Genomic DNA, 56427 nt, shown 5'->3' with positions numbered 1-56427 from the left:
CGCTGACCGTCAGGCCGGTGCCCCACGGGGTCGGCGCGACCGGGGCGATCGGCACACCACCGCGCTGGATCGCGGTGGCCGATCGGGATCGCCCGATGTGCTCGACCGCTCCGCTGAGCGGGTCGACGTAGTCCACGCGGCCACCGGTCTCGGCGGCCAGGAGCTTCGCCAGGTGCTCGCCCCTGCGGGAGACGAGCTCGGCATCGGCGGACTCGACCGAACGCACCGACTCGGCCACGCCCGCCCACTCGTGCAGCGCGGACACCAGCGAGCCGGGCAGCTTGAGACGACCCGGGTCGTACTCCTCGTCGGCCGAGCGCGCCAGCACCGCCCGACCGGAACGGGCGCGCAGCTCCCAGCAGGCCTCGCGCGCCATCACGCGCCGCTCATCGCGTGGAAGGTGATCGCCCCCGCGGTGGCCACGTTGAGCGAGTCGACGTCATCGCTCATCGGGATGCGCACCGCGAGATCGGCGGCGTCGATGGCCTCGTCGGTGAGCCCGGGTCCTTCCGATCCGAGCAGCGCCGCCACCTTGCCCCGGTCCAGATCCGCATCGCGCAGCGACTTCGAGCCGGCCCTCGGGGTCAGCGCCGCGACCCGGAAACCGTTGTCGCGCAGCATCTTCAAGTCGCCCGGCCAGGCTTCCAGCTGGGCGAACGGCACGCGCAGCACGTGCCCCATCGACACCCGCACGCTGCGCCGGTACAGCGGGTCCGAGCACCCGGCGCCCAGCAGCATCCCGTCGAGCCCCAGCGCGGCCGCGTTGCGGAACAGCACGCCCAGGTTCTCGTGGTCGCCGATGCCCTCCAGCACCGCCAGCCGCCGGGACCGCGAGATCAGCTCGGCGGGTTCGACGACCGGGGCTCGGTCGGCGACCGCCAGCACGCCGCGGTTGAGGTGGAACCCGACGATCTCGGCCATCACCTCGGCGCTGGCCACGTAGGCCGGGACGTCCACGTCCGCGGTGGCCTCGGCCAGCTCCTCGACGCGCCGGCGCACTCCGAGCAGCGCCCGCACCGGGTAGGGCGAGGCCAGCAGCCGCTCGACCACCACGACACCTTCGGCGATCACCAACCCGCGCCCGCCCGGCCGATCCGGGCGCCGGTCCGCACGGGAAAGATCGCGGAAGTCGTCGACCCGCGGGTCCTCGACATCGCTGATCTCGACAATCTGCGCCACGTCGGGGATTGTCCCAGGCGGCCGACAACGGCCCGCAAGGAAGGTTCCCTCGCTCACCGGTGGAACAACCGGCCTCCGGAGCCGGTTCAACATCAGAGGCGGCCACGCATCGGGTGTGGTCCGCGACACGAGGTCGGCAAGATCAACGGGGAGTAGGTTCGGCGACATGGCGCGACTCGGCAAGAGCGATCTCGATGTTTTTCCCATTTGCTTCGGCGGGAACGTTTTGGGCTGGACGGCCGATAGGGACGATTCCTTCGCCGTCCTGGACGGTTATGCGGCAGCCGGTGGGAACTTCATCGACACCGCGGACAGCTACACGGCCTGGGTTCCGGGGCATTCCGGCGGCGAGTCCGAGCGCGTGCTCGGCGAGTGGCTCAAGGCCCGCGGCAACCGCGACGAGATGGTCATCGCCACCAAGGTCGGCCAGTGGAACCAGCGGCCGGGGCTGTCCGCGGCGAACATCAAGGCAGCGGCCGAAGATTCACTTCGCCGGATGGGCGTCGAGCACATCGACCTCTACTACGCGCACGCCGACGACCCGGACACGCCGCTGGAGGAGACGCTGAGCGCGTTCGACGATCTGGTGCGAGCGGGCAAGGTCCGGCACATCGCGGCGTCGAACTACTCCGCCGCGCGCCTGTCCGAAGCGCTGCGGATCTCCCGGCGCGAGGGTTTCGCCGAGTACGTCGCGCTGCAGCCGCACTACAACCTCGTCGAGCGCGCGGAGTTCGAGGGCGAGCTGGCCGAGCTCTGCGAGCGGGAGAATTTGGCGGTAATGCCATTCTTCGCGCTCGCGAAGGGATTCTTGACCGGGAAGTACCGACCGGGCGGGGATTCCTCGGAGAGCCCGCGCGCGGAAGCCGCTCGGGAATACCTGAACGAACGCGGTGTGAAAGTTCTCGCCGGATTGGACGAGATCGCGACGCTGCGTGATGTCCCGATGTCCTCGGTGGCGCTCGCGTGGTTGTCGACCCGGCCCGCTGTCACTGCCCCGATCGCCAGCGCTCGCAACACCGAACAGCTCGCGGACCTGCTCCCGGCGGCGGATTTCGAGCTCACCGAGGCCGAGCTGGAAAGGCTCGCCAGCGCCTCGGCGTGATCCCGAACCCGCCGTCCCGTCGACACCGTTTTGGCCGCTGGCCGGGCAGGTGGGGATATGTCACCGTGGTTTTCCCAGCGCTGAGCGCTGACGTGCTGCCGAACAAGGGGAGACGGCATGGGATGGCACGTGACGGATCGCGCCTTCAAGCCGATCGATCGACAACGGTATCGGAACAAGATGCAGCGCGGTCTCGACGCGCTCGCCCGGATGCTCAACGACGGCAATTTCTCCTTCCCGCATCAGCAGATGGGACTGGAGATGGAATTGTGCTTGGTCGACGAGCACATGGAACCGTCCATGACCAACCTGGTGGTGCTGGAGAAAATCAGCGAGCCGATCTTCACCACCGAGCTGGGCCAGCAGAACATCGAGCTCAACGTCGAGCCGCGGGTCCTGGCTGGCGACAGCGCGCTGCACCTGGAGGAGCGGATTCGCGCGGCCCTGGAGCGCGCCGATGACTCCGCCAAGGACGCCGGGGCGAAGGTGGTCATGATCGGCACCCTGCCGACGCTGCGCAACCTGCACCTCGACCCGAGCTCGCTGACGGGCATGTCGCGCTACTCGGTGCTCAACGAGCAGATCATCCTGGCCCGCGGCGAGGAGATGCTGCTGGACATGGAGGGCGTTCCGCTCGGGGACGGCCCGGTGGAGCGGTTGCGCTCCTACGCCGATTCGATCGCCCCGGAGTCCGCCTGCACCTCGGTGCAGCTGCACCTGCAAGTCGCGCCGGAGGACTTCGCCGCGCACTGGAACGCCGCGCAGTGCCTGGCGGGCGTGCAGGTGGCCATCGGGGCGAACTCGCCGTTCCTGCTGGGCAAGGCGCTCTGGCACGAGACCCGCGTACCGCTGTTCCTGCAGGCCACCGACACCCGGCCCATGGAGCTGCGCAACCAGGGCGTGCGGCCGCGGGTGTGGTTCGGGGAGCGTTGGATCACCTCGATCTTCGACCTGTTCGAGGAGAACGTCCGCTACTTCCCCGCGCTCTTACCCGAACCGGAGGACGAGGATCCGGTCGCGGCGCTCGACGCGGGCCGCGCTCCCCGGCTCAACGAGCTCCGGATGCACAACGGCACCATCTGGCGGTGGAACCGCCCGGTCTACGACCTGGTCGACGGCGTTCCGCACCTGCGGGTGGAGAACCGGGTGCTGCCCGCCGGACCGTCGGTGGTCGACACGGTCGCCAACGCCGCGTTCTTCTACGGCGCCCAGCGCGCGCTCACCGAGCAGGACCGGCCACTGTGGACGCAGATGTCGTTCGCGGCGGCCGAGGAGAACTTCTTCTCCGGCGCCCGCAACGGTTTCGACGCGCACCTCTACTGGCCCAGCCTCGGCTGGGTCACCCCGGACGAACTCGTCCTGCGCAAGCTCCTGCCGATGGCCCACGAGGGCTTGGCGAACTGCGGCGTCTCCGAAGCGGCGCGCGATCACCTGCTCGGTGTCATCGAGCAGCGCTGCAAGGCGAAGCAGAACGGCGCCACCTGGCAGCGCAACGCGGTGGCCGCGCTGGAATCCCGCGGACTCGACCGCACCACGGCGTTGAGCACCATGCTCAGCCACTACGTCCACCTGGCCGACGACGGCGCCCCCGTGCACACCTGGCCCCTCCCTTGAGGAGATGTTTCAGCTCGGGGTTTGCGCGGCGGCGCCGGGAGCGCAACCCCGGACGCCGCCGAACCCCGGGATCCGCGACCTGAGAGCGACGTAACTCCACCCACCAGCCACAACCCCCACCGCCCCACCCGCACAGCACCCCGCTGACGGAATTGCCTGGAATTCCGCACCCCGAATTCCCTGGGAATCGGGGTGCGTTTTTTCGCGGTTTTTGGGGTTTGGCGGGGTTTCGTGCGTGCCGTGGGGTTCGTGCGTCTTGGGGATGCGCGTGCGTTCCAGGGGTTGGGTGCGGGCGTCTCGGGTGCCGTGTGGCCAATGATGGGTTGTTGCAATAGGGTGGCAACAGATAGGCGATGTTGATAATCGGAGGGAGTTACCTGGTGGCCGAGTACGTGTTGCCGGAGCTGGACTACGACTACGCCGCGCTGGAGCCGGCGATCTCCGGGGAGATCAACGAGCTGCACCACAGCAAGCACCACGCGACCTACGTCAAGGGCGCCAACGACACGATCGAGAAGATCGCCGAGGCGCGCGACAAGGGCGACTTCTCCTCGATCGTCGGCCTGGAGACCACGCTGGCCTTCAACCTCGCGGGCCACGGGATGCACCTGGTGTGGTGGAAGATCCTGTCCCCGCGCGGCGGCGACAAGCCCACCGGCGAACTGGCCGCCGCCATCGACGAGCACTTCGGCTCGTTCGACAAGTTCCGCGCCCAGATGGAGGCCGTGAGCACCACGATCCAGGGCAACGGCTGGGGCGTGCTGGCCTGGGACCCGATCGGCGAGCGGTTGATCACCCAGCAGCTGCGCGACCACCACTCCAACCTGGCGATCACCACGACCCCGCTGCTGGTCTTCGACATCTGGGAGCACGCGTACTACCTGCAGTACCGCAACGTGAAGGCGGACTACGTCAAGCAGCTGTGGAACGTCGTCAACTGGGACGAGGTCGCCAAGCGCTTCGAAGCCGCCCGCGCGGGCAAGAACGGGCTCCTGCTGCCCTGAGCCGCGCGGTGAGACCGGTGGTCAGTGCTCCGACAAGCCGACCGCCGACATGATCGAGCCCCGACCTCCCGAAGGAGGCCGGGGCTCGATCTGTTCCCGAACTGACTGCCGCTCCCACCACGAAGCGGACGTGTTTTAGGTTAGCCTAACCTGCTCCCCCTCGGCAACCCCGGATCTTCGCCGGGCCAGCACCGCCGCACCGGCGATCGCGGCGGCCAACGACAGCGCGCCGCCGAGCAGGATCGGCCAGCGCGGGCCGAAGGCCTCCGCGAGCCAGCCCGAGGCGAGCCCGCCCAGCGGCTTGCCGCCCATGAACAACAGCATGTACAGGCCCATCACCCGGCCCCGCATGGTCGGCTCTACCGAGAGCTGCACATTGGAGTTCGCGCTGGTGGTGAAGGTCATCACGGCCACCCCGACCGGGACCAGCGCGAGCGCGAAGAACTCGTAGGTGGGCATCATCCCCGCCAGCACTTCCAGCGCGCCGAACACGCCGGCGCCGATGAGCATCACCCGCACCCGCGTCCCGCCGCGCTTGCCGCTGCGGCGCGCGGCCAGCGCGGCGCCGGAGAGCGTGCCGACGGCGAGGCTGGTGATCAGCAGCCCGTAACCGGAGGCGTTGTGGCCGAATTCGTTGCGCGCCATCACCGCGAGGGTAGATTCGAAGTTCATCCCGAAGGTGCTGACGCAGAACACCAGCGCCAGGATCACCACCAGGTCCGGCCGCTTGCGCACGTAGCGCAGGCCCGCGAGCAGGCGCCCGCGTTCGGCCGAGTTGCCGTTGGCCCGGTGCAACCGGGCCGGATCCATCATGAGCAGCCCGGTCACCACGGCCACCGAGCTCAGGCCGTTGGCCACGAACACCCAGCCGGTGCCGACGGCCGTGATCGAGACTCCCGCGATGGCGGGTCCGACGATGCGCGCGAGGTTGAACGTCATCGAGTTCAGCGCGACGGCGTTGGTCAGCTGCGCGGGACCGACCATCTCGACCACGAAGGACTGCCGCACCGGGGCGTCGATCGCCGCGAAGCAGCCGAGCACGAAGCACAGCACGTAGACGTGCCACAGCTGCGCGAACCCGGACAGGTCCAGGGCGCCCAGCGCGAAGCCGCACAGTCCCAGCGCGACCTGGGTCGCGATCAGGATCCGGCGCTTGTCGAAGCGGTCGGCGAATACGCCGGCCCACAGGGTCAGCAGCAGCGTCGGGGTGAACTGCAACGCCACCGCGACGCCGAGCGCGGCCGGACTGCCGCCGGACAGCGTCAGCACGAGCCAGTCCTGGGCGGCGCGCTGCATCCAGGTGCCGGTCAGCGATACGACCTGCCCGGAGGCGTAGTAGCGGTAGTTGCGCTCTCGCAGGGAGCCGAACATCCCGCCACCTGCGCCCCGCCCTCGCCGCTGCGCGTGGTCGGCCGAACCGCCGCCCTGCGCTTCGGCCGCGGAACGGGACTGGTCAACCACGCTCGGTCGGACCGCCTTTCAGCGCTCGGTCATCACCGACTCGCCAATCGGTCGATGATCTCGGACGCGCGGCAGAGCACCGCACGTTCTTCAGCGTCCAGCTCCGCGAGGTGCTCGTCGAGCCATTTCTCGCGAATGGACACCTCCTCCTCGATGCGTTCCACTCCCGCGGGCGTGAGCTCCACGATGGCCTGCCTGCCATCGGTCGGGTGCGCGCGCCGGGCGACCAGGCCGTTCTCCTCCAGGGCGGCGATCACCCTGGTCATCGAGGGAGGCTGGACCCCCTCTTTGGCCGCGAGCTCTCCCGGAGTCATCGACCCGGCCTTGTGCAGGCACGACATGGCCGACAACTGGGACAGCGTGATGTGCGTGTCGGCGCGCTGCGCGCGCAACCGTCGGTTCAGGCGAACGACCGCGAGCCGCAGCCGGCTCGACAGGGTGCGCTCGCGCTCCGCAATATCGGACACGTCGTTAGTCTACCAAACTATGTCGGGTAATTCGGACAAACCGATCCGTTTGGGACCAGTGGCCGTCCACCCTAGCGACAGAATCCGCGAATGCATCGCATTCTCGACCAAGGAGATGCGATCGAGGCCATCCGGCCGCGAAAGCACCGGCGAACCGGCGGCGCCTCCTCCGGTTCACCGGTGCGGACCAGCAAGAACCCGTGTCGCGGGCGGCGCACCCGCGACCTGACGAACCCTCAGACGCCCAGCGCGGCGCTCAGCGGCCCGGAGGCGAAGTAGAGCACGAAGGCGGCCGCGACGACCCACATCAGCGGGTGGATCTCCCGGGACCGGCCGCCGAAGGCGCGCAGCAGCACGTAGCTGACGAACCCGGCCCCGATGCCGTTGGCGATCGAGTACGTGAACGGCATGACCACGATCGTCAGGAACGCCGGCAGCGCGACGGTGAAGTCGCCGAGGTCGATCTGCCGGATCTGGGCCAGCATCATCGCGCCGACCACGACCAGCGCCGGAGCGGCGGCCTCGACCGGCACCACCTGGTAGAGCGGCGTCAGGAACATCGCGGCCAGGAACAGCACGCCGGTGACCACGTTGGCCAGACCGGTGCGAGCGCCCTCGGCGATGCCCGAGGCCGACTCGACGAACACGGTGTTGGAACTCGCCGAACCCGCACCACCGGCGACCGCGCCGAGACCCTCGACAGCCAGCGCCTTGCCGATGCCCGGCACGTTGCCGTCCTTGTCGGCCAGGCCGGCTTCCTTGCTCAGCCCGGTCATGGTGCCCATGGCGTCGAAGAAGTTGGCCAGCACCAGGGTGAACACCAGCATCGCGGCGGCCAGCGCGGGCAGCCGGGTGAAGGCGCCGAAGGAGATGTCACCGACCAGCGACAGGTCCGGCAGCCCGGCGACCTGCTCCGGCAGCGCCGGGTACCCCAGGTTCCAGCCCGTCTTGCCGGTCTCGCTGGAGGAACCGGCGTGGAAGATCGACTCGATGATGATCGAGAGCACCGTGGTGACCGTGACGCTGATCAGAATGCCGCCCCGCACGTTGCGGGCGACCATGATCGAGGTCAGCACCAGCCCGAAGACGAACACCGCGGTCGGCCAGGACGCGATCGAACCGTCGATGCCGAGCCCGACCGGGACGGTGGTGTCGGCGGCGTCCGGCAACCGGCGCACGAACCCGGAGTCGACCAGGCCGACGAAGGAGATGAACAGGCCGATGCCGACCGCGATAGCGGCCTTGAGCTCGGGCGGAACGGCGTCGAACACGGCCTTGCGGAAGCCGGTGGCCACCAGCACCAGGATCACCAGGCCGTCCACGACGACCAGACCCATCGCCTCCGGCCAGGTGACCTGCGGAGCGATGGTCACGGCGAGCAGCGTGTTGATGCCCAGCCCGGTGGCGATCGCGAACGGGTAGTTGGCGATCAAGCCGAACAGGATGGTCATCACCCCGGCGACCAGCGCCGTGGCGGCCGCGACCTGCGGGATCGGCAGGATGTTGCCCAGCACGTCGCGCTTGGCGCCGGCGTCGGTGGCGGAGTGACTGCCGAGGATCAGCGGGTTGAGCACGATGATGTAGGCCACTGTGACGAACGTGACCAGTCCGCCGCGAAGCTCTCTGCTCAGGCTCGACCCGCGCTCGGTGATCTTGAAATAGCGGTCCAGTAATGACGTAGTGCGTTCGGTCGTCTCCACCATGTGACTTTCCAACTTCCGGTGGCCTGTGCGCGGGCCGTTGTTACCGGGAGTAGCCTGCCTGACGTGGCACAAGACGGCGAAAGCGCCCCCTCGGACGCCCACCACCGACCGGTCCCCGGCCTGCCGCGCAGGCTCGCGGACCCGACCCCGGTCGTGCTGCTCGGCACGGCGCTGTGGCTCGTCGCCGCCGTGGTCCTCGGCTGGCGCGACGCCGCCGACGGCAGCCTGGACGTCCACTTCTGGACCGCGGTGGCGGGCACGACGCTCGGCGTCATCGGCTACGGCGTCTTCCGCTGGCAGCGCAGCGCCGCGCGGCGCGGCTCCCGCGGTTCCTGGCAGGGATTGTCCGGCCTGGACAGCTGACAGCGACGGCGCGCTCGATGCGGCCGAGGTGCGCGTTGCGGCTGTTCGGCAGGACGTGGGTGAAGGCGCCCACGTCTCCCGCTCCCGCGAACACGATTCCCTCCTCCGTGGCAGCCAGCCGGACGATCCGGCCGCGCGGGGAGCTGATCGTCGTCAGCGAATCGTTCTCGCCGTCGTAGGCGGAGATCAGCTCGCCGTCGTCGACGGTGAAGATCAACTCGCCGTCCCGGACGGCGAACGGGTGGCGCTCCGGAAGGCCGGATCGAGCATCGGTGTACGGCAGGACGTCGGCGCGCCCGTCCATCCCCTCTCCCAGGTCCGCCCCCTCCGGCGGTGCGAGATGCAGCCCGCCCGCGTGCTCGGCCGATCCGTCGAAGACGGAGACGATCTCGGGCTCGGCGTCATCGACGATCGGGTCGCCGAGGTCGTCCAGGAGAGCGTTGGACGCGGTCCGCATTCCGCCCGCCGCGCTCAACAACACGAGGTCGCCGTCGTCGCGGACCATCGGGATCACGACGCCTTTCCCGCGCGAATGGTTGAAGCTTGGGGAGCTTTTCGGGCGTTCGGACTAGCCCGCGGGGCCGTCAGGGCCGTGCTGACCGCACCGCGTACATCTGGGGATCCTCGGTGCTCACTCCGTAGAGGACGCCGCCTACCCAGTGCAGATCGTCACCACGAGGAGCGACCTCGCTGATCCGCCCCAGCTCGACCTCGCGGCCGCGCGAGCCGTAGGTGAACACCCCGACGTCACCTGGCGCCGCGAACACGACTCCCTCCCCGGTCCGTCCGATCGGCCGGGTGCCGTGACCCGCCGCGGGACGGCCCGGGCCGCGGTCGTCGCGCCGCAGGTCGGCCGTGGTGATGAACCGGCCCCCGGCTACCGTGCCGGTCAGGATTCCGTCGCCGATGACGAACGGGAAGCGGCGCGGGAAACCCGGCCGCGGCGCGTTGGCGGGCAGCACGTCGAGCGAACCCCTCGGCCCCTCGACCTCCAGGACGCCGGTGCGCCGGGCTGATTCGTCGAAGAGCAGGACGCGGCCCGGCCGCGCGGTGTCGTCGACGACGGCGGGGGGATCCGTCGAGATCGCCACCGAGCGCCCCGCGACTCCGCCGAGGTCGGCGGCGCCCCTCCGCGAGCCGTCCGCGGCGCCCAGCAGCTGGAGGTACTTGCGACCGCTCGCGCAGCGAACCGGGACCACGACCGTTCGGCCCAAGGCAGGCCCGCTCGGGTGGCAGCCCTCCGGGACGCTCCAGCGCCAGATCTCGCCGCCGTCCCCGGCCCGCGCGGCCAGGAAGTGCCCGTCCCAACTCGCCAGCACCGCGTTGCCGACGAACTCGGCGCGCACGCCGCGACCCGGCCCGGCGGGCAGCGACCGGCGCCAGATCGGTTCGCCGGTGCGCAGGTCGATCAGGGCGATGCCGGTGCAGTTCACCGCCACGTCGCTGGTCGCGATGCCGTAGGCGACGATCCCCAGCCCGTTGCGGGTGCCCCGGCTCATGCCGCACAGCGCGTCGGCCCGCCTCTCGGGGGACAGGCTGCGACCGGTGGCCCGCCAGACGTTCTCGCCGTCCTCCCCGCGGTAGGCGGTCAGCGAGCTGTGCCGGGCGACGATCAGCGAGCCCCCGGAGACCCAACTGCCCAGCGGCTCTTCCCCACCACCGGAGCTGCTCCAGACCACTCTCGCCGGATCGGGCGGTGATTGCGCCTCGCGTGCCGCCGACCACACCGCCCAGGTGACGCCGGCACCGCCGGCGGCGACCGCCGCGAAGCCCACCAGAATTCCGACCAGCGTCATCGCCAGCCACAAGCGCGACATCCAGAAGCTCCCGAAGACCGGACGTTTGGACCGGGATCATGCCCTTCATCACACGAACGGGTGGGGCTTGTGGATCAGGTTCATCCGGACAGCGCAGTCAGCGCAGCAACGTCGTGGCTTCCGGATCGGCGAGCAGGGCCGCGAGGGCGAAGCGTTCGTGCCAGCAGTCCGCCGCCCAGGCCAGCGCGCGAGCGAGCCCGTCCGGAGCGCGTTCGGCGTGCACCGCACCATCCGAGGCGACCCACCAGTGCACCTGCCGCTGCCCCTCCCGGGTCTGCACGAACAGCTTGTCGTGCAGCGCGATCGCACCGGAGGGCACCGGGATGCCCAGCAGCTCGCAGGCGCCCGGAACGCGGGCGATCTCGGCCCAGGGCTCGGTCCGCTCCCCCGCAGTCTCGACGCGCATCGAGTTCTCCTCCGAGGACAGCGGCAGGTCCAGGAGCTCGGCGAGCGCCTCGGCGTCGAAGCGCTCCGGGCTGCCACCGGCGACGACCAGCGGAGCGTCCAGCACCGAGAGCATCCACGGCTCGTCCAGCACGACTGCCCGGCCGGTGCTGACCACGGCTCCGGAGATCGAGCGCACCTGCTCCGGCGGGTCCAATTCGGACGGATCAACGGTTCCCGCGCCGACCGCCTCGGACAGCACCCGGTGCGCGCGCAGCGCGGTGCCCGCGCGCACCGCCCGTTGCGGATCCCCGAGCCTGCGCAGCAGGTCCGCGGCGTCCTCCGCGTCGTCGATGCGCAGCTCGGCGCGCACGCCCGCCAGCAGCAGCGCCTCCGCGGGAAGCTCCAGATCCGGCACCGGGTCGTAGAGCCCGGCGAGATCCTCGGCACCGGGCATTCGCCACTGGCGCGGCGGACGTCCGGCCAGCAGCGCGTAGCGGGCGATCCACCAGCGCGTGTAGTTGCCGGGCTCGCGCAGCGCGCGCAGCGTTTCGGGTTGGCTCACCAGCAGCCGGAGCGCCGCGGGCCAGGCGTCGTCGGCGACGAGGTCCAGGTCGCGAACCGCCGCGAACCGCGCGGGCGGCCATTCCGCCGGTGCGGCGGCCTCCCGCTCGGTCCACCACAGGTGCGAGTCGCCGAAGTCCTCGTCGGGCTCGGCCGGGTCCTCCTCGACGTGCACGGCGAAACCGTCCAGCACGCCGACCGAGAGCAGCAGGTCATCGGACCACTCCCCGGCGAAGTCTTCGTCCAATGTGGACAACGGGCCGTCGTCGCCGATGTGCTCGGCATCCAGCACGTCCAGCAGCGCGGCCTCGGGCAGCAGCAACTCGTCCGCCCGGCGGAAGTCACCGTCGGCGGTGGGCAGAGCCAGCGAACCCAGCCAGTCGCGCGAACCGGCCTCGGAGACCAGCCGCAACACCGCTTCGGCCAGCGGGCGCACGTCGACGCCCGCGAGCGCGTCGGAGACGCTGCCGCGCACCGCCTCGGACAGCGGCGGGGCGTCCAGGAGTTCGGCCGGACCGGCGGAATGCGCCCCGAGCTTGGCCAGCAGCGGGTGGGTCGCCTCGGGATGCGCGATCCGCAGTCCGGAGATGTCCAGCGTGGACAGCAGGGTGGCCGGGTCCGGATCGGCGTCCTGCTGCCCCAGCAGCACATCGCGAACCCCGCTGACGGTGCGACCGTCGGCCAGCGGCACCGGCAGCGCGGTGAACTCCTCGTGGGCCACCGGGTCGGAGTCCTCGATCGGCGCGAGCGCGTCGTACAGCCGACGCCACCAGTGCGGCGTCCGCTGCAAGCCGGTGACGGCCTCGACCAGCTCGGCCGCACCGACCCGCCGGACCTCGAGGGCCTGCAGCGAACCGCGATGCCCGCGCTCGGACAGCTCGGCGGCGAGCAGGCCCGGGACGACCTCGTGCAGCAGCTCGACCAGCTCGGGCGAAACGTGCTCCAGCACGCGGGCTTCCACCGGCGCGACGAACTCGTCGCCGGCGCCGGGCAGCCAGGGCACCACCCGCAACCGGTCCCCGATCCGCTGGCGCAACGTGTCATCCACATCGGACAACGGGAAGCCGGGCAACGGGACCATGGCGGTGCGGTGCTCGGCGGTCAGCTTGTCCACCAGCGCCGGGTAGCTCTCCGCCGCGAAGGTCAGCACCGCGTCGGTGGCCGGCGAGGCGGCGACCCGCCGCCGGTCGGCCTCCACCGGCACGTCGGCCAGCAGCCGCGCGGGCACCGACAGGCGCTCCTCGGTCGGCGTCGGCGTGTGCAGCACGTCCTCGCTCAGCGGTTCCGGCCTGCCCTCGGCGTCCACCGGTACCGCCCAGGCGATCCGCCAGCGCGCGCCGTCCCTGGCCTCGACACCGACGCCTTCCAGAACGGAGTCGCCGAGCTCACCGGACGCTCGGTGCACCACCCACCGGTCGCTGCGCGCCGGCCCCGCCACGAGGACGCGGTCATCGGTCTCGTCGGTGCGGGTCCAGGTCTGCGCGCCGACCCCGATCTCGGTCAGCGCGGGCAGCGCCAGCAGCAGGTCGGGAGCTTGTTCGGCGCAAGCGGTCAGCAGCGCGTCGGCGTCCACGTCGGCGCGCAGCGGCAACCGGACCTCGGTGCTGAACCCCTCGGGCGGCCGGTCGTCGACCTCCCAGGGCAGCCGCAGCACTGGAACCGCGCCCTCGCGCCGCCGCATCTCCACGGCGGGACCGGGCAGGTCGGCGACCGCGTCCCGGGTGCGCTCAGCGGAGAACTCCACCGCACCGGAGCTCGACACGACGCGCGGCGAATCGGAAACCGCCAGCACGGCGGCGAAACCCACGCCGAAGCGGCCGACGGTCGCACCCTCGCGCTTGGCCGACGCGCGCAGCGAGGCGAGCGCCGCCACGCCGTCCGGAGTCAGCGGCGCGCCGGTGTTGGCGACCCGCAGCTCCCGGCCGGTCGATTCGACCCGCAGCACGCCGCCGGTGCCCGCGGCATCGGCCGCGTTCTGCGCCAGCTCGACCAGCAACCGGTCGCGATAGCCGCCGAGGCGAAGGTCCTCCTCGGCGTTGGCGTCCTCCCGGAACCGCGTCGGCGAGGCGTCCCAGGACTGCAGCACGCCGTGCCGCAGCGCGGCCGCACCGAAGTGGTTCGGCTCGCTCACCCGCGCCCCGTGGAGCGCGGCTCGAAGTCCAGCGTGGTGTCGTCGTAGACGACCTCGGCGACCGGAACGGTCGAGGACACGTCCACCTCGACCTCGGAATGCGCGCCGCAGCCGAACTCGACGCTGACCACCCGGCCATCGGCGGGCGCCTGCTCGTTGCCGCACACGCCGAAGGCGCTGCCCATCGAACCGGCGAGCTTGACGAAGAAACCGCAGGTGCCGCAGGCCGCCGGGGCCAGTCGCGCGGTCTCGGAGTCCGGACCGAACTCGCCCGCGTACCAGCGCTCGGCGGCATCGACGCGGCCCTCGAAGCTGAGCACCCGCTTGCGGCCGAGGCCGACCTCGTCGGCCAGGTCGCCCAGTCCCGGATCATCGGCGGCCAGGTGTCCCGGGGCGAGCCTGCGATCCTCCGCGCTGGGCGGCAGCAGATCACCGGCGCCGAGATCTCCCGGCCGGACCCGGTCTCGCCACGGCACCCAGTCCGGCGCCGTCAGCGCCGTGGGACCGGGCAGCAGGACGACCTCGCTGACGGTCACCGGTTCGCCCGGGCCGACGCTGGCGACGGTGACCGCCCAGCGCCACCCGACATAACCGGGGTAGTTCGACTCGAAGTAGTGCGTGACGGCGTTCGGCCCCTCGGGCTCGACCCCGACGTGCGCACCCACCGGTTCCGGCGAAGCGGCGTCGACTGACAGGACCGGCGAACCGAGCGGGTCCGGACCGGGCCGCGTCTCGTCCTCCGCCGCAGCTCGCGCGACGTCCTCCGCCGCGGCGAGCTCCGGGTTCAACGGCTCGGCGGCAGGCTGCCCGGCATCGTCGTACCGGGCGTCCGCGCCTGGGCTGGTCATCGGAGCAGGCATAGGCGTCACACGTCCGATTGTGCCGTACGACCTCTCGGCCGCACGCGGCTGTGCCTGCGCGGCGAGCCGTGTCAGGCTTTCGGGGTGCGACTGGCCCGAAACGGACGTGTCTTGTGTTGCGTGCTGCTCACCTTCGCCCTGGGTGTCGCGTGCGCGCCGCATGTACCAGCGCAGCGCGACGGCCAGGACGACCGCGAGCAGACCGATCAGGGCGTGAGGCACTCGGGAAGCGTGCCACACCTGCGAGCCGAGGTGATCAACACGCTCCCGCACGATCGCTCCTCGTTCACTCAGGGCTTCGAAATCGCCGACGGGACCCTCTACGAAGGCACCGGGAAGCGCGGCTCGTCGCTGCTGCGCGCCACGGACCTGACCAGTGGTTCGGTGCTGACCGAGGCGCCGCTGCCCGCAGCCTTCTTCGGTGAGGGGATCACCGTCACGAACGACCGTATCTGGCAGCTCACCTGGGAGGAAGGGGTTGCTTTCGAACGCGACCGGCGAACCCTGCGCGAGCTGCGGCGAGTGGACTACGCGGGCGAGGGCTGGGGCCTGTGCCACGACGGCTCGCGACTGGTGATGAGCGACGGGAGCGACCGGCTGACCTTCCGGGACCCGGTCTCGTTCGAGCAGGTGGGCTCGGTCCGGGTGGCGCTGGACGGCCGCCCGGTGCAGGAGCTCAACGAGCTGGACTGCTCCGGCGGGTCGGTGTGGGCCAACATCTGGCACAGCGATCAGATCGTGCGGATCGACCCCGCGACCGGGCAGGTCACCGCGGTGGTCGACGCCTCGGGGTTGCTGAGCCCGGAGCAGCAGGCGCGCGCGGGCGTGCTCAACGGCATCGCCGCGGTGCCCGGGACCGACGAGTTCCTGCTGACCGGGAAGAACTGGCCGACGATCTTTCGGGTGCGGTTCGCGCCCGCCTGATCGGTCGCGGCGAGGCGTCGGTGTCCGGTTCGACGGGTTATCCGGGTTTGCGGTGCCGGTGAGGCAGGATGGGAGCCATGGGGAAGCGCGGGGACCCTTCGGGGCGGGCCGGCTGGGGTGCCGGGCAGCGCGGCAAGCGCGGCGACTACCACGACGGGACGCACTCGACGCAGCGGTTCGAGGGCCCTCCGGAGTCCGCGCGGCGCTACCCCTGGCAGCACGACCCGGACTACGACGGCCGGACCGGGCCGCTGCCGCCGCTTCCCGAGGACCACCCGGGACGCGCCGAGCACGATCGGAACCACGCTGGGGAAGCGCCGCGGGACACCGCCGGGCGAGCGGATCCCGCCGAGGAACCCGAGAGCGCGGAAGCCGGGTCCGCGGACGCCCCGAACGGGCCGCGCGGCCCCAAGAAGATCACCGTCACCCGGGTCGTGGGGTGGCGCAGCAAGGACCTGACCCAGCGCGCGATGCGCGCGTTCTTCTCGCTGGCCCACGCCGACGGCGCCGATCGCTCCGGACTGGCGAAGTTCACCTACGCGGTGATGGGCAACTACGCCGTCGACGCCGCGATGGCCGTCGCGCTGGCCAACACCCTGTTCTTCTCCGCGGCCACCGCCGAGAGCCGGGACAAGGTCGCGCTGTACCTGCTGATCACGATGGCCCCGTTCGCGGTGATCGCACCGGTGATCGGCCCCGCGCTGGACCGGCTGCAGCAGGGCCGCCGCGTCGCCCTCGCCGCCTCGTTCGGCGTCCGAGTGGTGCTCGCCGGGGTGATGGCGCTGAACTTCGACAGCTGGTTGCTGTACCCGGCCGCGCTCGGCTGCATGGTGCTGTCGAAGTCGTTCACGGTGCTGCGCTCGGCCATGACTCCCCGGGTGCTGCCCGACCAGATCACGCTGACCAAGGCGAACTCGCGGCTGACCACCTTCGGCCTGGCCGCAGGCGGCGTTCTCGGCGGGATCGCCTCCGCGGTCGCCTGGCTGCTGGGTTCGGAGGGCGCGCTGTGGTTCATGGCCGCGCTCGCCGCGGGCGGCGGGTGGCTGTGCCTGCGCATCCCCGGCTGGGTGGAGAGCACCGAGGGCGAGCTGCGCACCTCGCTGAACCCGCAGCCGAGGCAGTCCCGCAAGGTGGCACTGAGCGCGCACGTGGTGGTGGCGCTGTGGGGCAACGGAGGCGTCCGGCTGCTCACCGGGTTCCTGACGCTGTTCGCCGCGTTCGTGATCAAGCACAACACCCAGCACGAACCGCAGATGCAGCTGGTGCTGCTGGGCATGGTCGGCGGCGCAGCGGGATGCGGCAGCTTCCTGGGCAACGCCATCGGCTCGCGGATGCAGTTCGACAAGCCGAACCGCACGATCATCGCCTGCCTGAGCTCGGTGCTGGCTGTGGTGGCCTGCGCGGCCGTGCTGGCCGGCCTCCCGCTCGCGGTGACGCTGGGCCTGGTCGGCGCGACGGCGAGCGCGCTGGCCAAGGTGTGCCTGGACGCGGTGATCCAGCGTGACATGCCCGAGGAGTCCCGGGCCTCGGCGTTCGGCCGTTCCGAGACCGTGCTGCAGCTGAGCTGGGTGTTCGGCGGCGCGCTCGGCGTGCTGCTGCCACCGGTGTACTGGATCGGGTTCGCCGTGGTCGCGGCGCTGCTGGCGCTGGTGCTAGCGCAGACGATCCTGTGCGGCCGGGGGTCGAGCCTGCTGCCACCGCTGCCCCGCCGCGCACCGGCCACCGCGCGCTCATCGGTCGGGTCGTAGGCTCAGCGGCGTGCATCGAGGACTGAAGCCGCTGCTGGCCGTGGCCGCCGTCACGCTCGCCGCCGGGTGCGGAGCGCCCAGCGACCCGGAGGTCACCTTCTACTCCCACGGGAACTCGGTGGAGGTGAAGCCGGCCCAGTACTGCGACCCGACCGGGCAGGACTGCTCGAAGCCGCCCGCCGATCCGGCCGGTGAGCTGCGCATGACCGGCCGCGATCCGCTGCAGATCTCAGTGCCGAACGAGGTCGCGTCGACCCCGTGGCAGGTCGCCTTCATCTACCGCGACATCGCGGGCAACGAGGTCGAGAGCCGCAGCGAGGTCTTCCCGCCGGACACCCGGCACGCCTACACCCTGCACCTGCCGCCGGACGCGGCGCGCATCGAGCACGTCGAGGTCCAGCAGTTCTCCGCCCTGCTCACCGCGGGACCGGACGGCGGCGTCCAGTTCGGCATCGGCGGCAGCTGGGTCCTCAACGTCCACGAGTGACCCACCCATCCGACAGTTCTGCCTAAGGAGTCCTTGCAGAATGCGGCGGAGCCGCGTGCGATGCGGGACTCAGCTCGCGCCGCGGCGGGTTCTCAGACGTCGTCGGACGAGGACAGCCGCAGCGCCGCGCAGGTGGCTACTCAAGTCGCGGATCCCGCAGCCCGGCGGCGTCTGAGGTTCCGCTCCCGGCACCGCCACGCAAACCCCAAACTGAAATGTCCTCTAAAACTGTGGCGCCTCCGGAGCCCGAAATGCCCGGACAGTTCCAGGGGTCCTTGCGGTGTGCGGCGGAGCCGCATGCGGTGCGGGACTCAGCTCGCACCGCCGCGGGTTCTGACGCGTCGTGTGGCGAGGACAGCCGCGACGCCGCGTAGGCCGCTACTCGAGGAATGGATCCCGCAGCCACACGACGCGTCAGGTTCGGCCACCGGCACCGCCACGCAAGCCCGAACTGAAACATCTCCCAAGGCGCCTTGGCGTCCTAGTTGCCGCCCGGGTCGAGTTCGCGGGCGACCGCGCGGACCACCTCGCCGATGGTCTTGGCCGTCTTGCGGTCCGGGTACTTCCCCCGGCGCAGCTCGGGCTGCACCTTCGCCTCGAGCAGCTTGATCATGTCGTCGACCATGCCGTGCAACTCGTCGGCGGGGCGGCGGCGCGCCTCCGCGACCGACGGCGGCGCGTCCAGTAACTTGACCTTCAGCGCTTGCGGGCCGCGGCGGCCCTGCGCCATGTCGAAGTCGACGCGCTGCCCGGTCTTGAGCGCATCCACACCGGATGGCAACGCGGAGGCGCGCACGTAGACGTCCTCACCACCATCCTGGGTCAGGAAGCCGAAGCCCTTTTCCGAGTCGAACCACTTGACCCTGCCGGTCGGCACTGTCCTCACCGTTCCCTGTCGAATGCGCTGACCCGCTGCCCGGGTCCCGTCTGCCATGGCACATCGCGGCGGGAACAGGCCCGTCACGACGAAAGCGCCCCGTAAACGCCACGCAGGTTGCGCGCGCCGGGACGCGTCGTACCAAGCCTACCGCGTAGACGGGAGAAATCACTCATCCTTATCGACCAAGACCCGCTGCCCCGCCCGGAAGCCGGTTGAATACGCTGCTCGCATGGCAGATACCACTCGCCGATCCGCGCTGCTGCCGACCGCGCTGGTGCTGTTCGGCCTCGGCCTGGCCGCCATCATCGCGATCTTCGCGCTGTACGCCGCGGGTCACACGAACCTGCCGGTCTGGCTGAACGCCGCCGCCCTGCTGTGCCCGGCGGGACTGATCTTCGGCGTGATCGCCTCGATCGTGCGGGCGCGCCGCGACCGCGGCTCCCCGGCGTCCTGACCTAGGCGTTCTCGGCGAGCCAGGCCGGGAACTCGGTGAGCTCGCCGAGCACCACGTCGGCGCCGAGCTCGCGCAGCTGCCCGGCGGTGTAGGGCCCGGTGGCCACACCGACGGCGAGCGCGCCCGCGGCCTTCGCCCCGGCGATGTCGCCGTGGTGGTCGCCGACGTAGATGGTGGCGCCCTCGGCGCGCAGCACGTCGCCCTTGGCCTCGGCGAAGACCTCGCCCGCCAGCCGGTCGACCTCCCACCCCAGCGCCTTGAGGTGCAGCGCGGCGTTCGGCTCGTACTTGCCGGTGATCACCAGGGACCGCGCTCCGCGATCGCGAACCGCATCCAGCGATTCCTCCGCGCCCGGCAGGGCGACGGTGTCCCCGATGACCACGGTCGGGTAGATCGCGCGGAAGTGGGCGACCATCCGCTCGATGAGCGGCTCGTCGAAGCCGTAGCCGCGCAGCACGTGGTCCAGCGGCGGCCCCAGGTTCGCGGCGAAGTGCTGCGCGTCCACCTGGGTGCCGAACTCGGCGTTGACCGCTCCCATCGCGCGCACCATGCCGGGACGCGCGTCGATCAGGGTCAGGTCGAGGTCGAAACCGATGGCCGGGGCGCTGCGTTCTTCCACCACGAGCTCCACCTTACGGATGACCGCAGATGCCTCCGGAACCTTGACTCGGAACTGACCGGTATCGAAAATTGCCGGGTAATCCGCCTCACAATTCCGGGCGCACCTGGAGACTCGATGACGAGCACTCACTCCCCCCGCCGCGAGGGCTTCCACTCCCTGCGCGAACGCGGGTTCAACTGGGACTCCCTGCCGTTGCGGCTGTTCAACAAGGGCAACGCGAAGTTCTGGAACCCCGCGGACATCGACTTCAGCCAGGACGCCGAGGACTGGCACAACCTCACCGAGCACGAGCAGCGCAGCGTGGCGGCCCTGTGCGCCCAGTTCATCGCGGGCGAGGAAGCGGTCACCGAGGACCTGCAACCGTTCATGGCCGCGATGGCGGCCGAGGGCCGCTTCGGCGACGAGATGTACCTCACCCAGTTCTGCTTCGAGGAGGCCAAGCACACCCAGGTCTTCCGGCTCTGGATGGACGCCATCGGCCTCACCGAGGACCTGCACGAGCTGGTGGGCAGCCGGGGTTACCAGGAGATCTTCTACCGGGCGCTGCCCGAGTCGCTCAACGCGCTGCACGACGACCCGAGCCCGCGCAACCAGATCCGCGCCTCGGTGACCTACAACCACGTCGTCGAGGGGACCCTCGCGCTGACCGGCTACTACGCCTGGCACAAGATCTGCGTCAGCCGCGGCATCCTGCCCGGCATGCAGGAGATCGTGCGGCGCATCGGCGACGACGAGCGCAGGCACATGGCCTGGGGCACGTTCACCTGCCGCAGGCACGTGGCCGCCGACGAGCGCAACTGGGACGTCGTCGAGGAGCAGATGAACGAGCTGCTGCCGCACGCGATCGAGCACGTCCAGTGGCGCCCGGACGACGCCCCGGAGCAGATGCCCTTCGAGCTGGACACCGACGAGCTCACCGCCTACGCGTCCGACCGGGCGACCCGCAGGCTGGGCGCGATCGCCAGCGCCAAGGGGATGCCGCTGGCCAAGATCGACGTCGACGCGGAGCCCGAGGCCCTGGAGGAGAGGTTCGGCGAGGAGGACGCCGCCGAGCTGGACAAGCTGCGCACCTGAGCGCAGAACCGCGCAAACCGGGAGGCCCGTGCGGTGTGCGGCGGTAGCCGCTGTTTCAGGTGCGCGAACTCAGCACCGCGGCGGGTTCTGCCGCGTCGTGCGGCGAGGACGGCGACGCCGCGCGGGTCGCTACTCGAGGAGCGGCTCCCGCAGCCGCACGACGCGGCAGGTTCCGCCACCGGCCCCGCCACGCGAGCCCCGCACTGGCAAATCCCCGCACCTCAGTCCAGGCCGAGCAGCTTGCGGGCTTGCTCGCGCATCTCGACCTTGCGGACCTTGCCGGTCACCGTCATCGGGAACTCGTCGACCACCCGCACGTAGCGCGGGATCTTGTAGTGCGCCAGCTTGCCGGTGCAGAACTCGCGCAGCGCCTCGGCGGTGAGTTCCGGCGCCCCTTCGCGCAACCGCACCCAGGCCATCAGCTCCTCGCCGTACTTCTCGTCCGGGACGCCGATGACCTGGGCGTCGAGGATGTCCGGGTGGGTGTAGAGGAACTCCTCGATCTCGCGGGGATAGACGTTCTCCCCGCCGCGGATGACCATGTCCTTGATCCGGCCGGTGATCGAGACGTAGCCGTCCCGGTCCATGACCGCCAGGTCACCGGTGTGCATCCAGCGCGCGGCGTCGATGACCTCGGCCGTCTTGTCGTCCTGCTCCCAGTACCCGAGCATCACCGAGTACCCGCGGGTGCACAGCTCGCCGGGTTCGCCGCACGGGACGGTCAGCCCGGTGACCGGGTCGATGATCTTGACCTCCAGGTGCGGGCCGACCCTGCCCACCGTGGACACCCGGCGTTCGAGCGAGTCGTCCGCGCGGGTCTGGGTGGACACCGGGCTCGTCTCGGTCATGCCGTAGCAGATCGCCACCTCGCGCATGCCCATCCGGTCGATGACCTGCTTCATCACCTCGGCCGGGCACGGCGACCCCGCCATGATGCCGGTGCGCAGCGAGGACAGGTCGAAGGACTCGAAATCGGGGTGGTCGAGCTCGGCGATGAACATCGTCGGCACGCCGTAGAGCGAGGTGCACCGCTCCGCCTGCACCGCCGCCAGCGCCGTTCCCGGGTCGAAGGCCTCCGAGGGGATGACCATCGCCGAGCCGTGACTGGTGCTGGCGAGGTTGCCCATCACCATCCCGAAGCAGTGGTAGAAGGGCGGCACGATCGCGACCCGGTCGGCCTCGGTGTAGCCGCAGAGCTCGCCGACGAAGAACCCGTTGTTGAGGATGTTGTGGTGCGACAGGGTCGCGCCCTTGGGGAACCCGGTGGTGCCCGAGGTGTACTGGATGTTGATCGGGTCGTCGGCCGACAGCCGGATCCCGTTCAGCCGCTCCGGGTCCGCCCGCGTGTCCGCCAGGGCTTCCCATTCCGGCGAATCCAGGAACACGATCTGCTCCAGGGCCGCGCAGTGCCCGCGCACCTCGTCGGCCATCGCCACGTAGTCGGAGGACTTGAACGACTTCGCCGACACCAGCATCCGGATTCCGGACTGGTTGAGCACGTACTGCAGCTCGTGCGCGCGGTAGGCGGGGTTGATGTTGACCAGGATGGCGCCGACCTTGGCGGTGGCGTACTGGGTGATCGTCCACTCCGCGCGGTTCGGCGCCCAGATGCCGACCCGGTCGCCCTTGCCGATGCCCGCGTCGAGCAGCCCCGTGGCCAGCGAGTCGACCGCGGCCACGAACTCCCGGTAGCTCCAGCGGCGACCGGTGACGCACTCGACCAGCGCGTCGCGCTCGGGGAAGCGGGCGGCGGTGCGGTCCAGGTTCACACCGATGGTGTCGCCCAGCAGCGGGACTTCCGAAGTGCCGGAGTCGTAGCTCGACAAGACCGGTTCGGTGGCATCCACGTTGACAACCTCCGATGCTGCGGTGACTCGGACCACTCATCTTGAACCGTTCGCCGCAGCTGAGCCACCCCCGGAAGAGCCTGGTGCCCGAACTCGCGGGCGGAACGATCCGGATGCGGAAGACGAACTGACATGGGTGAAAATCCGCCGCGATCGCGTATGCTCAGTCCCCCGAACGGGTCGCATTGCTGTCCACCGATCGCCGGATTGGGGAAGCAAACATGATCACCGAACTTGAGCTGGAACGCGTGGCCGCCGCGATCGAACGCGGGTTCCGGCACGAAGCCGATCCGGACTGGACCGAGGTGGAGCGCCTCCGCCTGGAGGCCGACCTGGTCGACCGCTTGGCCGCCTCCCAGCGGCACTGGTCCGGGCCCCTGTCCCGGCGCGCGGAGCTGCTGCGCGACGCGGCCGAGCGGATGGCCGACGACCTCACCGGCGTCACCACCGCGATCGACGTGGACGACCCGACGCCGGCCAGCAGGTCGTGAGCGCCGGATCGCGCCCACGACCGTGCCGGGTCACGACTTGAACGGATCCATCACGTGGTCGGTGAGGTCGGTGATCGAGCCGATCACCTTCGTCGGGCGGTACGGGAACAGCTCGGCGGTGTCCTCGCCCGAGATCCCGGAGAGCACCAGGATCGTCTGCAGGCCCGACTCGAGCCCGGAGCGGACGTCGGTATCCATCCGATCACCGATCATCAGCGTGTTCTCCGAGTGCTTGCCGAGGTGGCGCAGCGCGGAGCGCATCATCAGCGGGTTCGGCTTGCCCACGTAGTACGGCGCGCGACCCGTGACCCGCTCGATCAGCGCGGCCACCGCGCCGGTCGCGGGCAGCGTCCCCTCGCGGCTGGGGCCCTTCTCGTCGGGGTTGGTGGCGATGAACCGGGCACCGCCTTCGACCAGCCGGATCGCCTTGGTGATCGCCTCGAAGCTGTAGGTGCGGGTCTCCCCGAGGATCACGTAGTCCGGCTCGCGATCGGTGAGCACGTAGCCGATGTTGTGCAGCGCCGTGGTCAGGCCGGATTCGCCGACCACGAAGGCCGAGCCGCCCGGACGCTGGGTCTGCAGGAACTGCGCGGTGGCCAGCGCCGAGGTCCAGATCGACTCCTCCGGCACGTCCAGCCCGCTGCGCAGCAGGCGAGCCCGCAGGTCGCGCGGGGTGTAGATCGAGTTGTTGGTGAAGACCATGAACGGTATGTCGTTGTCCTTGAGAGCACCCAGGAACCTGTCGGCTCCCGGCACCATGTGCTCCTCGTGGACGAGCACGCCGTCCATGTCCATCAGGTAGGTCCAGCGGGATGGCTCAGTCACGCCCCCAATGATCCTCCCGAAAGGGGGTGGATGGCTACCTCGGCGGCCTTGACCGCGAACCAGACCTCGTCGTTCGAGGTGATCCCCAGTTCCGCGACGGCGGCCGGAGTCACGTCGGCCGCGACGGAGCCGGCTTCGACGTCGCCGCGGACCCGGACCACGTCCCCGCGCGGCTCCAGGGCGCTCACCCGCCCGCGCAGCGCGTTGCGCGGGCTGCCGTGCGGCCTGCTCCGGTGGACCGCGACCGCCGAGGGGGCGAACACCGCGGCCGCGGCCGCTCCGGGCTCGACCTCCTCGACCGGCCGGCCGCTGATCGTGTCCTCGCCGACGGCGATGGTCGCGCCGATGCGGTCCAGCGCCTCGCCGGCGAGCAGGTTGAGGCCGGCGAGCCGGGCGGTGAACGGTTCCCTCGGCCGGGCCAGCACCTCGCGAGTCGGTCCCCGCTCGATGATCTCGCCGTCGACCAGCACCAGCAGCCGGTCGGCCAGCACCACGGCGTCCAGGACGTCGTGGGTGACCAGCACGGTCGGGGTGCCCTGCCTGCGCAGCACCTGGTGCAGCAGGCCGCGCATGGCCGGGGCGGCGTCGACGTCCAGTGCCGCGAGCGGTTCGTCGAGCATCAGCAGCCTGGGCTCGGCGGCGAGCGCGCGGGCCAGCGCGACCCGTTGCGCCTGGCCTCCGGAGAGCCGGCCGGGACGCCGCGGCGCCAGATCCGTCGCGTCCACTTCGGACAACCACTGATCGGCGACCGCGCGGGACCGCGCCCTGCTCATGCCGGCCGCGCGAGGCCCGAAGGCGACGTTGTCCCGCGCGGTCAGGTTGGGGAACAGCAGCGCCTGCTGGGCCAGCAGACCGACGCCCCGCCGGTGCGTCGGCACGTTGACCCCGCCCCCGGTGTCCAGCCAGGCGGTCCCGTCCAGCTCGACGCGACCGCGATCCGGCACCAACTCGCCCGCCAGCACCGAGAGCAGCGTCGACTTCCCCGCGCCGTTGGGGCCCAGCACGGCCAGCACCTCGCCGGGGGCGACCTCGAACTCGGTGCGCAGCGCGAACTCCGCGCGCCGCAGCACCGCCTCCACCCGCAGGCTCACAAGCGTCCCTCCACTGCCCTGGGCCTGGCGATCACGATCACCAGCAGTGCCACCACGACCAGCAGCAACGACATCACGACCGCGGCGTCCACATCGGTCTGCGCGGTGGTGTAGATGGCCAGCGGCAGGGTGCGGGTGGTGCCCTGCAGGCTGCCCGCGAAGGTGATCGTCGCACCGAACTCGCCCAGGGCGCGGGCGAACGTCAGCACCAGGCTCGAGCCCAGCGCGGGCAGCAGCAGCGGCAACGTGACCCGGCGGAACGCCAGCCAGGGCCCCGCGCCGAGGGTGGCCGCGACCTGCTCGTAGCGCCCGCCCGCTGTGCGCAGCGCGCCCTCCAGCCCGACTACCAGGAACGGCATCGCCACGAAGGTCTGGGCCAGCACGACCGCGGCTGTGGTGTAGGGCAGCTGGATCCCGGCCAGTTCGAGAACGCCGCCGAGCAGCCCGGTGCGGCCCAGCAAGTAGAGCAGCGCGAGCCCGCCGACCACCGGCGGCAGCACCAGCGGCAGCAGCACCAGGGCGCGCAGCACCCGCATCCCGGGCATCCGCGAGCGGGCGAGCACGACGGCCAGCGGTGTGCCGAGCACCAGGGAGAGCGCGGTCGAGATCAACCCGGTGAGCACCGACAGCCGCAGGGCGTCCAGCGCGGCCGGGCTGAGCAGCAGCGCCGGGACCTCGGCCGGATCGACCCGGGTGAGCAGCCCGACGACCGGCAGCACGACCAGCGCCAGCGCCAGCAGCGCCGGAACCCACAGCACCAGCGGCACCCGGGAGGGATTGCGCCGCATCACGGCACGCCGAAGCCGTGCCGGGTCAGCACCTCACGCCCCGCCGGGCCGCAGACGAACTCCACGAACTCCTGGGCCGCTTCCGGCTCGGCGGCGTTGTCGACCGCGGCGATCGGGTAGGTGTTGAGCGCCTGCTGCGACTCGGGGAAGTCGACGGTCTCCACCTGGTCCCCCGCCGCCGCGGCGTCGGTGACGTAGACCAGCCCGGCGTCCGCCTCGCCCGCGGTGACCTTGTGCAGGACCGCCTTGACGTCGTTCTCCTCGCTGGCCGGGTGCAACCGCACGCCCGCCGCATCGGCCACCTTCTCCGCCGCCGCTCCGCACGGCACCTGCGGGGCGCAGACCACCACGTTCCGGGCGGTGGCGAGATCGGCGAAGGACTGGACGCGCGCGGGGTTTCCCGGCGGGACGACGATGGTCAGCCGGTTGGTGGCGAAGGTCTGCTGCGGGGATACCTGACCGCCGACCTCGGTCATGTTCTTCGCGTTGGCCGAGGCGAAGACGTCGGCCGGACGTCCCTGCTCGATCTGCTCGGCCAGCGTCGAGGACCCCTGGTAGTCGAACTTGACGTCGACGTCCGGGTGCTCGGCGTGGAACCGCTGCCCGATCTCGTCGAACGACTCGGTCAACGATGCAGCGGCCAGCACGGTCAGCGTTCTGTCCTGCTCCGAGCCTGCCGCACCGCACCCGGCGAGCAGCACCGAGACCAGCACGGCACCCGCCATCGGCTTGATCCTCACCATGTCAGAGCCTGCCTCCATCCGGTGCGAGCCGCGCGGCCGCCGACCACCCCCGGCGTCCCGCACCCCTGGTCGACCCGAACCCGCACATCAGTCCTCCGGGGTTTCCACCACGACGTTGGTGGACTTCACCACTGCCACCGCGAGCGCTCCGGGTTCGAGCCCGAGCTCGCGCACCGCCTCGGTGCTCATCAGCGAGACCACCCGATGCGGGCCGCACTGGATCTCCACCTGCGACATCACCCGGTCCGAGACCACGTCGGTCACCAGGCCGACCCAGCGATTGCGCGCGGACCGGCCGACGCCGGAGGGATCCGGGGTGGCGCGGGCCTGGGTGCGGGCGAACTCGGCGAGCGTCGCACCGTCGATCACCTGCCTGCCGGAGGCATCTCGGCCGGTGGGGAGCTGTCCGCCGTCGACCCAACGACGGACGGTGTCATCGCTGACGCCGAACAAGCCGGCGGCCTCGGCGATCCGATATTGCGGCACGCATGGGAGGTTACTTCCGCATCTGCGGATATCCAAGGGGTTTCCTTCCGCGATATCGGCACCACTCCCGGCAACGTGGTCGTTTCACCAGGTGAGGAGATGTCTGTCGACGATCGTCAGTGGACGGACTCAAGAGATAGGGTCGAAGGGTGAACGCAGTGGAGCTGGGAATCCCGTTCGTGCGCCACACGACCGACACCTCCGAGCGGCCGGACACGCCGTACCTGGTGGACCGATTCGGTCGGGTAGCGCAGGACCTGCGCGTTTCCCTCATCGACAAGTGCAATCTGCGCTGCACCTACTGCATGCCCGCTGAAGGACTGCCCTGGCTCAAGCGCAGCGAGATGCTCGACACCGACGAGATGAACCGGCTGATCCGGATCGCCGTCGAAGAGCTCGGCGTGACGACCGTGCGCTTCACCGGCGGAGAACCGCTGCTGCGCAAGGACCTGGTGGACATCATCGGGGCCACCTCGGCGCTGCAGGGCAACCCCAAGACCTCGCTGACCACGAACGGCATCAATCTCGGCGACTTCGCGGAACCGCTGGTCCGGGCGGGCCTCAACCGCGTCAACGTCTCGCTGGACTCCCTCGATCGCGAGGTGTTCAAGGAGCTGACGCGGCGCGATCGGCTCGACGACGTGCTCGACGGGCTCGCCGCCGCCAAGTCGATGAAGCTGGAGCCGGTCAAGGTCAACGCCGTGCTGATGCGCGGCATCAACGACCACGAAGCCCCCGAGCTGCTGCGCTACTGCATCGAGCGGGGCTACCAGCTGCGGTTCATCGAGCAGATGCCGCTGGACGCCCAGCACGAGTGGGACCGCGACGCGATGATCACCGCGGACGAGATCCTGGAACTGCTCGGGCGCGAGTTCAGCCTCACCCCGGACACCGCCGAACGCGGTTCGGCACCGGCCGAGCGCTGGCTGGTGGACGGTGGTCCCGCGACGGTCGGCGTGATCGGCTCGGTGACCCGCCCGTTCTGCTCGGCCTGCGACCGCACCCGGCTCACCGCCGACGGTCAGCTGCGCTCCTGCCTGTTCTCGACGACGGAGACCGACCTGCGCGCCCCGATGCGCGACGGTGCCAGCGACGAGGAGCTGGCCCGGTTGTGGCGGGGCGAGATGTGGGCCAAGGCCGCGGGCCATGGGATGGACTCCGGCGAGTTCGCCCAGCCGGACCGGCCGATGAGCGCGATCGGGGGTTGAGCCGATGACCGCCGCACCTCGACCGGCGACCCAGCTGGCGGTTCGGATTCGATACTTCGCAGGCGCCCGCGCGGCCGCGGGCGTCGCGGAAGAGGTCGTACACCTCGATCCACCCGCGACCGTGGCCGAGGCGATCACGGCCGCACTGGACCAGCACGACGGCAAGCTGAGCAAGGTCCTGGAGGCCTGCAGCTTCCTGCTGGACGGGCTGGCCGTGCGCGACCGCGGTACGGCGATCGAAGCGGACGCCACGTTGGACGTGCTGCCACCGTTCGCGGGCGGCTGATCCGCCGGAGCAGCCGGCCCTTCTCACCGGTCCGCCGGCCCCCTCACCGGTCCACTGTGACCGGGCACAGTAGTCATCGTCGCGCGCGTGCGGGTGCGCGCGTACGGGTACGCGCGCACGCGGCTACAACATTCCCGGGCGTGTCGTACACACTCGACCGGGTGAAGTTCTGGTGCATCCCGCAGCCGCTCGGCCGCGACTCCGGCCCGGCTCAATTGCGGCCCTCGCAAGTGCCGCATTGGTCGCCTGTTTCAGCTAGCCGGCCAATTACTCAGAGTCCACAGCGAACACTCTTCGCATTGTTCGCGAACCGCCCCCGCGTCGATCTCGCCGGGGGAGATCGGCGATTCGCAACGGCTGGTGGCCGTGTGACGGCCGGTTCTCAACGGGAGTAACGAGGTGACTCAAGCCTCACTTACGGTGATCGATATCAGGATGAAAACGGCCCGATAACGGCCCGCTGATCAGCTAAAACAACCGAGATCGACACCCCCCACCCTGGTGTTACTGTGACCAGCGTCACATGGTAGAAGATTTGGGATCTCTCCATTGGTTACGTAGTGTCGCTCCTCGGTCGGCCCCGAACCGATCAGCAAGGACCGCGAAGCCCGTGGCGCTGGACCTGCCCAGCGGGCTTCAACCCCGAAAACGGAAACGAACCGGGCAGGAACGAGGGTTCACCTCAGGGCTCCCCGAAAGCCCCGAGGCGTGCCGGCTCCCCGACGAGCCGGACGGGCCTCCCAGGCTCGCCCCGCAAGCGCGGCAGGAGAGAGGGACATGTCTAGCCATAAGGGCAAGCACCGCAAGCCTTCCAACGCCAAGCGCAATTTCGCCCGGTTCGCCGTCGCAGGCGCGGTCGTCGCCGCCCCGGTCGCCGTCGCCGCCCCCGCGAACGCCGCGGACTGGGACATGCTCGCGAAGTGCGAGAGCAGCGGTGACTGGAGCACCAACACCGGCAACGGCTTCTACGGCGGCCTCCAGTTCACCCCCTCCACCTGGTCCGCCTTCGGCGGAAACCAGTACGCCAGCAGCGCGCACCTGGCTACCCGCGAGCAGCAGATCGCCGTGGCGGAGAAGGTGCTGGCCGCCCAGGGCGAGAACGCCTGGCCCGCTTGCAGCGCCAAGCTGAACTGGACCAGCGGCTCGACCGACACCAGCTCTCAGACCAGCACGTCGCAGCAGAGCACCGAGACCCAGACCGAGACCAAGACTGAGACCCAGTCCTCGGTGAAGGCCTCCGGTGGCGACTACACGGTCAAGCCCGGCGACACGCTCAGCAAGATCGCCCAGGCCTACGGCGTCGACTACCAGTCCATCTACCAGGACAACTCGAACCTGCTCAGCGACCCGAACCTGATCTTCCCGGGTCAGCAGCTGGACATCCGCTAAAACGGCACGACCGGCTCCCCCAGCCGGCCGGCAGGAGCACGTGCCGTCTCCCCCGACACGGCACGTGCTCCGCTCAGGAACCCCCTCATCGCCTCACCCCCAGCCTCGATGAGGGGGTTCCCCCTATCTGCGACAAGTACGACTCCGCAGCCCGCGCAGCGCCGCGGACAGCGGCACCAGAGCAATGACGACAGTTTTGCCTATAACTGTCCGAGCACTTCGGGCTCACACGCTTACGGTTTTAGGCAAAACTGTCACGGCCCCCGGTCAGGGGCAGTTGACCCACTCCTCGGTGTGGTCGTCGAAGACCTGGCGCTTCCAGATGGGCAGCCGTCGCTTGACCTCGTCGACCAGTTCGGAGCAGGCGGTGAAGGCCTGCTTGCGGTGCTCGGCGGCAACCGCGCAGCCGAGCGCCACGTCCCCGATCTCGAGCAGGCCGATCCGGTGCGAGACCGCGATGGCGCGGACACCGTCGAAGCGAGCGGCGATGTCGCCGGCGACCTCGACGATCACGTCGTCGGCACTGGGGTGGCCGGTGTACTCCAGCTCCTGAACCCCGCGACCGCCGTCGTGGTCCCGGACCACGCCGCCGAAGGTCACCACCGCGCCCGCCGCGCGGTGCTCGACCCGGCGGGCCAGGGCGTCCACGTCGATGGGTTCGTCGACCACGTCGGCGCGCAGCACATCGGCGGCCGCACCGGACTCGCCGGGGCGCGCGTGATCGCCACCGTGGAGCTGATCGACGGCGTGCTCCAGGACGTCGGCCAGCACGCTGAGGCCGTCCTGCACACCGCCGCGCGAGCCCGGCAGGTTCACGATCAGCGTGCGGCCAGCGACACCGGCCAGACCGCGGGAGAGCACCGCCGTCGGCACCTTCGGCAGACCAGCCGACCGGATCGCGTCGGCCAGCCCCGGAACCGGGTAGTCCAGGACGTCGGCGGTGACCTCGGGAGTGCGATCGGTCGGGTTGATCCCGGTGCCGCCGGTGGTGATCGCCACGTCGGCGTTCGCGGCCACGGCGCGGCGCAGCTGCTCGCCCACCGGATCGCCGTCGGGCACCACGATCGGATCGGGCACCTCGTAGCCGCGCTCGCGCAGCCATTCCACGATCACCGGGCCGGTGCGGTCCTCGTAGACCCCGGCCGCAGCGCGGTTCGAAGCGGCGATCACTCGCGCCGTCCTCGGCATCTCGACCTCCCCAACGCGACGCAACGCCGCGTGCAACCGGTTTTCGGTGACGGTCAGTCCGCGGGACGCTCCCAGCGACCCGTCTTGCCGCCGTCCTTGCGCTCGACCCGCACGGCGTCGAGAACCGCCGCCGGATCGACCGCCTTGATCATGTCGTGCAGCGCGAGCCCGGCGGTGGTGACCGCCGTCAACGCCTCCATCTCGACACCCGTGCGGTCGGTGGTCTTGACCGTGGCGGTGATCCGCACGTCGGTGTCGCCGAGCTCCAGCTCGACCTTGGTCCCGGAGATGGCGATCGGATGGCACAGCGGGATCAGATCCGGCGTCTTCTTCGCGCCCATGATCCCGGCCAGCCGCGCGGTGGCGATCGCATCGCCCTTCGGCAGGTCGTCCCGCCGCAGCAGCGCGATCACCTCGGCGGTCGTGCGCACCACCCCGGTGGCCACGGCCCTGCGCGCACCGGCCTGCTTCTCGGAGACGTCGACCATGCGGGCAGCACCCGTCTCGTCGACGTGCGTGAGCTCGTACTCCGCCATGCCTCGAGCCTAGAGCACGCGACCAGCGCGACTCCCGCCCGCGTGCGGCGACGTACGAACGAGGACCGGCCAGGCGAAACGGATGCTTCGCCTGGCCGGTTTCCGCGGTTCGCGCCGGATCAGAAGTCGAGGTCCTCGGCCATGCTCCAGGGCATGGACGTGCCGCCGGTCGCGGTGGACTCCGCGGGCTTGGCCGCCAGGGCCGCCTTCTTCACCGAATCCGCCACGGCGGGCGCGACGGCGCTGTCGAAGACGCTGGGCACGATGAACGAGGCGTTCAACCGCTCGCCGTCGACCACGTCGGCGATGGCGTTGGCGGCCGCGATCATCATGTTGTCGGTGATCTCGTGCGCGTGCGCGTCCAGCAGACCGCGGAAGACGCCCGGGAACGCCAGCACGTTGTTGATCTGGTTCGGGTAGTCGCTGCGCCCGGTGGCCACGATCGTCGCGTGCTGCTGCGCGGTCAGCGGGTCGATCTCCGGGTCCGGGTTGGCCAGCGCGAACACGATCGCGTCCGAGTTCATCGATGCGACGTCCTCGGCGGTCAGCAGGTTCGGGGCCGACACACCGATGAACACGTCCGCGTCGCGAACGGCGTCGGAGAGCGTGCCGGTGCGCCCGTCCTCGTTGGTGGTGGCGGCGATGTTGCGCAGGTTCTCGTCGGTGTCACCGCGCTCGGAGTGCACGATGCCGTCGATGTCCACCGCGATCACATCGGCGGGTTTGTGGTGCTGCAGCAGCCGGATGATCGCCGAGCCCGCGGCGCCCACGCCGCAGACCACCACGCGGCAGCCGGTGAGGTCCTTCTCGACCACGCGCAGCGCATTGCGCAGCGCACCGAGCACCACGATCGCGGTGCCGTGCTGGTCGTCGTGGAAGACCGGGATGTCGAGCTTCTCGCGCAGCCGGGCCTCGATCTCGAAGCAGCGCGGCGCGGCGATGTCCTCGAGGTTGATGCCGCCGTAGACGGGCGCGATCAGCTCGACGGCGCGGATGATCTCCTCGGTGTCCTGGGTGTCCAGGCACACCGGCCAGGCGTTGACGCCGGAGAACTTCTTGAACAGCGCCGCCTTGCCCTCCATCACCGGCAGCGCGGCCTCCGGGCCGATGTTGCCCAGGCCCAGCACGGCCGATCCGTCGGTGACCACGGCGACGGCGTTGCGCTTGACGGTGAGCCTGCGCGCGTCGTCGGGATTCTCGGCGATCGCGGTGCACACGCGGGCCACGCCCGGGGTGTAGGCGCGGGAGAGGTCGTCGCGGTTGGCGAGCGCGACGCGGGAGTTGACCTCGATCTTGCCGCCGAGGTGCACCAGGAAGGTCCGGTCGGAGACCTTGCGGACCCGCACGCCCGGCAGGTCGCCGAGCATCCCGGTCAGGTCCTCCGCGTGATCGGCCGACAGCGCGTTGCAGGTGATGTCGACGACGATGCGGTCAGCGTGCGACTCGACGACGTCGAACGCGGTGATGACGCCGCCCGCACGACCGATCGCGCTGGTCAGATCACCGGCGGCGCTGGTGGACGGCGGCGCCTCGACGCGCACGGTGATGGAATAACCCGGGCCTGGAACCGGCATGGCACACCCCTGTCGAGCGAACGGCTATGGACTTGTGGGTGCCAGTCCTTCGGCGGCCCCGCGCGGGGCCGCCGAAGCAGATCGCCGAACCAGGACGCAAGCCCTCCGGGTCAACCAAGCGACCGAAACTTCACCCAGTACGAAAAAGCCTAAAACTTTCCCGACTGTGATCTAGATCCGGCCGGTTACCCATCGGTCGCCCTTGACAGGAGCGGTCACTTGTTGCGCTCGGTCACCGGGTGCTCGTAGGGAACGCCGTCCAGCGGGAAGCTGGTGTCACCGAACGGCGACAGCGCGCCCTGCTTATCGGCCACGAGCTCGCTGACCGGGTGCTCGTCGGCACCGGCCTGCGGCCAGCTGGGGTCGATGCGGTCCTTCTTGGTCTTGCCGGCCACGACGTCCTCCTACATTCCGGCTGCGGGCACCGTCCAGTTTGCCGCAACCGCCGCATCGAATTCCGCCAAGGGTGCTGCGCACTACACCCCCGAGCCGCCAGGCGGGTGGCGCGCACCGCCCGCGCCGCCGACCGCCCACGACGCGCGGTGGGCGCGCGGCCGTTGCTGGGTATCGTGGTCTGGATGGCTTCGCTAGCGGAATGGCTGCGGGAGCGCAGCGACGATGAACTCGTGGCGCTGCTCCGCGCGCGCCCGGACCTGGCCACGCCACCGCCCGCCGACACCTCAGTGCTGGCCACGCGCATCAGCGTGCGCTCCTCGGTGGCGCGCGCCTGCGAGGAGCTGGACTCGTTCACCCTGTCCACGCTCGAAGCGCTCGTGCTGCTGGACGCCGACAGCGCCCCGGTGGACCGCGAGGCGATCGCCGAGATGCTCGGTGCTGGCGTGACGCCGCAGCGGGTGCGCCGGTCCGCCGACCGCCTCAAGGAGCTGGCCCTGGCCTGGGGCGCGGACGAGCTCTCCATCCCGTCCACGGTGCGCGAGGTGCTGCCGACCTTCCCCGCCGGTCTGGGCCGCCCCGCCGAGGACCTGTCCGAGTCCGGGGCCAAGGCTGCGCTGGCGGAGCTCGACGAGGACGAGCGGCGGCTGGTCGACAAGCTCGCGGGCGACTCGCCGATCGGGCGCACCAAGGACGCCTCGGCGCGCTTCTCGCTGGAGCAGGCCGCGAACCCGATCCAGCGGCTGCTGGCCAAGGGACTGCTGCTGCGCCGCGACGCCGAGACCGTGGAGCTGCCCCGGCAGCTCGCGCTGGCCGTGCGCGGCGACCGGCCGATGGGGCGGGTCGAGCCCGAGGAACCGTCGCCGGACCTGGTCGAATCCGGCGCGGACCGGGTGGACGCCACCGCGGGCGGTGCCGCGCTGGAACTGCTCCGGCACGTCGAGGAGCTGCTGAAGGCCTGGGAGACCGACCCGCCCGACGTGCTGCGCTCCGGCGGACTGGGCATTCGCGAAGTGCGCCGCACCGCCAAGGCCATGGAGGTCGAGGAGTCCTACCTCGGCCTGCTGGTGGAGGTCGCGTTCGCCGCGAACTTGATCAACAGCACCGAGGACGCCGCGCCGCAGTGGCTGCCGACCATCCAGTCCGACACCTGGCTGGCCTCGCCGCCCGAGCAGCGCTGGGCCGCGCTGGCCGCCGCGTGGCTGGACCTGCCCCGGCTGCCCGGTCTCATCGGCGCCCGCGACGAGAAGGACCGGGTGCTCGGTCCGCTGTCGGAGGACCTGCGCAGACCGCTGGCCCCGAAGGACCGCAGACACATCCTCGGCTACCTCGACGAGCTGCCCGGTGGTTACGGGGTGCGCGCCGACGGCGCGGCGGCCGTGCTGGCATGGCGCTCGCCGCGGCACGGCGGCAAGCTGCGCGACGACCTGGTGCGCTGGACGCTGTCCGAGGCGACCGTGCTGGGGATCGTCGCGCTCGACGCGATGACCACGGCCGGGCGCGCGCTGCTGTTCGACGGCGCCTCAGCGGCCGCGCAGCTGCTCGCCGAGCAGCTGCCCGAGCCGCTCGATCACGTGCTGGTGCAGGCCGACCACACCGTCGTCGCACCGGGCAGGCTGGAACCAGGCCTGGCCGCGGAGATGAAGGTGGTCGCCGAGGTGGAGTCGGCGGGCAGCGCGACGGTCTACCGCGTCGACGAGGACAGCGTGCGCCACGCGCTGGACGCCGGTTACACCGCCGAGGACCTGCACGCGCTGTTCCGGGGCCGGTCCCGGACGCCGATCCCGCAGTCGCTGACCTACCTCATCGACGATGTCGCGCGCAGGCACGGCAAGCTCCGCGCGGGCACCGCTGCGGCCTTCTTGCGCTGCGATGATCCGGTCGCGCTCAGCGAGGTGCTCGGCAAACCGGAGACCGAGGGCCTGGAACTGCGCAGGATCGCGCCGACCGTGCTGGTCAGCCCGCTGCCGCTGGCCGATCTGGTGGAGGGCCTGCGCAGCGCGGGCTTCACGCCGGTCGCCGAGGGGCCCGATGGCAACGTGCTGGACCTGCGCGCCGGCGGGCGCAGGGTCCGCGGCCGCAACCGGCCCGCGCCGCCGACCGGCGTCGCGGCCCCGGACACCGACCAGCTCGGCGATCTGGTCACGCAGCTGCGGGCGGGCGATCGCTCGGCCAGCGCACGCCGCGGTCGCGGCATCGCTCCGGAACGCGGCAGGCCCAGCGCCGAGGCGACGCTGCAACTCCTGCGCGACGCCGCCGCGCAGGAGCAGCACGTCCTGCTCGGCTTCGTGGACACGCACGGGCTGCGCAGCGAGGTGGTGGTTCGCCCGATCTCGGTGGGCGGCGGCGTCCTCCAGGGCGTCGACACGGCGACCCACCAGCCGGGCGCCTTCCCGCTCCACCGGATCACCACGGTCGCGCTGGTCGAGGACTAGCTCGCCGCACTGACAGTTTTGCCTAAAACTGTCCGGACATTTCGGACGCCGCCGCCTGACGGTTTTAGGCAGAACTGCCACATCCGTCAGGTGGTGGCCATGCGTTGGCGCATCGCGTGCTGAACCAGGGTGATGAGCGCCTGCTTGGTGGACTCGCGGTTGCGGGCGTCCACCGAGATCATCGGGACCGATTCGGCGATCGTGAGCGCCTCGCGGACGTCCTCCTGGCGGTGGTGCTGGACGCCGTCGAAGGTGTTGACCGCGACGATGTAGGGCAGCCCCCGGTCGTCGAAGAAGTCGATCGAGGCGAAGGCGTCCGCCAGGCGGCGGGTGTCGACCAGCACCACCGCGCCGATGGCGCCGCGGACCAGGTCGTCCCACATGAACCAGAAGCGGTGCTGACCCGGCGTACCGAACAGGTAGAGGATCAGGTCCGAGTCCAGCGAAACGCGGCCGAAGTCCATGGCCACCGTGGTTGTGACCTTGCCCGGCGTGGCGCTGAGGTCGTCGACCCCGACGCTGGCCTCGGTCATCACCGCTTCGGTGGTCAACGGAACGATCTCGGAGACCGAACCGACAAACGTCGTCTTCCCGACACCGAATCCGCCGGCAACCACGATCTTCGTGGAGGTCTTCTGGTTGCCCGGCGTCGATCGGGGGTCAGAGCCTTCGAAGCCCACTGAGCACCCTCTCCAAGAACTCCATGGACGGCCGATCACCGACGACCATGCCACTGTCGTGAATCAGAACCTGCCCGGTGTCGGCCATGTCGCCGATCAGCACCCGCACGACACCGAGCGGCAGCCGCAGGTGAGCGGCGACCTCGGCGACCGAGCGAGCCTCCGTGCACAGCTCCGAAATCGAGCGGTGCTCGGGCCGGGATTGGGTCGCTTGCGCGCGACCGCGTTCGCTGGTGGTCACCAGCGTCTCGATAGCAAGATCATAATCGGTGCGCGTGCGCCCCCTGGTGCGGGCGTACGGCCGAACGAGCGAACCGCCGTCGTCCTCGGAGTCCAGGTTGCCCGGCGTGGGAATCGCCGGCATGGAGCCCGAGATCGACGGCATGGACTGTGAAATCGGTGGCATCGGCTGCGATATCGACGGCATCGACACCGAAGGCGGCCCTCCGTCGGCGGGCCGCTGCGGCGGCTGCGGCTGGGGCTGCTGCGGTGGTTGCTGCGGCTGGTTGCTGTTCCCCGCGGCGTCGTACCCGCCGGACCCGAACAGGTCGGCGCCCGGACCGCCGAACAGCGCGCGGTCGTAACCACCGGAGGTGTCACCGGCGGATCGCTGGTCGTCGACGAAGTCGTCCTGCCAGGACTCCGCGCTCAGTCGCTTGTTGTAGAGGCGGAACAGGTCACCGTCCCAGCTGGGCTCGGAACCGGCGTTCATTGGTCAGCTCCCCTCGGCTTCCCCAGCCGAATGATCATGCGCGACGATCACCGGCGACCCATGCCCTGCAGCTGCGCGCGCAGCTCCGGCGTGAGCTGACGGCCGACCCGCTCCACGAGCAGGGTCATCTCGTAGGCCACCAGCCCGATATCGGCGTTCGGCGCGGCCAGCACGGCCAGGCAGGAGCCGTCGCTGATGGACATCAGGAACAGGTAGCCCTGCTCCATTTCGACCACGGTCTGGGTGACGTCGCCGGCCTCGAAGCACCGGGCGGCGCCCTGGGTGAGGCTGACCAGGCCGGAGGCCACGGCGGAGAGCTGTTCGGCGCGGTCCCTCGGCAAACCCTGGGAACCGGCCAGTAGCAGACCGTCGGCGGAGACCACGACCGAGTGCGCGACGCCGGGAACCCGACGTACGAAGTCGGTGATCAGCCAACTGAAGCTGTCGCTGCTCATCGGTTGCTGCACGGACCCGTTCACTCCTGCTCCTCGGGACGGCTCGGATTCTTCGGGTGGGGATGTTCGGTGGAAACCGGATCGGACTTCGAGTGCCTGCCCCGCGTGACGCCCTGCTGGAAGTTGGCCATTCGTCCGCGCACGGCATCGGCCGAGCGCGGCTGGGCGGCCTTCTTCCGGGGTTGCTGCGACGTCTGCGGCGCTGCCGAGCCGGGCACGAGGTTGGTCTTCGGAACCCGCTTGGGCAACCCGGCCGAAGTCGTCTCCTGGACCTCAGGGGTCTGCAGCAGCGCTTCGGCGGCCTTCCAGCCGACGTCCGCCGAACCCCAGCCCGGGTCGGGCGTGGTGGTCCGGGGGACCTCGTCGACCGGTTCCGGCTCCGCGGGCGTCGTGTCCGGCAGCGGAGCCTGTTCCGGTTCGGCGGGCTCGGGTTCCGCGGCGGCCGGGGCCTCGTCCACGTCGGACTCCCGGAACCACTGCGAAAGCACGGCTTCGTAGATGGGCAGGCGTTGGGTGGGCGAGTCGTCCATGTCCCATGACTCCCTCGGCTCGTCGTCGGCGTATGCCGGCGACCGGCCATCGGAGCCCGACAACGAAGACATCCCGCCGTCCCAGGACTGCGACGCCGGCTCGGGCCGGCTCGAAGCGCCCCCGCCATCGCCTGGGCCGAATGCCGTGCCGATCCCGTTGCTCAGACCACCACTCGGCGAGTCGGGCTCGCCGGGAGGCGGTGTGGGCATGAAGCTCTGCGTCTTCGCGTCCTCGAACGGGCTGTTGAACAGGTCCGTGGAGGATGTCTCCGACGGTGCCCCGCACTGCCCGTCGAAGCCCGTGTCCGCGCTCGGCCAGACATCGACCCCGACGACATCGTCGTTGGGCGCCCGCCGGTCATCCTCCCATTGGGGGACATCGGTTGCGCCGAACGAACCGCCGTTGGCGAGCGTTACGGAGTACTGAGCGGGCAGTTCGGGTTCGTCGGGCTCGGGCGTGTCGCCCTGCCACGGCTCCTCCTGAGCGGACGAGCTCGGGGAGAACGCCCCCGGCGGCTCGGAGGTGCTCAGGCTGGGCAGCGACGCGCGCTCCGGCGAGGGGTCGAGCGCGGGCCCGCTGCCGTTGGTCCCCGGCCGCGGCGAGGCGCCGCCGAACGCGGCCGCCAGCCCGACGTGGTTGCCGGTGGACTCGCCGCCCTGACCGGAGTCGCCGCCGATCGGCGCGCGCGGCACGTCCGGCATCGGAACCGGCCCGTCCGGGGTGAGCTGCATGACGTACTCGCCGGCCACGTGCACGGTGGCGGTGACGCCGCCTTCCAAGCCCTCGTTGTTGTGCAGCTCCACGTGGATGTTGTGGCGCTGCGAGAGCTGGCCGACCACGAACAGACCCATGCGGCGGGAGACGGCGACGTCGATCTCCGGCGGCCGCGTGAGCCGCTCGTTGATCTCGTCGATCTCCCCGCTGTCGATGCCGACACCGCGGTCGCGGATCTCGATGACCAGCTGCTGGCGGCGGTAGGCGGTGCGGACGGTGACCTCGGTCTCCGGGTTGGAGAACACCGTGGCGTTCTCCAGCAGCTCGGCGATCAGGTGCACGAAGTCGTTGACCACGCGGCCCTGCAGGGCCAGGTCCGGGGCGTCGACCACGGCGACCCGCGCGTACTGCTCGACCTCGGAGACCGCGGCGCCGAGGACCTCGTTGAGCGGCACCGGGCGGGTGGTGCGCCGGGTCAGGTCGGTACCGCCGAGAATCAGCAGGTTCTCGTTGTTCCGCCGCATCCGGGTCGCCAGGTGGTCCAGCTCGAACAGCTGGGAAAGCTGGTCCGGATCCTGCTCGTCCTGCTCCAGCTTGTCGATCAGCGCCAGCTGGCGCTGCACCAGCGTCTGGCTCCGGCGGGCGAGGTTGACGAACAGGTCGTTGACGTTGTTGCGCAGCATGGCCTGCTCGACGGCCAGCCGCAGCGCCTGCTGGTGCACCGCGTCGAAGGTGCGGGCCACCTGCCCGATCTCCTCGTTGGTGTAGACCGGCACCGTCGGGACCGTGGTGTTGTTCACCGCGCTCGGACTGTCGGTGACCCGGTTGATCGCGTCCGGCAGGCTCTGCTGGGCAATCTCCAGCGCGCTGTAGCGCAGGGTGCGCAGCGGCTGCAGCATCGAGCGGGCGATGAAGGCCGCGACGCCGAAGGCGACGATCAGCAGCAGCGCGACCAGCGCGGAGTCGCGGATCAGCAGCCAGCGGGCCGAGTCCGCCAGCGCCGTGGCGTCGCTGTGCAGGTCGTCGAGCACGTCGGACTCGACCGCGCGGACGAGATCGGTGCGCTCACCGGAGACCTGCGCCCAGGCCTGCGGGTCGATGCCGAGGTTCTGGTTCTCCTGGTCGTTGTCGTAGGCGATGAGCGCGGACTGCTCCATCTGCTCGGAGCGGTCCACGGCCGCACCCGCGACCCGCTGGGCGTACAGCCAGCGCTGCTGCGGGTCCGCCGCCGCTTCGAACTCGGCGAAGGCGGCCTCGAACCGCGCGTCCGCGGCGCGCATGTCGTCCGGCTGACCGGTCAGGAACTCGTCCCGAAGCGCGGCGCTGAGCAGGATCGACCGCTCCTGGGCCAGGTGCTCCTTGGCGTCGCCGAGGGAGGCCGCAGCACGGGCCGCCGAGCTGGTCGAGGTGTTGGCCGTCGAGTTGGCGACCGCTGTGTTGATCTTGAGCAGGTTCTCGATCACCGAGTTGTAGGCGACCAGCGTCTGCGGGCTGGTGAAGCCCGTGTTCACCGTCTGGCGCAGCGCCTGGAGGCTGCCCACCCGGTGCTCTGCGCTGCGGAAGGCCCCGGCCACGCTCGGGGTGAACTCGCCGATCTCCGATTCGAAGGAGCGCAGCTGGTCCACCGCGGCGTCCACGCGCTGGGTCTGCGCGTCGTAGTCGCCTGCGTTGGCCCCGCCGTTGCTGGTGGTGCGCACAATCGCGATGTCGCGCTCGCGCTGCAGCTCGTGAGTGACCTCCGAGGCCTGCTGGACCAGCTCGACCTCGTCGACGATGGTCTGCATCCGCGACTCGGTGGCCAGCCCATCGTAGAGACGCACACCACCGACGCCGAGCGCGGCCAGCGTCGGCACGAGCAGAACGGCGGCCATCTTGTACCTGAGGCGCCAGTTGCGCAGCCACCAGGATTTGGTCTGGGTGGCAGCCGGATCGGCTGCACCGGCTCCGGTCCCGCGGTCGTTGTTGAGCATCCCTGTTTCCTGCGCTGCGGCGGACATGTGCGGCACCGCCACGGCCTAGCCGTCCTTCCGAGCCGTGACAGCGAAGATCATTGTGGTGGGAAGGCGCCCGTGTACCGACCTAGACACGTCGAACACCCACGAGCGGGTCAGCGGTCTCGATTTTGAGAACCCGCAGACCCGGACTCTGTCAGCCGGGCTCGCCATCACACTCCCTGGTCACAACGTGCATCCCCCGAAGCAGAGGCCAGTCACCTCGACGGGCGAGACTATACTTAACCCCGCGTCACACGTCAGGCCCCCAACGAGAGTGTTCATCACTCTTTAGGGTGGCTTAAGAGAACAACTGCGCCAATCGTGTGACCTAAGTGTAATTACGCCTGGTTGTGGGCGGTTAGTTCAACGCTTTACAGTTCTCCTGCGCCCGGCCCCACCACAGATCCGAGAGCGAGCCCTCGACGCCGCGGTCCTCGCCGATCTTCGGTTCGTGGCGCGAACTCCGCGGTGCCCGGCGGAGCCTCCGGCGCCGTCGCACCTGGGAGCGTGGCAGGGGGTCGTTCCGCGCCGGATCGGCGGCCATACCCACCCGAATTTCTGCGGCGCACGCCCGCGCCGACGCGAGGAGGACTCACGATGACCCTGACCGACCGCGCCCTGTCGCGCCGAGGTCTGCTCAAGCTCGCAGGCGGAACCGCCACCGCCGGCGCACTCATGGGCGCCAGCGGCTGCGGCCTGCTCGGCGGCTCGGAATCCGCGAGCAGCGGTAACGGCCAGGTGGAAAAGCCCAACATCAAGGTGGGTGCGCTGCCGATCTCCGACTTGGCGCCGCTGCACCTCGCCGTGCGCGAGGGCATGTTCAAGCAGGAAGGGCTCAACGTCGAGATCGTCACGGCCTCCGACGGCAGCGCCGCGCTGTCCAGCACCATCGGCGGTGACTACGACATCACCTACTCCAGCTACGTGCCGTTCTTCGCCGCGCAGGCCAAGGGCGTGGCGGACCTGAAGATCGTGGCCGACTGCGGCGCGGGCGCGCCGAACACCACGGTGATCATGACCAGGCCGTCCTCGAACGTGCGCACGCCGCAGGACCTGGCCAACGCCAGCATCGCCATCTCCGGCCCGCGCACCATCTCGGAACTCCTGGTCAAGGCCACCATGAAGGCCTACGGCGTGGACTACGCGCAGACCGAGTTCGCACCGGTGCCGTTCCCGACCATGCCCGCGGCGCTCGAGCAGGGCCGGGTGGACGCGGCGATCCTGACGGAGCCCTTCCTGACCCAGGCCGCCCGCAAGATCGGCGCCGTTCCGGTCGCCGACACCAACACCGGCCCGCTGGAAGACCTCCCGCTGACCGGCTACGGCGCGACCGCGCAGTTCACCGAGGAGAACCCGAAGACCGTCGCCGCCTTCAAGCGCGCGATGGACAAGGCCGTGGCCATGGCCCAGGACCGCAGCAAGGTCGAGCCGCTGCTGCCGGAATTCGCCAAGGTGGACGAGCAGACGGCCTCGATCATGTCGCTGCTGAAGTTCAACTCCAAGCCGGACGCCACTCGCCTGCAGCGCGTTCCCCGCCTGATGAAGGAGTTCGGCTTCATCGACGCCGACATCGACGTTTCGAAGATGATCGTTCGGCCGCAGAACAGCTGACCCGAACGCGACCGCGGGAAGGCCGCGGGGGTTCGTCGCTCGACGTTCCTCCCGCGGCCTTTTTGTTCGTCTGGAATTTTCCCAGTTTTCAACGTCGGTACGCAGAAATGGCCATTCCGGTCACTCAGGGTCTTCTCCATTGGCAGCCAGTGATCACGAGCCCGCCGCTGAGTTACCCAACACAACGAGCTAATTACTTTTCGTTGTCGCTTCCGGTTCCACCTCCTACAGTTCGTCACGCTGAAAAGCCGGTCCGGGCGAAACGGGGTCACCAACCCAGCACGACGCAGGCGCCCGCGGGTGCCACGGGAGACGCGCCCGGACCCGACGCCCATCCCCGGCCCACGGCAACCGTCGTGACACACGCCATGCCAGGAGGATCCAGATGCGTCCGTCGTCCCGCGCCGTAGCCCGTCGCGACATGCTCAAGCTCGCCGGTGGTGTGGCCACCGCAGGTGCGTTGATGGGCAGCAGCGGCTGCGGCCTCCTCGGAGGTTCGGAACGAGCGCAGTCGTCCGGGAACGGGCAGGTGGAGAAGCCGAGCATCAAGGTCGGCGCGCTGCCCACCGCTGAGCTCGCACCGCTGCACTACGCCGCGCAGCAGGGCCTCTTCGAGAACGAGGGCCTCGACGTGGAGATCGTCACAGCCTCCGACGGCGCCACCGCGCTGAACAACGCGATCGGCGGCGACTACGACATCACGTTCTCCAGCTACGTTCCGATCATCGCGGCGCAGGCCAAGGGCGTGGCCGATCTGAAGATCATCGCCGACTGCGCCTCGGCGGTGCCGAACAGCTGCCTGATCATGTCCACTCCGGACTCCGGGGTGCGCAGCCCGACCGACCTGGCGGGCAAGCGGATCGCGATCAGCGGCACCGGCACCATCTCCGAGCTGATGGTCAAGGCCTCGATGAAGGCCAACAACGTGCCCTACGACCAGGTGAAGTGGAGCCCGCTGGGCTTCGCGAACACCCCGAAGGCACTGGAAGCCGGTGATGTGGACGCCGCGATGCTGGTCGAGCCCTTCCTGACGTTGGCGGCCCGCAACGCCGGCGCCGTCCCGGTGCTCGACTGCGCCACCGGCCCGCTGGAGGACCTGCCACTGGTGGGCTACGTCTCCAACGCGCAATTCGCGCAGCAGAATCCCAAGACGATCGAGGCGTTCCAGCGCGCGATGGGCAAAGCGGTCAGCGCCTGCCAGGACCGGTCCAAGGTGGAACCGCTGCTACCGCAATTCGCCAAGATCGATGAGCAGACTGCGTCGGTCATCACACTGCTGAAGATGAACAACCGCCCGGACGCCACCCGGCTGCAGCGCATTCCCCGGTTAATGCTGGAATTCAACTACATCGACAAGAACATCGACGTGGCGAGCATGATCATCGCTCCGCCGCAGAGCTGATTGCGGGAAATGACGAGAACACTCCGGGGCCTCCTCGGACTGCTGGGCTTCCTGCTCGTGTGGGAGGCCTTCAGCAGGTCCGGGTTCGTCGCCCAGCGGTACCTGCCACCGCCCACAACGGTGTTCGCCAGGTTCGCGCAACTGATGGGCGACACCTCATTTCTGCTCGATCTGGTCGCGACCGTGCTGGCCTGGGCCATCGCGCTGGGCATCTCGATCGCCATCGCCGTGCCGCTCGGCCTGCTGCTCGGCAGCGTCCGCGGCATCCGGGTCGCCACCCGGGCGATCATCGAGTTCCTCCGCCCGATCCCCTCGGTCGCGCTGATCCCACTGGCCATCGTGCTGGTCGGTTCCGGCCCGGAAACCAAGATCGCGCTGGCCGTCTACGCGGCGGTGTGGCCGATCCTGTTCAACACGATCTACGCGCTCGACGAGATCGACCCGGTGATGGTCGACACAGCGCGGTCGTTCGGCCTGGGACGCGGCAGGACCATGTTCACGGTCGCGCTGCCGCACGCGGCGCCGTTCGTGCTCACCGGGATCCGGATGTCGGCGACGGTCGCGCTGATCCTGGTGGTCAGCACCGAGTTCCTCGCCGGTGGCGGCAGCGGGCTGGGCAGCTTCGTGCTGGAAGCCAGCACCGGTGCGGGCCGGATGGACCTGGTGCTGGCGGGCACGCTGGTCGCGGGCATCGTCGGCTACTTGATCAACGAGGCACTCGAGCTGGTGCAGAAGCGCGGGCTGCGGTGGAGCTCGGTGGATCGGGAGGCGCTGTGAGCAAGGCGAGTTCGTTCCTGCGGCAGTGGCTCGTGCTGATCATCGCGGTCGGGCTGTGGGAGCTGGGCACGCAGCTGTCCCAGCACCCATTCTTCCCACCGCCGAGCAAGATCGTCACCACCGCGGGCGAGAAGTGGTTCAGCGGACCGGCCTCGGACCTGTTCCTGACCTCCGAGGCCTACGGCGACATGCTGGCCAGCCTCGGCCGGGTCGGATTCGGCTGGCTGCTGGCCGTGCTCGTCGGCGTCTCGGTGGGCACGATGCTGGGGCGGTCCCGGACCGCGCTGGACTACGTCGGCCCGCTGATGGCCTTCATGCGCGCCATCCCGTCGCCCGTGCTGGTCCCGGTGTTCATCGTGCTGCTGGGCATCGGCGCGCAGATGCAGATCACCGTGATCGTGTTCAGCGTGCTGTGGCCGATCCTGCTCAACACCGTCGACGGCGCTCGCTCGGTGGACCAGGTCAAGTTCGACACGGCCCGGTCGTTCGGGATCCCGCGAATGCACTGGATCTTCGGCGTGGTGCTCCCGGCGGCGGCTCCCAAGATCTTCGCCGGTCTGCGGGTTAGCCTGTCGTTGTCGCTGGTGGTGATGGTCGTTTCGGAGCTGGTCGGCTCCACCAACGGCATCGGCTACCGGCTGATGTTCGACCAGCGGCAGTTCGACTTCCCGGCGATGTGGGCGGGCATCGTGCTGCTGGGCGTCCTGGGATACGTACTGAACACCCTGCTGCTCATGGTGGAACGCCGAGCGCTGAGCTGGCAGCCCACGTCGGCTGACCAAGTTGTCGGAGGCTGAGATGACCCGAAACAACCCCATGCTGGAAGTCTCCGGACTCGGGCACCGCTACGGCGGCGCGCACGGGCACGAGGCCATCTCCGAGCTGAACTTCTCGGTCGACAGCGGTGAGCTGGCCTGCATCGTCGGCCCGTCCGGCTGCGGCAAGTCGACGCTGCTGCGCTCGATCTCCGGGCTGATCAAGCCGACCTCGGGCGATGTCCGGCTGCACGGCGACGACGTCAAGGGCGAGGTGCCTCGCGATCTCGCCGTGGTGTTCCAGGACTACAGCCGCTCGCTGTTCCCGTGGCTGTCGGTGCGCGCCAACGTCGAGTTCCCGCTGCGTTCGCGCGACCTGAGCAAGTCCGAGCGGCGTGCCCGCGCCGACGAGGTGCTGGAGTGGGTCGGTCTGGCGGGCGCGGCGAAGAAGTACCCGTGGCAGCTCTCCGGCGGCATGCAGCAGCGCGTGTCCATCGCCCGCGCGCTGGCCTGCCGCCCGGCGCTGCTGCTGATGGACGAGCCGTTCGCCTCGGTGGACGCCCAGACCCGCTTCGAGCTGGAGGACCTGCTGCTGCGGGTCCGCAAGCAGTTCGACAGCACCGTCCTGCTGGTCACCCACGACATCGACGAGAGCATCTACCTGGCCGACCGCGTCTTCGTCCTGTCGAAGTCGCCGGCCACGGTGGTCAAGGACCTGGAGATCCCGCTCGGCGAGGACCGCGACCAGATCAGCACCCGCGAGTCGGAGACCTTCGTCCACCTGCGCTCCGAGGTTGCCCGCCTCCTGGACGTTCGCAGCGCGGCGAAACCCACCGAAAAGGCCTGACCCGCACGCGAGAAGGCCCGGCCGAGCACCCCGCTCGACCGGGCCTTTTCACGTCCAGCACCCGCAACGGCGAAGCCACCAGCGGCACCCGAGCAGGGGACGTGACAGTTTTGCCTAAAACTGTACGGTCACCAAGACCTCACAGTTTTAGGCAAAACTGTCACCGCGCCTGCCCGCACCGCCACGCAGAACGAGCCAAGCGAGATTCTCAGTACAGGAACCGCTGGCCCGGGTCGACCTTGACGTGCAGGAGGGTGGGCCCCTGCTTCCCGGCGAACTCCTCCTCGAGCGCGGCCGTCAGCTCCTCGGGCTTCTCGATGGTCTTGGCCGGGCAGCCGAGGCTGGTGGCCAGCTCGTTGAAGTCGATCCCGCCGAGCTCGACTCCGGGCAGCTTGCTGCCACCCGCGGCCTCGCCGAGCACCGCCACCGCCGCGTACTTGGAGTTGTCCAGGATCACGAAGGTGATCGGCGCCTGCTCGCGCACGGCGGTCCAGATGGACTGGATGCCGTACATGCTGGAGCCGTCGCCGATCAGCCCGACCGTGCGGCGGGAGGTGTCAGCCATGGCCACACCGACGGCAGCTCCGACGCCGTAGCCCAGCGCCCCGGAGAACCCGGCGAAGAACCCGCCGTCCCGGTTGGTGATCGGGAAGAACTCGTGCAGGTCGTTGCGGTGGCTCGGCGCCTCTTCGACCACGGCGGCGTCGGCAGGCAGCGCCCGGGTGATGGTGTCGAAGACGTACGCCGCGGTCATCGGGCTGGACGCGGCCGGCTTGTCCGGGCGGGGCATCGGCGTCGGCTGCTGCCGCCCGGCGTGCCCGACCTGCGCGTTGAGCTGCGGGATCGCGTGCGCCATGGTGCCCTGCACACCGCGACCGCTGCGGGCGCGGGCGAGCACGTCCGGGTCGTCGTGCACGAGGAACAGCTCGGGCAGCGCGATGTCGGTCTCACCGCGGTAGACGTGGTAGGTGAACGCGGGCGCGCCGAAGACCGCGACCAGGTCGTAGGCGGACAGCTCCTGGCTGAGCAGCTTCTGCTCGGGCTGCAGGAATCCCGCGAAGTTCGGGTGGTCCTCGGGGAACGAGCAGCGCGGCGACATCGGCGGCACCCACACGGCCGCGCCGGTCTTCTCGGCCAGCTCGACGAACTCGTCGACCACGCCGTCCTGGTCCACGGCCGGGCCGGCCACGAACGCGGGCCGCGCGCAGTCGCGCAGCGATTCGGCGAGCTGGCCCACCGCGCTCGGGTCGGGCGCGAAGCCGGGAGTGATCGGGCGCGCGGAGACCTCGACGCCGGGTTCGTCCCAGTCGTCGGCGGGGATCGACACGAAAACCGGCCCGTAGGGCGGGGTCGTGGCCATCTGGTAGGCCCGCTGCAGCGCGGCGGGCACGTCGGCGGCGCGCGCGGGCTCGTAGCTCCACTTCACGTAGGGCTTGGGGAAGTTGGCGGCCTCGGTCGCCCCGAGGAAGGGTTCGCCGAACATCACGGTCCGGGTCTGCTGCCCGGCGGTGATGACCATCGGCGTGCGGTTGCGGTAGGCGGTGAACACCGCGCCCAGCGCGTGCCCGACTCCACCTGCCGAGTGCAGGTTGACCAGCACCGGCTCCCGGCGCGATTGCGCGTACCCGTCGGCCATCGACACGACCACGGATTCCTGCAGCCCCAGCACGTACCGGAAGTCGTCGGGCCACCCGGTCAGGAAGGGCACCTCAGTCGTGCCCGGGTTGCCGAACACCGTCGTCAGGCCCAGTTCGCGCATCAGCCCCCTGGTGATGTCGCGAACCGTGCGGTCCTCGCTGCCCATCGAAGTCCTCCTCCAGCTCGTTCTGCGCACATCACAGCAGAACGGACGTCGTTAGCGGAAACAAAGGTGTCGAATCGCAACGCCGCGAAATCGGACGTCGGTCGGCCGACCGGCATGGGCGCTACGCGCCCTGGACCTCGGAGAAGCACACGGTTTCCCGGCTGAAGACGTAGTAGCCCTCGTTCTCGCGGCAGATCGTCTCCGGGTCCTGGCCGGGCGCGACGCGCGTGACCTGGTCCTGCGCGGCGCCGCAGGCGATCTTGAGCGGCAGCACGGCCGCGTCCTGCTGGAACGACGTCAGGCAGTCGCCCGTGCGCACGTCGAGCCGGAGGCAGTAGGTGGTGTCCCGGTGGACGTTCGCGTAGTCGTCCCCGCACATCGCGAGGTCGTGGCCGCCCCGGACGCTGACGACCCGGTAGTCGGAGTCGGGCGAGCCGCACTCGGCCGAGGACATCGACCCACCGCGTTCGTCCTCCAGGGACATGCACTCCCCCGCCTTGATCTCGTCCGGCGAGAGGAGCACCGTCACCAGCGCGATCGCCGCGAGGACCAGCACCACGAGTCCACCCCCGACCAGCCCGAGGATCAACCCGTTCCGGTTCTTGCGCGGCGGCTGCGGCGGCGGCCCGCCCGCCACCTGCTGCCAGAAGTTCTGCTGCGGGTGGAAACCGCCCGGATGCGGGGCGCCACCGGGATAGTGCGCACCCTGCGGCTGGCCCCACTGCGGCGGCTGCCCCTGGGGCTGCGGCGGCTGACCCCCGTGCGGATGGGGGCCCGGCTGCGGGCCGTGCGGCCCTTGCTGCGGCGGGTAGTTCACGGGCCCTCCGAGGTCAACGACGCTTCCCCGGGGGAATCTACCTACCCGCGAGCACCCCAGCGGGCGCCGGGAGCGCCCGCCCGCTGAGCATCCTCACCCCGCCGCGGAGTCGCGGCGGAGGACGAACATGAACGGCGCCCGCAGGCCGCGCAGGTCCATCGCGCCGAGCAGGGTGTTCTCGTCGACCTTGCGGAACGGGTCGTAGATCGGCAGGGAGTCGTAGATCATCGCGGCCGAGGAGACCCCGCGGTACTCGACCATGCGCAACCTCGCCCGTGGCTCGCGCGTGGTCAGCAACGGCACGAGGCGGGTGAACAGCTTCCCCACCACCGGGTTGTTCAGCTTGTCCGCGATGTTGAGCACGAGGCCCATCGGCACGAACGCCGGGTTCACGCTGACCACCCGGCCGCCGGAGCCGGTGAACAGCAGCGGGTGGGCGTCGTCCGGGCCGTCGAACCGCTTCCCGTACCAGCCGAAGCGCTCGAGCAGGCCGTCGAAGGGGTTTCCGGTGTCGATCCCGTTGCCCCGCCAAGTGCCGGTCAGCTCCGCCACCCGGGCCGGTGGGAGCGAGTCGAAGAACTCCAGCGCCGACTCCAGCGAGGCTCCGGCCTCCAGCTGCACCAGCTCGTCCTGCGCGGTCATGTCTCCTCCTGGCTCGGGGCCCCTGCGACTCCTCCGACGGGGCGGTCTCGGTACGACCCGCCCCGGCCCGCGCGATTCGGGTCACGGCCGAGGCCGTGCGGCACCTGGACCGGGAGTGGGCGCTCCGCGGTGACTGGAATACTGGACGCCGTGTCCGGACGGTGTCGAGCTTCGCGCCGATCACCTGCGGAAACGCCACCCGACCCCGAGGGAGCGCTCACCTTGACCGACGGACCGCTGATCGTCCAGTCCGACAAGACCCTGCTGCTCGAGATCGACCACGAACTCGCCGAGGAGACGCGCACCGCGATCGCCCCGTTCGCCGAGCTGGAGCGCGCTCCGGAACACGTGCACACCTACCGCATCACGCCGCTGGCGCTGTGGAACGCGCGGGCCGCCGGGCACGACGCCGAGCAGGTCGTCGACGGGTTGGTGAAGTACTCCCGCTATCCGGTTCCGCAGCCGCTGCTGGTCGACATCGTCGAGACCATGGGCCGCTTCGGCAGGCTGCAGCTGACCAACGACCCCGCGAACGGGCTCGTGCTGGTCTCGCTGGACCGCGCGGTGCTCGAAGAGGTGCTGCGCCACAAGAAGGTCAAGCCGATGCTCGGCGAGCGCGTCGACGAGGACACCGTGGCGGTGCACCCGAGCGAGCGCGGCAGGCTCAAGCAGCTGCTGCTCAAGATCGGCTGGCCCGCCGAGGACCTGGCGGGCTACGTCGACGGCGAGGCGCACCCGATCTCGCTGCAGCAGGACGGCTGGCAGCTGCGCGACTACCAGCAGCAGGCCGTGCAGTCGTTCTGGGCGGGCGGTTCCGGCGTGGTCGTGCTGCCCTGCGGCGCGGGTAAGACGCTGGTCGGCGCCGCGGCGATGGCCGAGGCCGAGGCGACCACGTTGATCCTGGTCACCAACACCGTCGCCGGTCGGCAGTGGAAGCGCGAGCTGATCGAGCGCACCTCGCTGACCGAGGACGAGATCGGCGAGTACTCCGGGGAGAAGAAGGAGATCCGCCCGGTCACCATCGCCACCTACCAGGTCATCACCCGGCGCTCCAAGGGCGAGTACAAGCACCTGGAGCTGTTCGACTCGCGCGACTGGGGCCTGGTGGTCTACGACGAGGTGCACCTGCTGCCCGCGCCGGTGTTCCGGATGACCGCTGACCTGCAGTCCCGGCGGCGCCTCGGGCTGACCGCGACCCTGGTGCGCGAGGACGGCCGCGAGGGCGACGTGTTCTCGCTGATCGGCCCCAAGCGCTACGACGCGCCGTGGAAGGACATCCAGTCGCAGGGCTGGATCGCCCCGGCCGAGTGCACCGAGGTGCGGGTGACGCTGACCGACGACGAGCGGCTGCAGTACGCCACCGCCGAGGCCGAGGAGCGCTACAAGCTGTGCTCCACCGCGCGCACCAAGGCTCCGGTGGTCAAGGCCATCCTCGACCAGCACCCGGGTGAGCCCGCGCTGGTCATCGGCGCGTACCTGGAGCAGCTGCACGAGCTCGGCGAGGCACTGGACGCGCCGATCGTGGAGGGTTCGACGAAGAACAAGGAACGCGAGGCGCTCTACGACCAGTTCCGGCGCGGCGAGATCAACCGGCTCGTGGTCTCGAAGGTCGCCAACTTCTCCATCGACCTGCCGGAAGCGTCGGTCGCGGTGCAGGTCTCGGGCACCTTCGGGTCCCGGCAGGAGGAGGCGCAGCGGCTCGGGCGGCTGCTGCGCCCCAAGGTCGAGCGCAACCAGGCGCACTTCTACTCGGTGGTCTCGCGCGACACGCTGGACACCGACTACGCGGCGCACCGCCAGCGGTTCCTCGCCGAGCAGGGCTACGCGTACCGGATCGTCGACGCCGACGATCTGCTCGGCCCGGCCGTACCGGACGTAGGGTGACGAAAAATTGATGTGCCGCACGGGCAGGTGTCACCCAAAAGTGTCCGTGTTCGCTCCGTTTCCAGTTACCGTTGCGATGAAAGCACCCAGTACCGGGACTGAGCAGCTATGTCGTCACCCTCGGTTAATACAATCGGGGGACCCGGAGCTGGTGCTCCGCAGAACCACCGGAGGCCGTGTTGAGTGAGCAGCTCCTGGGTCGCTCGGCCGGCCAGCCGGCTGTGGGTGTCCCGCAAGATACTGGAGATCGGATGGCAACCGAGCAGCAGCAACGCCCGGTGTTGGGCGGTGCGCACCGCTTCGTGGGGCTCGCGGAGAACCTCGAGCGCTACGCAGGCACGCCCACCGGGGCCGAACCCCCGAACGTGCGCGGCCCCGACCGCGGCTACGGCCTGGTCTTCTTCTACTTGGAGCGCTATCACCTGAGCACGGTGATCAGCAGCGGCCTGCGGTTCCAGCCGCTGGGCGCCGAACCGGCCCAGGAGCTCGCCTGCACCGTGTACAAGGAGCAGGCCGAAGCGGCGCGGCACCTGACCGACCTGACCTGCGAACTGCTGGTGCAGAACCGGACCTACCTGGTGCCCGACCAGATCGTGCCGAACCAGCAGCCGCTGCTGCCGGGCACCGAGTTCCACGGCGTGCTGGCCAGCGGACACCCGTTCTTCCCGCCGGAGTTCACCCGCTTCACCGACGAGGAGGGCGTCGAGCAGCTGCAGGTCTTCACCCTGCTTCCGGTCACCCTCGGCGAGCTCAACTACATCCTCGACCACGGCGTCACGTCCCTGCGTCAGCAGTGGGCCCGCTTCGAGGTGGACGTCTTCGACCTGGGCCGCCCCAGCGTCGCCTGACAAGCGACAGTTTTGCCTAAAACTGTCACTGGTATTGCGGGCACCCAGGGGTCACAGTTTTCGGCAAAACTGTCACCTGGGAGGGGCGGAGAGCGGTTCGGGCTGAAATGATCGGTGCATGGACATCGATCTGGGTGAGCTGGATGCGGTGCGGGTCTATGCGCTGCCGATGCGCAACCGGTTCCGGGGGGTCACCGTTCGGCGCGGGGTGCTGCTGTCCGGTCCCGGAGGGTGGGGCGACTTCTGCCCCTTCGAGGACTACGGGGACGCGGCTGCCGCGCCCTGGTTGCGCACCGCCCTGGAGTCCTGCAGCGTCGGCTGGCCGCGGCCGGTGCGGGAGCGGATTCCCGTCAACTGCACCGTGCCCGCGGTTCCCGCGGAGAAGGCGCAGCGGATCGTGTCCGGATCGGGCTGCTCGACAGCGAAGGTCAAGGTCGCCGAGACCGGGCAGTCGCCCGGGGAGGACCAGGAGCGGGTCGCGGCCGTGCGGGACGCCTTGGGCCCGGGCGGAGCCATCCGGATCGATGCCAACGCGGCCTGGGACGTTGACACCGCGGTGGCGCGGATCAAGGAGCTGGACCGGGCCGCGGACGGCCTGGAGTACGCCGAGCAGCCGTGCCCGAACATCGACGACCTCGCCGAGGTGCGGCGCCGGCTGGACGTGCGCATCGCCGCCGACGAATCGATCCGGCGGGCCGAGGACCCGCTGAAGGTCGCCGTGGCCGGAGCCGCCGACGTGGCGATCATCAAGGCCACCCCGCTCGGCGGCGTCCGCAGGGCGCTCGAGGTGGCCGAGGCCAGCGGGCTGCCTTGCGTGGTCTCCTCCGCCGTGGAGTCCAGCGTCGGGCTGGCCGCCCAGCTCGCCCTCGCCGGGGCGCTGCCCGAGCTGCCGTTCGCTTGCGGCCTGGGCACCATCGCGCTGCTGGAGGGCGACGTGGTCGCCGAGCCGCTGCTGCCGGTCGACGGCCATCTCCCGGTGCTGACGAAGCCACCGGTGCCGGACCCGGCCAAGGTCGCGGCGGCGACCCCGCCCGCGGACGTCCAGCGCGCGTGGATCGACCGGCTGATCCGGGTCAACGAACTGCTGGACTGAGCCGCGAGCGCGGGCGGTTCCACCGGAGTTCCCGGCCCTTCGCCAGGTCCCGGGCGGAACCGCCCCCGCGATCAGGCCGCCTTGCGGGCCTTGCGGCGCTTGAGCTTGCGGAGGACGACGAAGACGACCAGCAGGCCGACCGCCACCGGCGCCACGCGCTTGAGCACCGGCGTGCCCGCGGTGCCGAGCAGGTCGATGGCCTCGTTGCTGCTCGAGGGCTCCGCCGCGCGGGCGGACTGGGACTCGGCCGGGGTGACCTTCCAGCTGGCGTCCTTCGTTGTCGAGCCCGCCGCCGCGCCGGCACCCGCTGCCGCGGTCGCACCGGCGGCGCCCGTGGAACCGTTGCCCACCGAGCCCGACTCGGAAGCGGCCTCCGACTTGCCCTCCCCGGCAGGCGAGTCGCCGGCGGAGAGCTTCTCGGCGAGGTTGTCGGCGAACTGGTTGAGGATCTTGCTGCCGACCTCGGAGATCAGCCCGCGGCCCATCTGAGCGGGCTTGCCGGTGACCTTCAGGTCGGTGTCCACCGTGCCGTTGGTGGTGTCGCCGTCGGCGGTGAGCTGGACGGTCACGGTGGCGGCTGCGGTGCCCGCGCCCCGGGAGTCCTTGCCGCTGGCGTCGATGACGATGCGCCGGGCGCTCTCGTCGGTCTCCTGGAAGGTTCCGGTTCCCTTGTAGAGCAGGGTGACCGGCCCGAGCTTGACCTTCACCGAACCGGCGAACTCGTTGCCCTCGGCCTTGGTGAGCGTCGCGCCGGGCATGCAGGGGGCGACCGTCTCCGGGTCGATCATCGCCTGCCACGCCTTGTCGATCGGCACCGGAACGCTGAACGTGTGCTGCATCTGCACTGGAGTGTCCTCCTGGTTCGACCGAGCTCGGCCCTGTCGAAGAGCCGTAGTTCTTGCTGAAGCTGTACCCGTGATCCGACGCTATAACGCGGTCTCGTTCCCAGCTTTCCAGTCCGGGCGGCGCGCCGGTAGTCCAATTGGATCATCGCGAGCGTCGAAACGCCTTCGGGGCCGGTGGCGAATCCACCACCGGCCCCGAAGCGTTCACGGACCGCTCACCCGCACGCGGCCTGCACCGCGCGCCCGGTGAGCACCGTTGCGAGGTGCTCCCGGTAATCGGCGTCGGCCCCCGCGTCGGAGGCCGGGCTGGTGCCCTCGGCCGCGTGCGCGGCCGCCGAGCGGATGGCCTCCGCGGTCGCGGGCTGGCCGACCAGCGCCTGCTCGACGCCGCGCGCCCGGATCGGGGTGGCGCCCATGTTGGTCAACCCGATGCGCGCCTCGGCGATGCTGTCGCCGTCGACCCGCACCGCGGCCGCGACCCCGACGATCGACCAGGCCTGGGCGATCTGGTTGAACTTCTCGTAGCGCGCCTTCCAGCCGGTCCACTTCGGCACCCGCACCTCGACGAGCAGCTCGCCGGGTTCCAGCGCGGTGGTGAAGTAGTCGACGAAGAAGTCCGCCGCGGGTACCGTGCGCCGCCCGGACGGCCCGGCCAGCACCATCTCCGCGTCCAGCACCAGCGCCGGGGCGGGCAGGTCGCCCGCCGGGTCGGCGTGCGCCAGCGATCCGCCGAAGGTGCCGCGGTGGCGCACCTGCGGGTCGGCGACGGTCCGGGTCGCCAGCGCGATGAGCTCGCAGTGCTGCTGCACCAGCGGATCCGCCGCGACGTCGTAGTGCGTGGTCATGGCGCCGATGACCACGTGGTCACCGTCCTCGCGGATGCCGCGCATCTCCGGGATGCGGCCGATGTCGAGCACCGTCTCCGGGTCGGCCAACCGCATCCGCAGCACCGGCAGCAGGCTCTGCCCGCCCGCCAGCACCTTCGCGTCCTCGCCCGCCGTGGCGAGCGCCACCACGGCTTCCTCCACCGTGGAGGGGGCGGTGTAGGAGAACTGGACCGGGATCACCGGGCACCTCCCTGGGAATCGATGGAACCGAGCCCGCCTCCGGACTCCGGCGTGGTCGTGCCGGAGGACCGGGAACCGGTGATGGCGCGCCAGACCCGTTGCGGCGAGCAGGGCATCTCCACGTCCTTGACGCCCATCGGCCGCAGCGCGTCGACGATCGCATTGACCACCGCGGGAGTGGAGGCGATGGTGCCCGCCTCGCCGACGCCCTTGACGCCCAGCGCGTTCGACGTCGCCTTGGTCTCGGTGCGGTCGGTGGTGAAATCCGGGAGATCCGCTGCCGAGGGAACCAGGTACTCGGCGAACGTGCCGGTGGTCAGCGTGCCCTCCTCGTCGTAGATGGCCTCCTCGTACAACGCCTGCGCGATGCCCTGCGCGAGACCGCCGTGCACCTGGCCCTCCACGATCAGCGGGTTGACCACCGAGCCGATGTCGTCCACGCAGACGTACTTGCGGATCTTCACGTGCCCGGTCTCGGTGTCCACCTCGATGGCGCACAGGTGGGTGCCGTGCGGGAAGGAGAAGTTCTCCGGGTCGAACGTGGCATCGGCGTCGATGCTCGGTTCCACCCCGTCGGGCAGGTCGTGCGCGGCGAAGGTCGCCAGCGCGACCTCGCCCATGGCCACGCCCCGGTCGGTGCCGCGCACCCCGAAGCGCCCGCCGGTGTACTCCAGGTCGTCCTCGGCGCACTCGAGCATGTGCGCGGCGATCGGGCGGGCCTTGTCGATGACCTTGTCGGCCGCGCTGACCACCGCCATGCCGCCCACGGTCAGCGACCGCGAACCGTAGGTGTCCATGCCCTTCGGCGAGACCTGGGTGTCGCCGTGCAGC

The 56427-nt window shown here is 70.3% G+C and carries 53 protein-coding genes (2 of these 53 cut by a window edge); 22 read left to right on the top strand and 31 right to left on the bottom strand.

Going from position 1 to position 56427, the window contains the following annotated elements; genetic code table 11:
• Positions 1-376 carry the 5' portion of a DUF2537 domain-containing protein gene (locus ABD289_RS06280; RefSeq protein ID WP_344128085.1) on the bottom strand. It extends 224 nt beyond the left edge of the window, so the window shows 376 of its 600 coding nt (coding positions 1-376); the start codon lies at positions 374-376; its stop codon lies beyond the left edge, outside the window.
• The gene (locus ABD289_RS06275; protein WP_344127568.1) at positions 376-1179 is read right to left on the bottom strand and encodes a TrmH family RNA methyltransferase; all 804 of its coding nucleotides are present in this window, start codon (positions 1177-1179) and stop codon (positions 376-378) included. The genes ABD289_RS06280 and ABD289_RS06275 overlap by 1 nt, the downstream gene beginning before the upstream one ends.
• Positions 1180-1345: 166 nt before the next feature.
• Here ABD289_RS06275 and ABD289_RS06270 point away from each other — a divergent pair, with 166 nt between their 5' ends.
• The 3 genes from ABD289_RS06270 (at position 1346) to ABD289_RS06260 (ending at position 4899) form a co-directional block, all read left to right on the top strand.
• The gene (locus ABD289_RS06270; RefSeq protein WP_344127566.1) at positions 1346-2281 is read left to right on the top strand and encodes an aldo/keto reductase; all 936 of its coding nucleotides are present in this window, start codon (positions 1346-1348) and stop codon (positions 2279-2281) included.
• A 117-nt stretch (positions 2282-2398) separates the two neighbouring features.
• Positions 2399-3895, top strand: a complete 1497-nt coding sequence (locus ABD289_RS06265; protein ID WP_344127564.1) for a glutamate-cysteine ligase family protein — start codon at positions 2399-2401, stop codon at positions 3893-3895.
• Positions 3896-4275: 380 nt separating this feature from the next.
• Complete coding sequence (locus ABD289_RS06260) at positions 4276-4899, top strand: superoxide dismutase (protein ID WP_344127562.1); 624 nt, start codon at positions 4276-4278, stop codon at positions 4897-4899.
• Positions 4900-5034: 135 nt separating this feature from the next.
• Here the strand turns inward: ABD289_RS06260 and ABD289_RS06255 are convergent, their stop codons facing one another.
• The 3 genes from ABD289_RS06255 to ABD289_RS06245 all read right to left on the bottom strand — a co-directional run bounded on the left by ABD289_RS06255 (position 5035) and on the right by ABD289_RS06245 (position 8530).
• The gene (locus ABD289_RS06255; RefSeq protein WP_344127560.1) at positions 5035-6270 is read right to left on the bottom strand and encodes an MFS transporter; all 1236 of its coding nucleotides are present in this window, start codon (positions 6268-6270) and stop codon (positions 5035-5037) included.
• Positions 6271-6392: 122 nt separating this feature from the next.
• Positions 6393-6827: a MarR family winged helix-turn-helix transcriptional regulator gene (locus ABD289_RS06250; protein WP_344127558.1), complete on the bottom strand. Its 435-nt coding sequence runs from the start codon at positions 6825-6827 to the stop codon at positions 6393-6395.
• A gap of 236 nt (positions 6828-7063) precedes the next feature.
• The gene (locus ABD289_RS06245; RefSeq protein WP_344127556.1) at positions 7064-8530 is read right to left on the bottom strand and encodes an NCS2 family permease; all 1467 of its coding nucleotides are present in this window, start codon (positions 8528-8530) and stop codon (positions 7064-7066) included.
• A gap of 63 nt (positions 8531-8593) precedes the next feature.
• Between ABD289_RS06245 and ABD289_RS06240 the strand changes: the two genes are divergently transcribed.
• Entirely contained in the window at positions 8594-8893 is a 300-nt protein-coding gene (locus ABD289_RS06240) for a DUF2530 domain-containing protein (protein ID WP_344127554.1), read from the top strand.
• On the opposite strand, the gene ABD289_RS06235 is transcribed toward ABD289_RS06240, so the two are convergent.
• The 4 genes from ABD289_RS06235 to ABD289_RS06220 form a co-directional block, all read right to left on the bottom strand.
• Positions 8802-9407: a hypothetical protein gene (locus ABD289_RS06235; RefSeq protein ID WP_344127552.1), complete on the bottom strand. Its 606-nt coding sequence runs from the start codon at positions 9405-9407 to the stop codon at positions 8802-8804. The two genes, ABD289_RS06240 and ABD289_RS06235, sit on opposite strands and share 92 nt — an antisense overlap.
• A 70-nt stretch (positions 9408-9477) precedes the next feature.
• Positions 9478-10710: a PQQ-binding-like beta-propeller repeat protein gene (locus ABD289_RS06230; RefSeq protein WP_344127550.1), complete on the bottom strand. Its 1233-nt coding sequence runs from the start codon at positions 10708-10710 to the stop codon at positions 9478-9480.
• 97 nt (positions 10711-10807) lie between these two features.
• The gene (locus tag ABD289_RS06225) at positions 10808-13789 is read right to left on the bottom strand and encodes a sacsin N-terminal ATP-binding-like domain-containing protein (protein ID WP_344127547.1); all 2982 of its coding nucleotides are present in this window, start codon (positions 13787-13789) and stop codon (positions 10808-10810) included.
• The gene (locus tag ABD289_RS06220; RefSeq protein ID WP_344127545.1) at positions 13786-14637 is read right to left on the bottom strand and encodes a DUF3027 domain-containing protein; all 852 of its coding nucleotides are present in this window, start codon (positions 14635-14637) and stop codon (positions 13786-13788) included. Before ABD289_RS06220 ends, ABD289_RS06225 begins: the two co-directional genes overlap by 4 nt.
• Before the next feature lie 132 nt (positions 14638-14769).
• Here ABD289_RS06220 and ABD289_RS06215 point away from each other — a divergent pair, with 132 nt between their 5' ends.
• The 3 genes from ABD289_RS06215 (at position 14770) to ABD289_RS06205 (ending at position 17808) form a co-directional block, all read left to right on the top strand.
• The gene (locus tag ABD289_RS06215; protein ID WP_344127543.1) at positions 14770-15573 is read left to right on the top strand and encodes a glutaminyl-peptide cyclotransferase; all 804 of its coding nucleotides are present in this window, start codon (positions 14770-14772) and stop codon (positions 15571-15573) included.
• Between the two features lie 77 nt (positions 15574-15650).
• Positions 15651-17321: an MFS transporter gene (locus ABD289_RS06210; protein ID WP_344127541.1), complete on the top strand. Its 1671-nt coding sequence runs from the start codon at positions 15651-15653 to the stop codon at positions 17319-17321.
• Positions 17322-17331: 10 nt separating this feature from the next.
• The gene (locus tag ABD289_RS06205; protein WP_344127539.1) at positions 17332-17808 is read left to right on the top strand and encodes a DUF2771 family protein; all 477 of its coding nucleotides are present in this window, start codon (positions 17332-17334) and stop codon (positions 17806-17808) included.
• Positions 17809-18289: 481 nt separating this feature from the next.
• Here the strand turns inward: ABD289_RS06205 and ABD289_RS06200 are convergent, their stop codons facing one another.
• A complete protein-coding gene (locus tag ABD289_RS06200) occupies positions 18290-18685 on the bottom strand; it encodes a cold-shock protein (RefSeq protein ID WP_344127537.1) in 396 nt (131 codons plus the stop codon).
• 232 nt (positions 18686-18917) lie between these two features.
• On the opposite strand from ABD289_RS06200, the gene ABD289_RS06195 reads away from it, so the two are divergent.
• A complete protein-coding gene (locus ABD289_RS06195) occupies positions 18918-19142 on the top strand; it encodes a hypothetical protein (RefSeq protein ID WP_344127534.1) in 225 nt (74 codons plus the stop codon).
• Between the two features lies 1 nt (position 19143).
• Here ABD289_RS06195 and ABD289_RS06190 read toward each other — a convergent pair whose 3' ends face one another.
• Positions 19144-19764: an HAD family hydrolase gene (locus ABD289_RS06190; protein ID WP_344127532.1), complete on the bottom strand. Its 621-nt coding sequence runs from the start codon at positions 19762-19764 to the stop codon at positions 19144-19146.
• Between the two features lie 114 nt (positions 19765-19878).
• Between ABD289_RS06190 and ABD289_RS06185 the strand changes: the two genes are divergently transcribed.
• Positions 19879-20838, top strand: coding sequence for a R2-like ligand-binding oxidase (locus ABD289_RS06185; RefSeq protein WP_344127530.1), 960 nt, complete (start codon positions 19879-19881; stop codon positions 20836-20838).
• A gap of 221 nt (positions 20839-21059) precedes the next feature.
• Here the strand turns inward: ABD289_RS06185 and ABD289_RS06180 are convergent, their stop codons facing one another.
• On the bottom strand, positions 21060-22685 hold the full coding sequence (locus ABD289_RS06180; protein WP_344127528.1) for an AMP-binding protein: 1626 nt from the start codon (positions 22683-22685) through the stop codon (positions 21060-21062).
• A gap of 221 nt (positions 22686-22906) precedes the next feature.
• Between ABD289_RS06180 and ABD289_RS06175 the strand changes: the two genes are divergently transcribed.
• A complete protein-coding gene (locus ABD289_RS06175) occupies positions 22907-23176 on the top strand; it encodes a hypothetical protein (RefSeq protein ID WP_344127526.1) in 270 nt (89 codons plus the stop codon).
• A gap of 30 nt (positions 23177-23206) precedes the next feature.
• Here the strand turns inward: ABD289_RS06175 and ABD289_RS06170 are convergent, their stop codons facing one another.
• From ABD289_RS06170 to ABD289_RS06150, 5 genes are all read right to left on the bottom strand, one after another.
• Complete coding sequence (locus ABD289_RS06170; protein ID WP_344128083.1) at positions 23207-23971, bottom strand: HAD-IIA family hydrolase; 765 nt, start codon at positions 23969-23971, stop codon at positions 23207-23209.
• Between the two features lie 26 nt (positions 23972-23997).
• Complete coding sequence (locus ABD289_RS06165; RefSeq protein ID WP_344127524.1) at positions 23998-25092, bottom strand: sulfate/molybdate ABC transporter ATP-binding protein; 1095 nt, start codon at positions 25090-25092, stop codon at positions 23998-24000.
• Positions 25089-25880 (bottom strand): ABC transporter permease, encoded by a 792-nt coding sequence (locus ABD289_RS06160; RefSeq protein ID WP_344127522.1) that lies wholly within the window; start codon positions 25878-25880, stop codon positions 25089-25091. Before ABD289_RS06160 ends, ABD289_RS06165 begins: the two co-directional genes overlap by 4 nt.
• Positions 25880-26623 carry a molybdate ABC transporter substrate-binding protein gene (gene modA / locus ABD289_RS06155; RefSeq protein WP_344127520.1) on the bottom strand — a complete coding sequence of 248 codons (744 nt, stop codon included), beginning with the start codon at positions 26621-26623 and terminating at the stop codon, positions 25880-25882. Before modA ends, ABD289_RS06160 begins: the two co-directional genes overlap by 1 nt.
• 87 nt (positions 26624-26710) lie before the next feature.
• On the bottom strand, positions 26711-27109 hold the full coding sequence (locus ABD289_RS06150; RefSeq protein WP_344127518.1) for a TOBE domain-containing protein: 399 nt from the start codon (positions 27107-27109) through the stop codon (positions 26711-26713).
• 149 nt (positions 27110-27258) lie between these two features.
• Here ABD289_RS06150 and moaA point away from each other — a divergent pair, with 149 nt between their 5' ends.
• From moaA to ABD289_RS06135, 3 genes are all read left to right on the top strand, one after another.
• On the top strand, positions 27259-28317 hold the full coding sequence (gene moaA / locus ABD289_RS06145) for a GTP 3',8-cyclase MoaA (RefSeq protein ID WP_425564581.1): 1059 nt from the start codon (positions 27259-27261) through the stop codon (positions 28315-28317).
• A 4-nt stretch (positions 28318-28321) separates the two neighbouring features.
• On the top strand, positions 28322-28603 hold the full coding sequence (locus tag ABD289_RS06140; protein WP_344127516.1) for a MoaD/ThiS family protein: 282 nt from the start codon (positions 28322-28324) through the stop codon (positions 28601-28603).
• 777 nt (positions 28604-29380) lie between these two features.
• Complete coding sequence (locus ABD289_RS06135; RefSeq protein ID WP_344127514.1) at positions 29381-29992, top strand: transglycosylase family protein; 612 nt, start codon at positions 29381-29383, stop codon at positions 29990-29992.
• A 267-nt stretch (positions 29993-30259) separates the two neighbouring features.
• Here the strand turns inward: ABD289_RS06135 and ABD289_RS06130 are convergent, their stop codons facing one another.
• From ABD289_RS06130 to ABD289_RS06115, 4 genes are all read right to left on the bottom strand, one after another.
• Positions 30260-31180, bottom strand: a complete 921-nt coding sequence (locus tag ABD289_RS06130; protein ID WP_344127512.1) for a molybdenum cofactor biosynthesis protein MoaE — start codon at positions 31178-31180, stop codon at positions 30260-30262.
• A gap of 53 nt (positions 31181-31233) precedes the next feature.
• Positions 31234-31716 carry a cyclic pyranopterin monophosphate synthase MoaC gene (moaC, locus tag ABD289_RS06125; protein WP_344127510.1) on the bottom strand — a complete coding sequence of 161 codons (483 nt, stop codon included), beginning with the start codon at positions 31714-31716 and terminating at the stop codon, positions 31234-31236.
• A 119-nt stretch (positions 31717-31835) separates the two neighbouring features.
• Entirely contained in the window at positions 31836-33290 is a 1455-nt protein-coding gene (locus ABD289_RS06120; protein WP_344127507.1) for an NAD-dependent malic enzyme, read from the bottom strand.
• A 215-nt stretch (positions 33291-33505) separates the two neighbouring features.
• Complete coding sequence (locus ABD289_RS06115; RefSeq protein ID WP_344127505.1) at positions 33506-33685, bottom strand: hypothetical protein; 180 nt, start codon at positions 33683-33685, stop codon at positions 33506-33508.
• 183 nt (positions 33686-33868) lie between these two features.
• Between ABD289_RS06115 and ABD289_RS06110 the strand changes: the two genes are divergently transcribed.
• Positions 33869-36118 (top strand): helicase-associated domain-containing protein, encoded by a 2250-nt coding sequence (locus ABD289_RS06110; protein WP_344127503.1) that lies wholly within the window; start codon positions 33869-33871, stop codon positions 36116-36118.
• Between the two features lie 86 nt (positions 36119-36204).
• Here the strand turns inward: ABD289_RS06110 and ABD289_RS06105 are convergent, their stop codons facing one another.
• Genes ABD289_RS06105 through ABD289_RS06090 form a run of 4 tightly spaced genes read right to left on the bottom strand, consistent with a single transcriptional unit; the run spans position 36205 to position 41207 of the window.
• A complete protein-coding gene (locus tag ABD289_RS06105) occupies positions 36205-36798 on the bottom strand; it encodes a GTP-binding protein (RefSeq protein WP_344127500.1) in 594 nt (197 codons plus the stop codon).
• Positions 36779-37510, bottom strand: a complete 732-nt coding sequence (locus ABD289_RS06100; protein WP_344127498.1) for a DUF742 domain-containing protein — start codon at positions 37508-37510, stop codon at positions 36779-36781. The genes ABD289_RS06105 and ABD289_RS06100 overlap by 20 nt, the downstream gene beginning before the upstream one ends.
• 47 nt (positions 37511-37557) lie before the next feature.
• Entirely contained in the window at positions 37558-37965 is a 408-nt protein-coding gene (locus tag ABD289_RS06095) for a roadblock/LC7 domain-containing protein (RefSeq protein WP_344128079.1), read from the bottom strand.
• Positions 37966-37985: 20 nt separating this feature from the next.
• The gene (locus tag ABD289_RS06090) at positions 37986-41207 is read right to left on the bottom strand and encodes a nitrate- and nitrite sensing domain-containing protein (RefSeq protein ID WP_344127495.1); all 3222 of its coding nucleotides are present in this window, start codon (positions 41205-41207) and stop codon (positions 37986-37988) included.
• Positions 41208-41801: 594 nt separating this feature from the next.
• Between ABD289_RS06090 and ABD289_RS06085 the strand changes: the two genes are divergently transcribed.
• From ABD289_RS06085 to ABD289_RS06065, 5 genes are all read left to right on the top strand, one after another.
• Positions 41802-42815: an ABC transporter substrate-binding protein gene (locus ABD289_RS06085; protein ID WP_344127492.1), complete on the top strand. Its 1014-nt coding sequence runs from the start codon at positions 41802-41804 to the stop codon at positions 42813-42815.
• A 385-nt stretch (positions 42816-43200) separates the two neighbouring features.
• Positions 43201-44217, top strand: coding sequence for an ABC transporter substrate-binding protein (locus ABD289_RS06080; RefSeq protein ID WP_344127489.1), 1017 nt, complete (start codon positions 43201-43203; stop codon positions 44215-44217).
• Between the two features lie 9 nt (positions 44218-44226).
• Positions 44227-44994, top strand: coding sequence for an ABC transporter permease (locus tag ABD289_RS06075; RefSeq protein WP_344127486.1), 768 nt, complete (start codon positions 44227-44229; stop codon positions 44992-44994).
• Entirely contained in the window at positions 44991-45791 is an 801-nt protein-coding gene (locus ABD289_RS06070; protein WP_344127484.1) for an ABC transporter permease, read from the top strand. The genes ABD289_RS06075 and ABD289_RS06070 overlap by 4 nt, the downstream gene beginning before the upstream one ends.
• A 1-nt stretch (position 45792) precedes the next feature.
• Entirely contained in the window at positions 45793-46596 is an 804-nt protein-coding gene (locus tag ABD289_RS06065) for an ABC transporter ATP-binding protein (protein ID WP_425564580.1), read from the top strand.
• A 208-nt stretch (positions 46597-46804) separates the two neighbouring features.
• Here ABD289_RS06065 and mdlC read toward each other — a convergent pair whose 3' ends face one another.
• The 3 genes from mdlC to ABD289_RS06050 all read right to left on the bottom strand — a co-directional run bounded on the left by mdlC (position 46805) and on the right by ABD289_RS06050 (position 49859).
• A complete protein-coding gene (gene mdlC / locus ABD289_RS06060; protein ID WP_344127482.1) occupies positions 46805-48400 on the bottom strand; it encodes a benzoylformate decarboxylase in 1596 nt (531 codons plus the stop codon).
• A 121-nt stretch (positions 48401-48521) separates the two neighbouring features.
• Entirely contained in the window at positions 48522-49217 is a 696-nt protein-coding gene (locus tag ABD289_RS06055) for an LppU/SCO3897 family protein (RefSeq protein ID WP_344127480.1), read from the bottom strand.
• 93 nt (positions 49218-49310) lie between these two features.
• Positions 49311-49859: a DUF4334 domain-containing protein gene (locus ABD289_RS06050; RefSeq protein ID WP_344127477.1), complete on the bottom strand. Its 549-nt coding sequence runs from the start codon at positions 49857-49859 to the stop codon at positions 49311-49313.
• Positions 49860-50081: 222 nt separating this feature from the next.
• Here ABD289_RS06050 and ABD289_RS06045 point away from each other — a divergent pair, with 222 nt between their 5' ends.
• The 3 genes from ABD289_RS06045 (at position 50082) to ABD289_RS06035 (ending at position 53684) form a co-directional block, all read left to right on the top strand.
• A complete protein-coding gene (locus tag ABD289_RS06045; protein ID WP_344127475.1) occupies positions 50082-51743 on the top strand; it encodes a DNA repair helicase XPB in 1662 nt (553 codons plus the stop codon).
• A gap of 251 nt (positions 51744-51994) precedes the next feature.
• Positions 51995-52591, top strand: coding sequence for a suppressor of fused domain protein (locus ABD289_RS06040; RefSeq protein WP_344127472.1), 597 nt, complete (start codon positions 51995-51997; stop codon positions 52589-52591).
• 118 nt (positions 52592-52709) lie between these two features.
• Complete coding sequence (locus tag ABD289_RS06035; RefSeq protein WP_344127470.1) at positions 52710-53684, top strand: o-succinylbenzoate synthase; 975 nt, start codon at positions 52710-52712, stop codon at positions 53682-53684.
• Between the two features lie 71 nt (positions 53685-53755).
• On the opposite strand, the gene ABD289_RS06030 is transcribed toward ABD289_RS06035, so the two are convergent.
• The 3 genes from ABD289_RS06030 to ABD289_RS06020 all read right to left on the bottom strand — a co-directional run.
• A complete protein-coding gene (locus tag ABD289_RS06030; RefSeq protein WP_344127468.1) occupies positions 53756-54529 on the bottom strand; it encodes an SRPBCC family protein in 774 nt (257 codons plus the stop codon).
• A 215-nt stretch (positions 54530-54744) separates the two neighbouring features.
• Positions 54745-55596, bottom strand: a complete 852-nt coding sequence (locus ABD289_RS06025; protein WP_344127466.1) for an FAD binding domain-containing protein — start codon at positions 55594-55596, stop codon at positions 54745-54747.
• Positions 55593-56427: the end of a xanthine dehydrogenase family protein molybdopterin-binding subunit gene (locus ABD289_RS06020; RefSeq protein WP_344127464.1), read on the bottom strand. It continues 1598 nt past the right edge of the window; the window shows 835 of its 2433 coding nt (coding positions 1599-2433); its start codon lies beyond the right edge, outside the window — the gene reads right to left on this strand; the stop codon is at positions 55593-55595. Before ABD289_RS06020 ends, ABD289_RS06025 begins: the two co-directional genes overlap by 4 nt.

Source organism: Saccharopolyspora halophila (assembly GCF_039531955.1).
In the GTDB taxonomy this organism is placed as follows: Bacteria; Actinomycetota; Actinomycetes; order Mycobacteriales; family Pseudonocardiaceae; genus Saccharopolyspora; species Saccharopolyspora halophila.
This window is presented reverse-complemented; position numbering and strand designations above follow the sequence as displayed.

Coding starts and splice junctions, on each gene's coding strand:
- ABD289_RS06270 (WP_344127566.1), top strand. CDS start 1,346: ATGGCGCGACTCGGCAAGAGCGATCTCGATGTTTTTCCCATTTGCTTC.
- ABD289_RS06265 (WP_344127564.1), top strand. CDS start 2,399: ATGGGATGGCACGTGACGGATCGCGCCTTCAAGCCGATCGATCGACAA.
- ABD289_RS06255 (WP_344127560.1), bottom strand. CDS start 6,270: ATGTTCGGCTCCCTGCGAGAGCGCAACTACCGCTACTACGCCTCCGGG.
- ABD289_RS06245 (WP_344127556.1), bottom strand. CDS start 8,530: ATGGTGGAGACGACCGAACGCACTACGTCATTACTGGACCGCTATTTC.
- ABD289_RS06230 (WP_344127550.1), bottom strand. CDS start 10,710: ATGTCGCGCTTGTGGCTGGCGATGACGCTGGTCGGAATTCTGGTGGGC.
- ABD289_RS06220 (WP_344127545.1), bottom strand. CDS start 14,637: ATGACCAGCCCAGGCGCGGACGCCCGGTACGACGATGCCGGGCAGCCT.
- ABD289_RS06210 (WP_344127541.1), top strand. CDS start 15,651: ATGGGGAAGCGCGGGGACCCTTCGGGGCGGGCCGGCTGGGGTGCCGGG.
- ABD289_RS06195 (WP_344127534.1), top strand. CDS start 18,918: ATGGCAGATACCACTCGCCGATCCGCGCTGCTGCCGACCGCGCTGGTG.
- ABD289_RS06185 (WP_344127530.1), top strand. CDS start 19,879: ATGACGAGCACTCACTCCCCCCGCCGCGAGGGCTTCCACTCCCTGCGC.
- ABD289_RS06175 (WP_344127526.1), top strand. CDS start 22,907: ATGATCACCGAACTTGAGCTGGAACGCGTGGCCGCCGCGATCGAACGC.
- ABD289_RS06170 (WP_344128083.1), bottom strand. CDS start 23,971: ATGGACATGGACGGCGTGCTCGTCCACGAGGAGCACATGGTGCCGGGA.
- ABD289_RS06160 (WP_344127522.1), bottom strand. CDS start 25,880: ATGCGGCGCAATCCCTCCCGGGTGCCGCTGGTGCTGTGGGTTCCGGCG.
- modA (WP_344127520.1), bottom strand. CDS start 26,623: ATGGTGAGGATCAAGCCGATGGCGGGTGCCGTGCTGGTCTCGGTGCTG.
- ABD289_RS06140 (WP_344127516.1), top strand. CDS start 28,322: ATGACCGCCGCACCTCGACCGGCGACCCAGCTGGCGGTTCGGATTCGA.
- ABD289_RS06135 (WP_344127514.1), top strand. CDS start 29,381: ATGTCTAGCCATAAGGGCAAGCACCGCAAGCCTTCCAACGCCAAGCGC.
- ABD289_RS06130 (WP_344127512.1), bottom strand. CDS start 31,180: ATGCCGAGGACGGCGCGAGTGATCGCCGCTTCGAACCGCGCTGCGGCC.
- moaC (WP_344127510.1), bottom strand. CDS start 31,716: ATGGCGGAGTACGAGCTCACGCACGTCGACGAGACGGGTGCTGCCCGC.
- ABD289_RS06120 (WP_344127507.1), bottom strand. CDS start 33,290: ATGCCGGTTCCAGGCCCGGGTTATTCCATCACCGTGCGCGTCGAGGCG.
- ABD289_RS06110 (WP_344127503.1), top strand. CDS start 33,869: ATGGCTTCGCTAGCGGAATGGCTGCGGGAGCGCAGCGACGATGAACTC.
- ABD289_RS06100 (WP_344127498.1), bottom strand. CDS start 37,510: ATGAACGCCGGTTCCGAGCCCAGCTGGGACGGTGACCTGTTCCGCCTC.
- ABD289_RS06095 (WP_344128079.1), bottom strand. CDS start 37,965: ATGAGCAGCGACAGCTTCAGTTGGCTGATCACCGACTTCGTACGTCGG.
- ABD289_RS06090 (WP_344127495.1), bottom strand. CDS start 41,207: ATGTCCGCCGCAGCGCAGGAAACAGGGATGCTCAACAACGACCGCGGG.
- ABD289_RS06085 (WP_344127492.1), top strand. CDS start 41,802: ATGACCCTGACCGACCGCGCCCTGTCGCGCCGAGGTCTGCTCAAGCTC.
- ABD289_RS06080 (WP_344127489.1), top strand. CDS start 43,201: ATGCGTCCGTCGTCCCGCGCCGTAGCCCGTCGCGACATGCTCAAGCTC.
- ABD289_RS06075 (WP_344127486.1), top strand. CDS start 44,227: ATGACGAGAACACTCCGGGGCCTCCTCGGACTGCTGGGCTTCCTGCTC.
- ABD289_RS06065 (WP_425564580.1), top strand. CDS start 45,793: ATGACCCGAAACAACCCCATGCTGGAAGTCTCCGGACTCGGGCACCGC.
- mdlC (WP_344127482.1), bottom strand. CDS start 48,400: ATGGGCAGCGAGGACCGCACGGTTCGCGACATCACCAGGGGGCTGATG.
- ABD289_RS06050 (WP_344127477.1), bottom strand. CDS start 49,859: ATGACCGCGCAGGACGAGCTGGTGCAGCTGGAGGCCGGAGCCTCGCTG.
- ABD289_RS06040 (WP_344127472.1), top strand. CDS start 51,995: ATGGCAACCGAGCAGCAGCAACGCCCGGTGTTGGGCGGTGCGCACCGC.
- ABD289_RS06035 (WP_344127470.1), top strand. CDS start 52,710: ATGGACATCGATCTGGGTGAGCTGGATGCGGTGCGGGTCTATGCGCTG.